At 58.8% G+C, this 57,671-nt stretch carries 54 protein-coding genes and 2 pseudogenes (2 of these 56 running past the window's edge); 31 read left to right on the forward strand and 25 right to left on the reverse strand.

Annotated elements, in window-relative coordinates; all coding sequences use genetic code 11:
- On the reverse strand, nt 1-207 hold the 5' end (the start) of the coding sequence (locus PVW51_RS16410; protein ID WP_067293079.1) for a heavy metal translocating P-type ATPase. 2,301 nt of this gene lie to the left of the window's left edge; only the first 207 of its 2,508 coding nucleotides appear in the window; its start codon is at nt 205-207; its stop codon lies off the left edge, out of view.
- 138 nt (nt 208-345) lie between these two features.
- Between PVW51_RS16410 and PVW51_RS16415 the strand changes: the two genes are divergently transcribed.
- The 10 genes from PVW51_RS16415 (at nt 346) to PVW51_RS16460 (ending at nt 8,781) form a co-directional block, all read left to right on the forward strand.
- Nucleotides 346-555, forward strand: coding sequence for a heavy-metal-associated domain-containing protein (locus PVW51_RS16415; protein WP_037929722.1), 210 nt, complete (start codon nt 346-348; stop codon nt 553-555).
- 280 nt (nt 556-835) lie between these two features.
- Nucleotides 836-1,144 (forward strand): hypothetical protein, encoded by a 309-nt coding sequence (locus PVW51_RS16420; protein ID WP_232367722.1) that lies wholly within the window; start codon nt 836-838, stop codon nt 1,142-1,144.
- A gap of 73 nt (nt 1,145-1,217) precedes the next feature.
- Complete coding sequence (locus PVW51_RS16425; RefSeq protein ID WP_223865963.1) at nt 1,218-1,439, forward strand: hypothetical protein; 222 nt, start codon at nt 1,218-1,220, stop codon at nt 1,437-1,439.
- Nucleotides 1,439-2,899, forward strand: coding sequence for a TolC family protein (locus tag PVW51_RS16430; protein WP_067293082.1), 1,461 nt, complete (start codon nt 1,439-1,441; stop codon nt 2,897-2,899). Before PVW51_RS16425 ends, PVW51_RS16430 begins: the two co-directional genes overlap by 1 nt.
- 11 nt (nt 2,900-2,910) lie before the next feature.
- Complete coding sequence (locus PVW51_RS16435; RefSeq protein ID WP_224557742.1) at nt 2,911-4,269, forward strand: multicopper oxidase family protein; 1,359 nt, start codon at nt 2,911-2,913, stop codon at nt 4,267-4,269.
- A gap of 46 nt (nt 4,270-4,315) precedes the next feature.
- Nucleotides 4,316-5,032, forward strand: coding sequence for a copper-binding protein (locus tag PVW51_RS16440; RefSeq protein ID WP_037929554.1), 717 nt, complete (start codon nt 4,316-4,318; stop codon nt 5,030-5,032).
- 109 nt (nt 5,033-5,141) lie between these two features.
- Complete coding sequence (locus PVW51_RS16445; RefSeq protein ID WP_009820144.1) at nt 5,142-5,675, forward strand: cupredoxin domain-containing protein; 534 nt, start codon at nt 5,142-5,144, stop codon at nt 5,673-5,675.
- An 8-nt stretch (nt 5,676-5,683) separates the two neighbouring features.
- A complete protein-coding gene (locus tag PVW51_RS16450) occupies nt 5,684-6,988 on the forward strand; it encodes an ABC transporter transmembrane domain-containing protein (protein WP_009820143.1) in 1,305 nt (434 codons plus the stop codon).
- Between the two features lie 14 nt (nt 6,989-7,002).
- On the forward strand, nt 7,003-7,443 hold the full coding sequence (locus tag PVW51_RS16455) for a c-type cytochrome (RefSeq protein ID WP_009820142.1): 441 nt from the start codon (nt 7,003-7,005) through the stop codon (nt 7,441-7,443).
- Nucleotides 7,444-7,539: 96 nt separating this feature from the next.
- Nucleotides 7,540-8,781 (forward strand): sialidase family protein, encoded by a 1,242-nt coding sequence (locus PVW51_RS16460; protein ID WP_037929566.1) that lies wholly within the window; start codon nt 7,540-7,542, stop codon nt 8,779-8,781.
- Nucleotides 8,782-8,824: 43 nt separating this feature from the next.
- On the opposite strand, the gene PVW51_RS16465 is transcribed toward PVW51_RS16460, so the two are convergent.
- From PVW51_RS16465 to PVW51_RS16480, 4 genes are all read right to left on the reverse strand, one after another.
- Nucleotides 8,825-11,980, reverse strand: a complete 3,156-nt coding sequence (locus PVW51_RS16465) for an efflux RND transporter permease subunit (protein ID WP_274576111.1) — start codon at nt 11,978-11,980, stop codon at nt 8,825-8,827.
- On the reverse strand, nt 11,977-13,413 hold the full coding sequence (locus PVW51_RS16470; protein ID WP_274576113.1) for an efflux RND transporter periplasmic adaptor subunit: 1,437 nt from the start codon (nt 13,411-13,413) through the stop codon (nt 11,977-11,979). The genes PVW51_RS16465 and PVW51_RS16470 overlap by 4 nt, the downstream gene beginning before the upstream one ends.
- Complete coding sequence (locus PVW51_RS16475) at nt 13,410-13,847, reverse strand: FixH family protein (protein ID WP_224557737.1); 438 nt, start codon at nt 13,845-13,847, stop codon at nt 13,410-13,412. Before PVW51_RS16475 ends, PVW51_RS16470 begins: the two co-directional genes overlap by 4 nt.
- Before the next feature lie 487 nt (nt 13,848-14,334).
- Nucleotides 14,335-16,662, reverse strand: a complete 2,328-nt coding sequence (locus PVW51_RS16480) for a heavy metal translocating P-type ATPase (protein WP_067293096.1) — start codon at nt 16,660-16,662, stop codon at nt 14,335-14,337.
- 216 nt (nt 16,663-16,878) lie between these two features.
- Between PVW51_RS16480 and PVW51_RS16485 the strand changes: the two genes are divergently transcribed.
- Together PVW51_RS16485 and PVW51_RS16490 are read left to right on the forward strand one after the other, a co-directional pair.
- Entirely contained in the window at nt 16,879-19,230 is a 2,352-nt protein-coding gene (locus tag PVW51_RS16485) for a heavy metal translocating P-type ATPase (protein ID WP_190325599.1), read from the forward strand.
- 61 nt (nt 19,231-19,291) lie between these two features.
- Nucleotides 19,292-19,792: a L,D-transpeptidase family protein gene (locus tag PVW51_RS16490; RefSeq protein ID WP_067293139.1), complete on the forward strand. Its 501-nt coding sequence runs from the start codon at nt 19,292-19,294 to the stop codon at nt 19,790-19,792.
- A gap of 25 nt (nt 19,793-19,817) precedes the next feature.
- Here PVW51_RS16490 and PVW51_RS16495 read toward each other — a convergent pair whose 3' ends face one another.
- From PVW51_RS16495 to PVW51_RS16545, 11 genes and pseudogenes are all read right to left on the reverse strand, one after another.
- Nucleotides 19,818-19,982: a hypothetical protein gene (locus tag PVW51_RS16495; RefSeq protein WP_170134538.1), complete on the reverse strand. Its 165-nt coding sequence runs from the start codon at nt 19,980-19,982 to the stop codon at nt 19,818-19,820.
- A complete protein-coding gene (gene lnt / locus PVW51_RS16500; protein WP_111550080.1) occupies nt 19,979-21,514 on the reverse strand; it encodes an apolipoprotein N-acyltransferase in 1,536 nt (511 codons plus the stop codon). The genes PVW51_RS16495 and lnt overlap by 4 nt, the downstream gene beginning before the upstream one ends.
- A gap of 6 nt (nt 21,515-21,520) precedes the next feature.
- Complete coding sequence (gene lspA, locus PVW51_RS16505; protein WP_067293102.1) at nt 21,521-21,997, reverse strand: signal peptidase II; 477 nt, start codon at nt 21,995-21,997, stop codon at nt 21,521-21,523.
- A 3-nt stretch (nt 21,998-22,000) separates the two neighbouring features.
- Entirely contained in the window at nt 22,001-22,783 is a 783-nt protein-coding gene (locus PVW51_RS16510) for a ZIP family metal transporter (RefSeq protein WP_090270173.1), read from the reverse strand.
- A 10-nt stretch (nt 22,784-22,793) separates the two neighbouring features.
- Nucleotides 22,794-23,246: a DUF411 domain-containing protein gene (locus PVW51_RS16515; RefSeq protein WP_067293107.1), complete on the reverse strand. Its 453-nt coding sequence runs from the start codon at nt 23,244-23,246 to the stop codon at nt 22,794-22,796.
- 20 nt (nt 23,247-23,266) lie between these two features.
- On the reverse strand, nt 23,267-24,583 hold the full coding sequence (locus tag PVW51_RS16520; protein ID WP_067293109.1) for a M23 family metallopeptidase: 1,317 nt from the start codon (nt 24,581-24,583) through the stop codon (nt 23,267-23,269).
- 29 nt (nt 24,584-24,612) lie between these two features.
- Nucleotides 24,613-25,236 (reverse strand): SCO family protein, encoded by a 624-nt coding sequence (locus tag PVW51_RS16525; protein WP_111550079.1) that lies wholly within the window; start codon nt 25,234-25,236, stop codon nt 24,613-24,615.
- 8 nt (nt 25,237-25,244) lie between these two features.
- Nucleotides 25,245-25,676, reverse strand: a complete 432-nt coding sequence (locus PVW51_RS16530) for a copper chaperone PCu(A)C (RefSeq protein ID WP_067293146.1) — start codon at nt 25,674-25,676, stop codon at nt 25,245-25,247.
- A 70-nt stretch (nt 25,677-25,746) separates the two neighbouring features.
- Nucleotides 25,747-26,410, reverse strand: a pseudogene (locus PVW51_RS16535) (DsbA family protein).
- Nucleotides 26,407-26,850 (reverse strand): disulfide bond formation protein B, encoded by a 444-nt coding sequence (locus PVW51_RS16540; protein ID WP_007120864.1) that lies wholly within the window; start codon nt 26,848-26,850, stop codon nt 26,407-26,409. Before PVW51_RS16540 ends, PVW51_RS16535 begins: the two are co-directional and overlap by 4 nt.
- On the reverse strand, nt 26,847-27,455 hold the full coding sequence (locus PVW51_RS16545; protein ID WP_067293115.1) for an SCO family protein: 609 nt from the start codon (nt 27,453-27,455) through the stop codon (nt 26,847-26,849). The genes PVW51_RS16540 and PVW51_RS16545 overlap by 4 nt, the downstream gene beginning before the upstream one ends.
- A 178-nt stretch (nt 27,456-27,633) precedes the next feature.
- Here PVW51_RS16545 and PVW51_RS16550 point away from each other — a divergent pair, with 178 nt between their 5' ends.
- From PVW51_RS16550 to PVW51_RS16580, 7 genes and pseudogenes are all read left to right on the forward strand, one after another.
- Nucleotides 27,634-28,062 (forward strand): MerR family transcriptional regulator, encoded by a 429-nt coding sequence (locus tag PVW51_RS16550; protein ID WP_024099356.1) that lies wholly within the window; start codon nt 27,634-27,636, stop codon nt 28,060-28,062.
- A complete protein-coding gene (locus PVW51_RS16555; protein WP_274576118.1) occupies nt 28,029-28,385 on the forward strand; it encodes a YnfA family protein in 357 nt (118 codons plus the stop codon). The genes PVW51_RS16550 and PVW51_RS16555 overlap by 34 nt, the downstream gene beginning before the upstream one ends.
- A gap of 113 nt (nt 28,386-28,498) precedes the next feature.
- Complete coding sequence (locus PVW51_RS16560; protein ID WP_024099354.1) at nt 28,499-29,116, forward strand: cation transporter; 618 nt, start codon at nt 28,499-28,501, stop codon at nt 29,114-29,116.
- 86 nt (nt 29,117-29,202) lie between these two features.
- Entirely contained in the window at nt 29,203-29,973 is a 771-nt protein-coding gene (locus tag PVW51_RS16565) for a transglutaminase-like domain-containing protein (protein ID WP_067293121.1), read from the forward strand.
- Nucleotides 29,963-30,871 (forward strand): annotated as a pseudogene (locus PVW51_RS16570) (cation diffusion facilitator family transporter). Before PVW51_RS16565 ends, PVW51_RS16570 begins: the two are co-directional and overlap by 11 nt.
- A complete protein-coding gene (locus tag PVW51_RS16575; protein WP_040652314.1) occupies nt 30,864-31,421 on the forward strand; it encodes a methyltransferase family protein in 558 nt (185 codons plus the stop codon). Before PVW51_RS16570 ends, PVW51_RS16575 begins: the two are co-directional and overlap by 8 nt.
- Before the next feature lie 108 nt (nt 31,422-31,529).
- On the forward strand, nt 31,530-32,120 hold the full coding sequence (locus PVW51_RS16580; protein ID WP_067293148.1) for a L,D-transpeptidase: 591 nt from the start codon (nt 31,530-31,532) through the stop codon (nt 32,118-32,120).
- A 370-nt stretch (nt 32,121-32,490) separates the two neighbouring features.
- Here the strand turns inward: PVW51_RS16580 and PVW51_RS16590 are convergent, their stop codons facing one another.
- The 4 genes from PVW51_RS16590 to PVW51_RS16605 form a co-directional block, all read right to left on the reverse strand.
- Nucleotides 32,491-33,156 (reverse strand): L,D-transpeptidase, encoded by a 666-nt coding sequence (locus PVW51_RS16590; RefSeq protein WP_067293124.1) that lies wholly within the window; start codon nt 33,154-33,156, stop codon nt 32,491-32,493.
- Between the two features lie 254 nt (nt 33,157-33,410).
- A complete protein-coding gene (repC, locus tag PVW51_RS16595) occupies nt 33,411-34,568 on the reverse strand; it encodes a replication initiation protein RepC (RefSeq protein WP_067296140.1) in 1,158 nt (385 codons plus the stop codon).
- A gap of 220 nt (nt 34,569-34,788) precedes the next feature.
- A complete protein-coding gene (locus PVW51_RS16600) occupies nt 34,789-35,418 on the reverse strand; it encodes a hypothetical protein (RefSeq protein ID WP_338019760.1) in 630 nt (209 codons plus the stop codon).
- 109 nt (nt 35,419-35,527) lie between these two features.
- Nucleotides 35,528-35,797: a hypothetical protein gene (locus tag PVW51_RS16605; RefSeq protein WP_067296151.1), complete on the reverse strand. Its 270-nt coding sequence runs from the start codon at nt 35,795-35,797 to the stop codon at nt 35,528-35,530.
- A 621-nt stretch (nt 35,798-36,418) separates the two neighbouring features.
- On the opposite strand from PVW51_RS16605, the gene PVW51_RS16610 reads away from it, so the two are divergent.
- The 12 genes from PVW51_RS16610 to virB11 all read left to right on the forward strand — a co-directional run bounded on the left by PVW51_RS16610 (nt 36,419) and on the right by virB11 (nt 47,295).
- Nucleotides 36,419-36,967, forward strand: coding sequence for a lytic transglycosylase domain-containing protein (locus PVW51_RS16610; RefSeq protein WP_375342699.1), 549 nt, complete (start codon nt 36,419-36,421; stop codon nt 36,965-36,967).
- Nucleotides 36,964-37,248, forward strand: a complete 285-nt coding sequence (locus tag PVW51_RS16615) for a TrbC/VirB2 family protein (protein ID WP_037239483.1) — start codon at nt 36,964-36,966, stop codon at nt 37,246-37,248. Before PVW51_RS16610 ends, PVW51_RS16615 begins: the two co-directional genes overlap by 4 nt.
- A 23-nt stretch (nt 37,249-37,271) precedes the next feature.
- Nucleotides 37,272-37,547 carry a type IV secretion system protein VirB3 gene (locus tag PVW51_RS16620; protein ID WP_114295076.1) on the forward strand — a complete coding sequence of 92 codons (276 nt, stop codon included), beginning with the start codon at nt 37,272-37,274 and terminating at the stop codon, nt 37,545-37,547.
- A gap of 55 nt (nt 37,548-37,602) precedes the next feature.
- Nucleotides 37,603-39,906 (forward strand): type IV secretion system DNA-binding domain-containing protein, encoded by a 2,304-nt coding sequence (locus PVW51_RS16625; RefSeq protein WP_163025969.1) that lies wholly within the window; start codon nt 37,603-37,605, stop codon nt 39,904-39,906.
- 165 nt (nt 39,907-40,071) lie between these two features.
- Complete coding sequence (locus PVW51_RS16630) at nt 40,072-41,160, forward strand: lytic transglycosylase domain-containing protein (protein WP_163025968.1); 1,089 nt, start codon at nt 40,072-40,074, stop codon at nt 41,158-41,160.
- Complete coding sequence (locus tag PVW51_RS16635; protein ID WP_114295073.1) at nt 41,150-41,959, forward strand: type IV secretion system protein; 810 nt, start codon at nt 41,150-41,152, stop codon at nt 41,957-41,959. The genes PVW51_RS16630 and PVW51_RS16635 overlap by 11 nt, the downstream gene beginning before the upstream one ends.
- A 3-nt stretch (nt 41,960-41,962) precedes the next feature.
- On the forward strand, nt 41,963-42,451 hold the full coding sequence (locus tag PVW51_RS16640) for a hypothetical protein (protein ID WP_089852529.1): 489 nt from the start codon (nt 41,963-41,965) through the stop codon (nt 42,449-42,451).
- 2 nt (nt 42,452-42,453) lie between these two features.
- Complete coding sequence (locus tag PVW51_RS16645; RefSeq protein WP_114295072.1) at nt 42,454-43,455, forward strand: type IV secretion system protein; 1,002 nt, start codon at nt 42,454-42,456, stop codon at nt 43,453-43,455.
- Between the two features lie 2 nt (nt 43,456-43,457).
- Nucleotides 43,458-44,102, forward strand: a complete 645-nt coding sequence (locus tag PVW51_RS16650; protein WP_114295071.1) for a virB8 family protein — start codon at nt 43,458-43,460, stop codon at nt 44,100-44,102.
- A gap of 3 nt (nt 44,103-44,105) precedes the next feature.
- Nucleotides 44,106-44,837 (forward strand): TrbG/VirB9 family P-type conjugative transfer protein, encoded by a 732-nt coding sequence (locus PVW51_RS16655; RefSeq protein WP_274576125.1) that lies wholly within the window; start codon nt 44,106-44,108, stop codon nt 44,835-44,837.
- Nucleotides 44,838-44,839: 2 nt separating this feature from the next.
- Nucleotides 44,840-46,297 carry a TrbI/VirB10 family protein gene (locus tag PVW51_RS16660; protein WP_274576127.1) on the forward strand — a complete coding sequence of 486 codons (1,458 nt, stop codon included), beginning with the start codon at nt 44,840-44,842 and terminating at the stop codon, nt 46,295-46,297.
- Entirely contained in the window at nt 46,297-47,295 is a 999-nt protein-coding gene (virB11, locus tag PVW51_RS16665; RefSeq protein ID WP_274576128.1) for a P-type DNA transfer ATPase VirB11, read from the forward strand. The genes PVW51_RS16660 and virB11 overlap by 1 nt, the downstream gene beginning before the upstream one ends.
- Before the next feature lie 128 nt (nt 47,296-47,423).
- Here the strand turns inward: virB11 and PVW51_RS16670 are convergent, their stop codons facing one another.
- The 5 genes from PVW51_RS16670 to PVW51_RS16690 all read right to left on the reverse strand — a co-directional run.
- A complete protein-coding gene (locus PVW51_RS16670) occupies nt 47,424-50,507 on the reverse strand; it encodes a type III restriction-modification system endonuclease (RefSeq protein WP_209273891.1) in 3,084 nt (1,027 codons plus the stop codon).
- Nucleotides 50,508-50,568: 61 nt separating this feature from the next.
- Nucleotides 50,569-52,224, reverse strand: a complete 1,656-nt coding sequence (locus PVW51_RS16675) for an RNA-binding domain-containing protein (RefSeq protein ID WP_274576130.1) — start codon at nt 52,222-52,224, stop codon at nt 50,569-50,571.
- Complete coding sequence (locus PVW51_RS16680) at nt 52,224-54,203, reverse strand: site-specific DNA-methyltransferase (protein WP_274576131.1); 1,980 nt, start codon at nt 54,201-54,203, stop codon at nt 52,224-52,226. The genes PVW51_RS16675 and PVW51_RS16680 overlap by 1 nt, the downstream gene beginning before the upstream one ends.
- The gene (locus PVW51_RS16685; protein WP_274576133.1) at nt 54,200-54,886 is read right to left on the reverse strand and encodes a DUF4391 domain-containing protein; all 687 of its coding nucleotides are present in this window, start codon (nt 54,884-54,886) and stop codon (nt 54,200-54,202) included. The genes PVW51_RS16680 and PVW51_RS16685 overlap by 4 nt, the downstream gene beginning before the upstream one ends.
- Nucleotides 54,883-57,671 carry the 3' portion of a helicase-related protein gene (locus PVW51_RS16690; protein WP_274576135.1) on the reverse strand. The gene runs 472 nt beyond the window's last position, so the window shows 2,789 of its 3,261 coding nt (coding positions 473-3,261); the start codon falls outside the window, past its right edge; the stop codon is at nt 54,883-54,885. The genes PVW51_RS16685 and PVW51_RS16690 overlap by 4 nt, the downstream gene beginning before the upstream one ends.

The raw sequence follows: 57,671 nt of genomic DNA on the forward strand, positions 1-57,671 counted from the left end.
GGCCGGATACCCGATCTCATCAAGGGTTGTCGCAATTTCGGCAATGCGCTCCGGTGCGTCGATCTGCGCCTGGGCGGTCTCGTTGGCGAGATTGACGCGGACATTGCTGACCCCCGGCAGAGCCGTGAGGCCACGTTCCACGCGCCCGACGCAGGAAGCGCAGGACATGTTTTGCAGCGAAAGCTGAAGGGTGCGCGGATCCGACATGAGAATCTCCTTGATCTGATCCTCCTATAGATAGGGCCTCCAGTTACAGGAAGGTCAACAGCCATGTTGAGTAAAATTCTGGCCATTGACCTTCCCATGCAGGAACGCCTTACATGCATGTCTTCAAAGGAGACTGCGATGTTCAGATTCAGCGTACCGAACATGAGTTGCGGCCATTGTACCGCTTCTATCCAAAAGGCCATCATGGCTGCCGACCCGGATGCAACGGTTTCGTGCGATCTGACTGCACGTATCGTCGACGTCAACAGCACCCTGGGTGAAACTGCATTGGCCGCAGCGATCCGCGATGCGGGCTACAGGTCTGAGAAGCTGGCAGAGGTTCAGTAGCCAAGATGCGTCAGCAACGCTCTGCTGAACGGAAATAGCGGCTCTCTCTATGTCGCTGATATGCAACATTCTCTGACAGCAGCGGCCAAAACTCGCCGGTTTCAAAAAAAGCGACGAACCTTCCTGCGCAGGACGGATTGACTGTACTGCATGGGTATCCGATGTTCGCGGCATGAGCTTTCGAGTTTTCATATCAAGCTGGTCAAGGGCGTTTACGTGCATTGCGTTTGCGCTGGCATTGGTATTGTCACCACCTTCTGCCGCTCACGCGGCGTCCGGCATGCATGACGGACATCAAGCCAAGTCTATTGTTGTCGTTGGTGCCGCCATGACTCATGACACCGGAAGCGATGCGCATCACGCGCATGAGAAGCTTAGGGTCGCAAGCGACATCGCAGCGTCCGACAAGGATGGCAAAGAGCAACAATCCCAAGAGTGTTGCAACGGTATCTGTATTTCTGTCGTCTTCCTCGAAGACACCAAGATCGAAGCAGAGCCGGTTGGTACAAGTGAATATGTCATTCTCGACGGTCAAACGTATTCGGTGGAAACAGCAGGGTTCCTGCGGCCCCCTCGATTCCTGATCTGAACCGACGCCCAAAACGGGTGTGAGCCTTGCGCAGAGTCTGCGTGAGACAACGTTCATCAATCAGGTTACGTTCATGAAAATTCATCTACTTATGGGGGCTTCGGCCCTCGGGCTTGGCGCATGCGCCTATGAGCCCACCCCGTTGCCGTCCGTCGCGACCCAACAGGCCGTCGCCAACACGGCAGTTTCATCGCTGATCAGCTATCAGGACCCCTTGGCGGGCTACACCTACCGCGGCCCCACAGGTCCCCGCGACTGGCGTTCCGTCAATCAAGAACAGACGGAGGGCAACTGATGCGGGTATCGAAGTTTCCGCTGGTTTTCGGCTTTCCGCTAATCTTGGGTGCCTGTGCTGCAGCTGTACCGGGCATCTACACGGAACCAAAAGCTGGCTTCGCCAACATTTCCAGCCAGGTCACACCAGCCATCGGCAAACGGACAGCCTTCGCCGAAACCCAGGCCGAAAACGAGGCCTTGAAGAAGCAGGTGCACGCAATGGTGCACCGCAAGACCATTTCGGCGGACACCGCCGTTCAGGTCGCGCTTCTGAACAACAAGGGATTGCAGGCGTCTTATGCAAATGTCGGCCTATCCGCCGCTGAGGCCTGGCAGCAATCGACCCCGGAAAATCCGATCGTCGCAATCGGTATACTGGGCATCGGTGCGCCCGAACTGGGTGCCTACAGGGCGATCGAAGGACTGATCCGGTCGAACGTGCTCGATGCCACCACTCGCAAGCAGCGTACGGCCATTGCAGACGCAAATTTCCGGCAGGCTCAACTGAGCGCCGTGAACGACACGCTCGCACTGGCCAATCAGACGCGGAAGGCATGGGTCGATGCCGTAGCTGCCTTCGAGGCCGTGAGCTATCTGCGCCGCGCGAAAGCGACCTCTGACGCCGGATCGGAATTGGCTATGAGGCTGGGCGAGACCGGCGCGCTGAACAAAGCCGGGCAGGCCCGTGAACAGGCCTTCAATGCCGAACTCGCCGGACAACTTGCCCAGGCACGCTTGAATGCTACCCGGTCCAAGGAGCAGCTGACCAGGCTCATGGGGCTGTGGGGCACCGAGGTCGACTATTATGTTCCCGATGCCCTTCCTGCGCTGCCGCGTTCCGTCGGCCGTGTGACTGACATCGAAGCGAAAGCATTGCGAAATCGGGTTGATCTGCGCGTTGCCAAACTTGGCCTGGAAGCACAGGCCAAAGCGTTTGGTCTGACTGATCAGACTCGCATTATCAGCGATCTCGAATTCATTGCCGGGTTCGAAGCGGAGCGGGAGGTTGAGGACGGAGAAACGGAGACCGTAACCACCCCTCAGGTGGAGGTGGAGTTCGCAATCCCGATCTACGACACCGGCAAGGCCCGGATGCGCAAGGCGGAATTGTCTTACCTGCAAGCAGCCAACGTGCTGGCAGAGAGAGCTGTCAATGTCAGGTCCGAAGCGCGTGGCGCTGAAGCCTCCTATCACGCCGCATATAAGATCGCCCGCCACTATCGCGACGTTCTTGTGCCTCTACGCACGACCGTCGAAGAAGAAGGGCTGCTGTCTTATAACGGCATGATCACCAACACTTTCGAGCTGCTGACAGATGTGCGCGAAAAACTTGGCGCATCGCTGGAAGCGGCAAACGCAAAACGCGAATTCTACATGGCACAGGCTGATCTGACCGCTGCGATCTATGGCGGTGGCGACGGCGGTGGTGCTGGTGGAGAAGGCGCGACACTTGCCGCCGGTGGCGGCGCAGGACACTGAAAGGAACTGACATGTTGAACAGACGTCAATTACTCGGAGCCGGCGCGGCAGGTGCAACGCTGGTCTCTTCGAAAGCCTGGGGTCAAACCCTGAACATGGGTTTGCCCGAAGCCGCGCAGATGGACAGTGCGGCTACGGCGATCACGGCGCGTCCCAATTCCGGGCCGGACTACACACCTGTGGTCACATTGAACGGGTGGACCCTGCCGCACCGGATGAACAACGGGGTGAAAGAATTTCACCTCGTGGCCGAACCGGTAGAACGCGAGCTTGCCGACGGCATGATCGCGCATTTGTGGGGCTACAACGGCCAATCCACCGGCCCGACAATTGAAGCTGTCGAAGGCGACCGGGTGCGCATCTACGTCACCAATAAGCTGCCGGAAGGCACAACGGTACACTGGCACGGGCTGATTCTTCCGTCGGGCATGGATGGGGTCTCCGGGTTGAGCCATCCCAGCATCCCACCAAGCAAAACCTTCGTCTATGAATTCGACTTGGTGAAGTCCGGAACGTTCATGTACCACCCCCACGGCGATGAAATGACCCAGATGGCGATGGGGATGATGGGCATGTTCGTGGTCCACCCCAAGGATCCCACATTCATGCCGGTAGATCGTGATTTCCTGATCATGCTGAACGCTTTCGACATCGATCCAGGGACCTATGTACCCCGCATCATGACGATGACGGATTTCAACCTTTGGACCTGGAACAGCCGGATCTTCCCCGACATCGATCCGCTGGTCGTGAACAAGGGCGACCGGGTGCGAGTGCGGGTTGGGAATCTTACGATGACGAACCACCCGATCCATATGCACGGCTATGACTTCAAGGTCACCTGCACGGATGGCGGCTGGGTGCCGCCTGAAGCACAGTGGCCGGAGGTGAGCATCGACATTCCCGTAGGTGCGATGCGCGCCTACGAATTCACAGCTGATCATCTGGGTGATTGGGCGATCCATTGCCACAAATCTCACCATACGATGAACGCTATGGGCCATGACGTGCCGACGTTCATCGGGGTGAACAAGAAGCCGCTGACCCAGAAGATACGTCAATTCCAGCCGGAATACATGCCGATGGGCATGTCCGGCATGGGGGACATGGCAAAAATGGAAATGCCGCTGCCTGACAATACCATCCCGATGATGACGGGTTGGGGCCCGTACGGACCCATCGAGATGGGCGGCATGTTTTCGGTCGTGAAGGTGCGAGACGGCATCGACGCGGACGATTACTCCGATCCCGGCTGGTACGAAAATCCTCCGGGCGAGATGGCCTACGAATGGACCGGCGAATTACCCGAATTTGCCTCCAACAACAGCCCCAAGACCATTCTCACACCGAAACCAACCTCGAAGGGCTGAGCGGCCCTTCGTCAACTCCAACCAAACCAACCTACAGGACAATAAAATGAGAAATCTTCTTTTGACGACAAGCTTTGCGATCGCGTTATCAGCACCGGCCTTTGCTGCAGGTACACACGACGGTGGGCATGGGGAGAACAAGCCGGCCGCAATGATGGTCGGCATGCCGGGTGACGCCGCCAAGGTGGATCGTACAATCGACGTCACTTTGCTCGAAAACGATGAGGGCCAGATGCTGATCGAGAGTGAGCCGATGGATATCAAGGAGGGCGAAACCATCCGCTTCAACATCACCAACAAGGGTGAGCTGGAGCATGAATTCGTCCTCGACACGGTAGAGCGTAATGCCGAGCACAAGATCGAAATGGCCAAGATGGACATGGAACATGACGATCCGAACCGTATCCGTCTCGATGCGGGCGCCTCGGGCGAGGTTGTCTGGACTTTCGCAAATTCTGGCACATTCGAAGCAGCGTGCCTGATCCCGGGCCACTACGAATCGGGAATGCACCGTGAGGTCGCAGTCGGTGACCAGATGGCTCAGGCTGACGTGGAATACACAAGCGGCACCATCAAGAAAATCGACGCAAAGGCCGGCAAGGTCACAATTATCCACGGCCCTCTCGTCAACCTGGATATGCCGGCAATGACCATGGTGTTCCGCGCCGACGAGGCGATGGTGGCCAAGATGGCGGAAGGTCAGGACATCGAGTTCGTTGCCGACCGGGTCAAGGGTAAACTGACCGTCACGCAGATGAAGTAACTACTAACAATGGGGCCGGGGGTAAACACTCCGGCCCCATCGCCTTGATCGCTTAGCCCAAGCAAGCAAGAAGATCCCATAAAATCAAGCGCTACGGAGGTAGCCGAGCATGAAGAATTTCCTGAGAACCTGCACCATCGCCCTTGCGCTTGTCCTTCCGGCTTTTTCAGTGGGCGCTTCCAGTGGCAAGGGCCAGCAGCCTCACGCGCGAGCCTTCGAAGTGCCTGGCCATGATCCGATCGGGAAACCCGGTGATGGCTCCTCGATCGACAGGACGATTGAAATATCCATACGGGAGACGGAAAGCGGCTACATGCTTTTCGAGCCGGACGCGATCCAGATTGAAAGCGGCTCGGTTGTCCAGTTTTCAATCAGAAATACCGGCGCATTGGATCACGAGTTCTTTCTCGGTTCCTTTGACGAGGTCGCAAAACATCAGCAATGGATGCGCGAACATCCCGATATGCAGCATGACAGCGCCAACTCGGTTTCGATCCCAAGTGGACAAAATGCCGATTTGATCTGGGAGTTCTCCGATGTGACCAACCTGGAGTTTGCATGCTTGATACCCGGCCACCGGGAGGCGGGCATGTGGGGCGTCATCATCGTCCACGATCACCTCGCGCCGAAATCCAAGGGTTAGACTTTTCCATGTCACTCTTGGAAAGGTATCACTTGTTTGTACATAACGTATCTGCCGCGTTCGGATACGACTACAACGATGCCACGCCAGACTGGGTGCATCCGTTCATTCATCTCATACTGGTCTTGGCGCCCGCTCTGCTGATTAGTGTCGGCTCATATCTTGCTATTCGCGGCGTTCTGAAGCTTTGGAGGCACCTTCGCACGCCTGCGTTCCACCAAGAGCCCATACGAGGGCTCGAAAGAAGTCTTTTCAGCACCGTCTTGCGCTATTCAAGAAGGCAGCAGGCATTGATGATCGTGGTTAGCCTCATCGCGATGCCTATTCTCTATCTAACCCTGGAACTGCCAAAACAGATCGTGAATAACGCCCTGGATTCAGACCGTTTCCCGGTTGTCGTTCTGGGACAAGACCTCGATCAGGTCGGTTTCCTCATACTTCTTTGCGGTCTCTATCTTCTGGCGATCATTCTGAATGGGTTAAACAAATATGGCCTAAACGTCTTCAAAGGGTATGTCGCGGAGCGTTTTCTGCGGCGCTTCCGCCTGCTGGTCTATCGGCAATGGCGCAGCGATCCAGACTCCCAAAACCAGAGCGAAATCGTCCCTATTCTCGCGCAGGAAGTCGAGCCCATAGGTGGCTTTGCGGCAGATGTCCTTACGCTGCCAATCCTGCAAGGCGGTACGCTTTTGACGATCCTGTTTTTCATGTTCGTTCAGGACCCTGTCTTGGGTGCCGCAGCACTGACCGTACTGCCAATTCAGCTCGTGCTGCTGCCCAAGCTGCAGCGCCGGGTCAACGCGCTTTCGCGCACCAGGATCAAGGAAGTCCGACAGCTTGGCAGGCAGCTGAGCGATCAATTGCGCGAACGTCAGGTCAATCCTGCCGGGCTGCTCCCAGCGAGTGCAAGCTTCAGAGAGCTTGAGCACGTGCGCAGGAAGATCTTCCGCCTGAAGTTCTTCATCAAGGCCCTCAACAATTTTCTGACCGCGCTGACGCCATTCCTGTTCTACTCTTTGGGTGGATATTTTGTCATCGAAGGTCGCATTACACTCGGCGCGTTGGTGGCCGTCCTGGCAGCACACAAGGACTTCTCGGCACCGCTGAAAGAGCTCTTCAGTTACTATCAGACGCTGGAAGACACGCGGATCCGGTACCAGGAAATCACGACCTTTTTCACTGGATCGATTCAGCGATCGGGGAAAGCTCAGGCAGACAACCCCAAGCTGGAAGAGGTCAGCCAATTCGAGGAAGCTACACTGAGTTACCCGGCTTTGTCTGTGAAGAGACAGGGGGCGATCGCAACATCATGAAGGAGTCTGATAGAATGAGATGTGCAGCGATATTTTTTGCTCTGGTCGCCGTTGCTGCGGCGGGATGGTATTTCAAGCAGCAGACCGACTCCCAAACGGGCACCCAAACCGGCGAAAGCATGGCGCTTCCCGCAGGCGCACTTGCAGCCGTCAATTTGCCCTCCAGTTTTACAGAGCAGGAGCAAATCGGCGCAAGCGCTTATGATGCGGTATGTGCCGCCTGCCACGGCCTGAACGGGCAAGGCCAGGATGGCATCGCTCCACCGCTTGTTCACAAAATCTATGAACCGAGCCACCACGGCGACATGGCGTTTGTCCTCGCGGCGCAAAATGGAGTTCGGGCGCATCATTGGAAATTTGGTAACATGCCAGCGGTTGAAGGCGTGACGCGATCAGATATTCTCGATATCGTGGCTTACATTCGTGTATTGCAGCGTGCCAACGGGATAAACTGAGCCGTTTCGACGGACAAAAGGGTGGGATTTGGTTCCCGATCAACTACCAATGGGTTCGCCGCAACATGGCCACGACTAGTGGGGATAATTCTCTGTATGAGTAAGTGTCTCGCTGCATCGATCCTGATCCTTGCTGCATTTTTCAGTTCTTTCCCTGCAACTCATGCCGAGGAAACCGCCCTCTTCAGATTGACCGACCGTGCAGCACCGGTCGGCATCAGTGCCCGTGAACCATCACTTGCAACCTTGCCGGATGGCCGGATCATATTGAGCTGGACAGAAGAAAACGGAGCCGAAGCGGAAGTTCGCATGGCCATACTCGATGGCAGTGAGTGGTCGGACGCTCGCACAATTCATAAATCGTCAAAGATTTACATCAACTGGGCCGATTTCCCATCGGTAGCGGTACTGGCCGATGGTGGACTGGCGGCACAATGGCTGAAACTGAATGGGGAAGGTGACTACCAGTATGACGTCAATATCGCTTTTTCCATGGATGAGGGCAGAAGCTGGACGGAACCGCTTATTCCGCACGATGACAGATCTCAACGCGAGCACGGTTTTGTTTCGTTAATTCCCGATCAGTTTGGCGGGTTGACGGCGCTGTGGCTGGATGGCCGGGAGTATGACAATCAGACAGAAGGCGAAAGCTTCGAGAATGCGATGCAGCTGCGCGCGCGACAGGTCGACTCTGACGGAGCGATGAAGCCAGAAAGCCTGTTGGACGCGCGCGCTTGTACTTGTTGTCAGACGTCCGCAGCGCGGACCGCCTCGGGCGATTTCGTGGCGGTCTATCGTGATCGAACCGCCGAGGAAATCCGCGATATTTCGATTGTCCGATCTATCGGAGGGGAATGGACGCAACCCCTCACTGTTCACAACGACGGATGGGAAATTGCCGGCTGCCCCGTAAATGGCCCAGCCATTGATGCGATCGGCGACAAGGCAACCGTCATCTGGTTTACTGCAGCATCAGACGAACCGAGGGTTCGTATTGCCTTTTCGGACGATGGAGGAATGCAGTTCGACGAACCGCTCCGCCTCGACCTCGGCGCGGCCTCGGGTCGGGTCGATGTTCTGCAAATGCTGGATGGAAGCGTTTTGGCACTCTGGATGGAATATGTGAGTGGCGGTGAGGCGATCGTTCTGTGCCATGTATCCCGTGGTACCGGATGCGCCGCGCCCCAGGCTCTCTACGTCAATCGGGGTGCTGGATCGGTCGGCTTTCCGCGAATGACACGCGGAGAAGCCGGTGCATTTGTGGCCTGGACCCAACCGACAGGAGCTTCAGACAGAAGCACCACAGTCCGCGTGGTCGAAGTTGCGCTGGCGCCATGAATTGCAGCGACCATTTGAATGTGCCCGTTCTTCCTTAATTCCGCTACACCTGCTCTGCGGCCCGGTCGAGAGGCCAATGATCCGCGGCGACAGTTTTCTTCAGGCTCCAGCCCTTGATGATACCGTAGACCGCCGGAATCACGATCAGGGTCAGTAAGGTGGACGACACCATCCCGCCGATCATCGGGACGGCGATGCGCTGCATGATTTCAGAGCCTGTGCCGTGCGCCCAAAGGATCGGCATCAGGCCCGCCATGATCGCTACAACCGTCATCATCTTGGGGCGCACTCGATCTACTGCACCCACCATGATCGCGGCGTAAAGTTCGTCGCGGGTCAGGTCCCGACCGTCCGCGCGGTCACGCGCTTCATTCAACGCCTGATCGAGATAGATCAACATGATCACCCCGGTTTCAGCCGCCACCCCGGCCAGCGCGATAAACCCGACGGCCACCGCAACTGACATATTGAAGCCCATGAACCACATGAGCCAGATGCCACCTACCAAAGCGAAGGGCAGCGACAGCATCACGATCAAGGTTTCCGTCAGGCGGCGGAAGTTTAGGTAAAGCAGCAGGAAGATCAGCGCCAGTGTCAGCGGCACAACGGTGGCCAGCCGCTGTTTCGCACGTTCAAGATATTCGAACTGGCCGCTCCAGCCCAGGGAATAGCCAGGTGGCAGGGTGACGGAGGTCGCGACTGCCGCTTGAGCTTCCGCCACGTAGCCGCCTAGATCGCGTCCGATGATATCGACGAAGATATAGACGGCAAGCTGTCCGTTTTCGGTCCGGATCGAAGTGGCGCCACGGGTGCGTTCGATGGTGGCCACATCTCCCAGCGGAATGGTGCCTCCGTCCGGCAGTGCAACCTGAACCTCACGCCCGATGGCCTCCGGATCTGACCTCAGGGTCGCCGGATAACGCACAGCGACGTCGTAGCGCTCGCGGCCCTCGACGGTCTGCGTGATCGCCTTGGCTCCCAGGGCCATGCCGATCACCTCTTGCACATCCTGCACCGACAGGCCGTAGCGGCCAAGCGCCGTACGGTCCGGGGTGATGTCGAGGTAATAGCCGCCGATCACCCGTTCGGCATAGGCGCTGGTCGTTCCGGGCACCGTGCGTACCACGGCTTCGACCTCGCGGGCGACCTTTTCCATCTCGGTCAGACTCGTGCCATAAACCTTGATGCCCACCGGCGTGCGGATACCGGTGGATAGCATGTCGATCCGGGCGCGGATCGGCATGGTCCAGGCGTTCGATACGCCGGGAAATTGCAGCGCGGCGTCCATTTCCTGCCGCAGGCTTTCGGTGGTGACACCGGGGCGCCACTCTGCCTCGGGTCGTAGCTGGATGATGGTTTCGAACATTTCAGTTGGCGCGGGGTCTGTGGCAGTCAATGCACGTCCCGCCTTGCCGAACACCGACAGCACCTCGGGGAAGGTCTTGATGATGCGGTCCTGTGTTTGCATCAACTCTGCCGCCTTCGTCACAGACAAGCCGGGCAAAGTCGTCGGCATATACATCAAGGTGCCCTCGTTCAGGACAGGCATGAACTCCGACCCCAGCTGCCGCGCGGGCCAGATCGTAACGATCAAGGCGAACAGCGCCACGATGATGGTGAGGCTTTTGGCCTTCAGCACCGCGCGGATGATCGGGCGGTAGACGGCGATCAGCGCGCGATTCACCGGATTCCTGTGTTCAGGGATGATCCGGCCGCGCACGAAGACCACCATCAGCGCAGGCACCAGCGTCACCGACAGGAAAGCAGCCGCCGTCATCGAAAATGTCTTGGTATAGGCCAGGGGGCCGAACATGCGTCCCTCCTGTCCTTCCAATGCAAAGATCGGCAGGAAAGACACGGTAATGATCAGCAGACTAAAGAACAGCGCCGGGCCGACCTCGCTTGCGGCTTCGATCAGCACCTCGATGCGGGGCTTGTCGGGGGCGGCACGTTCCAGATGCTTGTGCGCGTTCTCGATCATCACGATGGCGGCGTCGATCATCGCGCCGATGGCAATCGCAATGCCGCCAAGGCTCATGATGTTGGCACCGATCCCGAGAAATTTCATTGCGGTGAACGCCATCAGCAGACCCACCGGCAGCATGATAATAGCCACAAGGGCAGAGCGGACGTGCAGCAGAAAAATGATCGTGACTCCGGCCACGACGAGACTTTCTTCGAGAAGCGTGGTTTTCAGCGTCTTGATCGCCGACAGGATCAGGTTGGACCTGTCATAGACCGGTACGATGTCGACCCGGTCAGGCAGGCTTTGAGCCACCACGCCCAGTTCTGATTTGGCGTTTTCGATCACATCCAGTGCATTGGCACCCACCCGTTGCAGCACGATGCCACTGGCGACCTCGCCCTCACCGTTCAACTCGGCGATGCCGCGGCGTTCATTGGGGACGATTTCGACCCGCGCGACAACTTTCAGGTTGATCGGCACCCCGCCGATACTGCGCAGGGTGATGTTGCCGATATCCTCGGTTCCCGCCAGATAGCCCCGCCCGCGCACCATGAATTCAAACTCGGACAGTTCGACCGTGCGCCCGCCGGTGTCCATGTTGCTTTCAGAGATCGCCTTGCCGATATCGGACAGAGTGATCCCCTGCGCCCGCATCCGCACCGGATCCAGAGTGACCGAGTATTGCTTGACGAAGCCGCCGACGCTGGCCACTTCGGACACGCCCTCGGCGCGGCTTGCACCATATCGGACGACCCAATCCTGCAACGACCGCAATTCCGCCAGCGACAGATTTTCCCCGGTGATCGCGTATTGGTAAACCCAGCCAACCCCGGTCGCATCAGGCCCAAGCGTGGGCGTCACGCCGTCGGGCAGCCGAGCGGCGGCGGCGTTGAGGTATTCCAGAACGCGGGACCGTGCCCAATAGGGGTCCACACCGTCCTCGAAGATAATGTAGACAAAGGAAATGCCGAAGAACGAAAACCCGCGCACGACGCGGGATCGCGGCACCGTAAGCATCGCCGAAGTCAGCGGATAGGTGACCTGATCCTCGACGACCTGCGGAGCCTGGCCCGGATAATCGGTCAGCACGATCACCTGCACGTCTGACAAATCGGGAATAGCGTCGATCGGCAAGTTGCGCAGTGACCAGACCCCTGCGGCGATGATCAGGGCCGTGGCGAAGAACACGAGAACAAGGTTGCGGGCGGACCATTCAATGACACGCGAGATCATTCGCCTGCCTCCGGGGCAGTCAGCGCAGCCAGGGCTGCGTTCAGGTTGCTTTCCGCGTCGATCAAAAAGGTAGAGGTGGTGACAATGCGGTCGCCCTCCACAATGCCTTCAAGGATTTCCACCATCCCAGCTGCCTGCCGCCCCAGCACCACATCCTGCGGAGCGAATTTCCCCTCCCCCAGATCTCTGATCACCACCTGACGGTCGCCGGTGTCGATCACCGCCGTTTCCGGCACCTGCACCACGGGCGCACCGTCGCCCGTCGCCAAAGCCACATCAGCGAACATGTTGACAAGCAAGCGACCCTCAGGGTTGGACAGGTCGACGCGGACGCGTGCCGTCCGGGTCTGCATATCGACCTCAGGGTAGATCTTGTCGATAACGCCGTTGAAGGTCTCGCCCGGCAGGCCTGGAAAGGTGATCGTCGCAGCGTTTCCATCCGAAAGACCCGCGAGCGCAGATTCCGGCACGTCCGCGATGACCCAGACAACCGATGTATCGGCAATACGAAACAGCGTTTCTCCAGCCTCGGACATCATGCCTTCGACGGCCATTCGTTCCAGAACCACGCCCGACCGCGGTGCCATCAGGCTGATTTGCACCGGCGTACGCCTTTCCGCCGCGATCTTGTCGATCACTGACACGGGAACACCCAGGTTTGCCAGCCTTTGACGGCTGCCTTCCACGCGCCCTTCACCACTTCGCAGGTCCGAAACATACTGTGCGGCCGCCGAGACGATATCCGGAGAATAGAGCATCGCCAGCGGTTCGCCTGCTTCAACGATTGATCCGGTCGTTACATCCTCAACTTCTTCGATGAACGCATCCGCACGCAATGAAATGACGCTGACTCGACGGTCGTCCAGCGCGACGATCCCCGGCGCACGCACCGTTGTTGCCATGGGATCAAACACCGCAATTGACGTACGCACGCCCGTGCGTTGCAGCTTGCCGGGAGATACGGTCACTGATCCGGCATCGCTTGCCTCGTCGGCATAGACGGGCAGGTAGTCCATCCCCATGGAATCCAGCTTTGGCACCGGCGACGTATCAGGCAGGCCCATCGGGTGGCGGTAGTAGAGTAGGGTTCGTTCGACACTCTCTGCCTCTAGGGGCGTGATCGCCTCTGGATCAAACGATACGTCTTCGCTCGCCAGGACCGGTAAAAAGGACTTTCCATCGGCAGTCTCGGTCGGCGTAGCGGACCATTCGGCGAGACCGTCAGGGTGTCGGTAGTAGATGACCGGGCCTGTCGGCGTTCGGGTTGCGGCTGGCATTGCTTCAGCTTGCCGTCCCATCAGCGCGGTGAATTTCGTCTGCGCCACATTTGCCAGCATAGCAGGCGTCCAACCCTTGACGCCTGCCGCGAGGCCCGCCCATCCAGCCGCGCCGCCAACCACGCCGATAAGCACTAATTTGCCAAAGACGCTCATGGCAGCACCTCGAGCACGATTTGCGCCTGAACAGTTTCAGGTTCACCCTGCACCTTGGCCGCAACGGAAAACCGCCAGTTTCCGTCCATCGTCAGATCGGCGGAAAAACGATATAGACCCGGCTCTTTGCCAGGCAGCGCCACGACTGTCGAAGTCATCGTCTCCATGCCGTCCGGCTCCATATCCAGCCTTGTAGCAAAGATGACGGCGCCTTCGACGGGCGCATTGGTCCGGGTATCAATCAGACGAAGCTCCAGAACCGCGCCGTCTCCGAAGGGATAGGTCGTTTCGATGAGAACGAGGTTGTAATCAGATGCAGCCGCCTGTGCCATCGGCACGGAGAGCTGGGTCGCGACCACGAGGGTCGCAAGAAAGGTGGGGATATAGCGGAGCATGATACGCCTATTTTGACGGGCAACAGGAACGCCAGCCATCGTATCGACCCTGAGTCTATACGTTACATCGGCGCGTGGATTTTGGTGCGAAAGGCACCTGACCCGTCATGCCTTGGGCGGTCTTTGAAGCCCAATGTCCGCATGTTGTCGGTGGGCTGCCGCCTCGGCCCGTGAGAACTCTGCGCTTCCGGGGCCCCGCAAGCTCGCTAGAGTTGCTCGTTCCAGCCCCAGCACAATCGGGGCTACCCGACATTGCATCGTCGAAATGCAAGCAGCATCGCATTCCGGCATGTCCGGGCAGTCATCTGGACAGCAATCGCTTTGCATGACCATCGAAGACCCTGAATCCACGCTTGAAATGGACGCATGGCCGATTTGCGCCAGAACAACGCCAATCAAAAGAGTAAGCAGAAAAAGGCGCGTTTTGAGTATCATCGGTCAGCTATGTTGGATTTCTGACAGACCAGCAATACACGTTTTGCTGAAATGGATAATTGACCGACTTCACGTTCAAATCGCGGACCCGCTAAAGCTTCAATCGCCTCAGCCTGAGAGCGTTTGCGATGACCGAGACTGAAGAAAGGCTCATCGCGGCTGCGGCGATCATTGGTGACATTAATAGGCCGAAGACCGGGTAGAGGACCCCTGCCGCGATTGGAACACCGAGCGTGTTATAGGCAAACGCCCAGAACAGGTTCTGGCGAATGTTGCGGATCGTCGCCACCGCCAGTGTCCGCGCCTTGACGATGCCGTTCAGATCCCCGCGCAACAGCGTGATGCCCGCACTTTCAACCGCCACGTCCGCGCCCGTACCCATGGCAAGGCCGACGTCCGCTGCGGCCAGGGCTGGTGCGTCGTTGACACCATCACCCGCCATCGCGACCTTTCTGCCTTCGGCGTGCAGCTCGTCCACCAGCGCCTTCTTATCTTCCGGCAGAACGCCGGCCCGAACCTCGTCGATTCCAAGCCGCTGCGCCACGGCCCTGGCGGTGCGTTCGTTGTCACCTGTCGCCATGATGATCCGCAGACCTGCCTCGTGCAGCACCTTGATGGCTTCGGCAGTCGACTCCTTGATCGGGTCGGCCACTGCGACGATGCCGGACAGCTTACCTTCAATGGCTACGAACATGGCAGTCTTACCCTCGGCCCGTAGAACATCTGCCGCTTCCTCCGCCGCAGATGTGTCGAGAGACATGTCGCGCATAATTGCGGTATTTCCAAGTGCGACAGCCCGCCCCAAGACAGTTCCGCGCACGCCTTTTCCGGTCACCGCCTCGAAGTTTTCGGCATTGCCGACCTTAATACCCTTCTCCTTCGCACCCTCCACGATGGCCTCCGCCAACGGGTGCTCCGAGCCTTTTTCCAGGGCGGCAGCTAGGGTTAGAATGGTTTCCTCGCTTTCGTCGCCCAGAGCGGCCACATCGGTCAGCTTCGGCTTCCCCTCGGTCAGGGTACCCGTCTTGTCCACGATCAGCGTATCGACCTTGGCCATGCGTTCCAGAGCTTCGGCGTCCTTGATCAGCACACCCGCCTGTGCACCGCGCCCCGCGGCCGTCGTGATCGAAATCGGGGTCGCCAGACCCAGAGCACAGGGGCAGGCGATGATCAGCACCGACACCGCCGAGGCAATGGCAAAGACCAGAGCAGGTTCGGGTCCGAAGCTCAGCCACGCGACGAATGCGAGCAGCGCGATCAGGACAACGGTCGGCACGAAGTAGGATGAGACCTTGTCGGCAAGACCCTGAATCGGCGCGCGGGACCTACGCGCGTTCGAAACCATCTCGACGATCTGGCTCAGCATCGTGTCGGCACCCACGCGCGCGGCCTCGATGACAAGGGATCCGTTCTTGTTGATCGTGCCGCCGGTGACGGTATCGCCGGGACCTTTTTCGACCGGCAGGGGTTCGCCGGTGATCATGCTCTCGTCGATGGACGACGTACCGTCCATGACCGTGGCGTCGACGGGGATCGCGTCGCCTGGGCGGACCCGCAGACGATCCCCCTCAACGATGTTTTCCAGCGGCGCGTCATACTCTGTGCCGTCGGGCAGGATACGTCGCGCGGTTTTCGGGGCCAGGTCGAGTAGTGCCCGAATGGCATCGCCGGTCCGTTCCCGCGCCCTCAGCTCCAGAACCTGCCCGACAAAAATCAGGGTGATGATGACAACGGCGGCCTCAAAGTAGGTGCCGACGCCCGCGCCCATCCGGTAGACCTCCGGAAACACGCCCGGAAGGAACGTAGCCACCAGCGAATAGATGTAGGCCGCACCGACACCGATGGCGATCAGTGTCCACATGTTGGGCGAGCGGTTCATGATCGACGCCCATCCCCGCTCGAAGAAGGGTTTCGCCGCCCATAGGACGATTGGTGTCGCCAACGCGAACTCGACATAGGTCGCCAGTTGATGCCCGATCCAGTCTCGGACGGGCAGACCGACCAACTCCCCCATGGTTAGGATGACCAGGGGAACGGCCGCGGCGGCACTGATCCACATGCGGCGGGTGAAGTCGGTCAGTTCCTGACTGGGTTCATCCGACGGTAACATCGGTTCCAGCGCCATGCCACAGATCGGGCAAGATCCGGGTTCATCACGTACGATATCAGGGTGCATCGGGCATGTATACTGCGCGCCTGCTTGTGACGTCATGCGACGATCCGATGCCTTGCCAGAGGCGTAGTAAACTGGATCAGCCTTGAACTTGGTATGGCACTTGTCGGAGCAGAAATAGAAAATTTCACCGTCATAATCTGCACGGCGTGCGTCCGGAGAAATTGTGACGGACATGCCGCACACCGGATCCACGGCATGATCCGACGACCGCTCTGACGCATCCTTGCCTACTATCTGATCCATTTCCCAGCCTTTCAAAAACTACACTGGGACCGCAAATAGTGCTTCCCGTAGATGGAAGGTCAAGTCCAATCGCCTCGCTGTCGCGCCCGAACAGTTCAGAGGAGGTACAGTGCTGATTGTGATGGCCTTAATCACAGAACATCCCAAGAAACTTCTTGAACCTCTAGCAACTGAAGCTCCTATCTTTGGCTCAACGCTTATTCTCAGAGGTTTCCCATGTCCCACGACGGTCCAGACACGCATCCGCACGGTCATCAGGATGATCGCAAAGACACAAAGGCTTGCTGTGGCCAGACGGCCGAAGACACCGCGCAGGTGGCAGCACCTCCACCATCCTCCGGACGCAGTTTTCGCGTTAACGGGCTGGATTGTGCGGAAGAGGTCGCGATCCTGAACAAGGTCGTCGGGCCGGAAGTCGGCGGCAGCGAGCATCTGGCCTTCGATGTGATCAACGGGCGCATGACCATCCTCAAAAGCGCCAAACCGCTCAGCGACGATAAGATCATCAAGATCGTCGGCTCGACCGGTATGAGCGCGAAGATGTGGGATGCCGAAAGCGCCGAAGCGGATCAGGCGGCGCATTTCGCACGTCAACGCCTCTTCACCGGACTCAGCGGCGGCTTCTGGGCCGCGGGGTTCCTTTACCACATCGTCGAGACGGGGGCGGGCGGCGCGCTGCGGCTCTTCTCCGGTCATGGCGAGACGTCTATGCCTCTGGTCGAGATGGGGCTGTTCATGCTGGCGGTGGTGTTCGGAGCCTGGCTGGTCGCCCCCAAAGCATGGTCCGCCGCGCGTAGATTGTCGCCTGACATGAACCTCCTGATGATCGTTGCCGTAGCCGGTGCGATCGGGCTGGGCGAGTTTTTCGAGGCGGCGACGGTCGCATTCTTCTTTGCTCTGTCCCTCGCTCTCGAATCCTGGAGCGTGGGGCGTGCGCGCAACGCGGTCTCGGCCCTGTTGGACCTGGCACCACCCACGGCGCGCGTCATTCGCGCCGACGGATCGGAGACCGATGTTCCTGCGGCTCAGGTTGCGATCGGTGACCGCTTCGTAGTGCGCGGCGGAGACCGCATCCCGCTCGACGGAGAGGTGACCGAGGGTCGCGGCGATGTCGATCAGGCTCCGATTACAGGGGAAAGCGCACTGGTCGCCAAGGAAACTGGCGACGAAGTCTATGCAGGGACGATCAACGGTGATGGCACGCTGACGGTCAGGGCCACCAAGGCCGCAGGCGATACCGTGCTATCGAAAATCATCCGCATGGTAGGCGATGCGCATTCGCGCCGGGCCGAGGTGGAGCAATGGGTCACGAAATTCGCCCGCATCTACACGCCCATCGTGATGGCGCTGGCGATTCTAATCGCCGTCGTTCCGCCGCTGCTGTTCGCGGGGGCATGGAATTACTGGTTCTACAATGCGCTGGTTCTTCTGGTAATCGCTTGCCCCTGTGCGCTCGTGATTTCTACGCCGGTCTCCATCGTCGCTTCGCTCGCGGCCTCGGCACGCAATGGCGTGCTGATCAAGGGCGGTGCCTATGTGGAGGCTCCGTCACGCCTGACAGCTCTGGCAATGGACAAGACCGGGACGATCACCATGGGAGAACCGGAGGTCGCGGGCCTGCATCCTTTAGGCGGCACGGTCGAACGCGACCTTCTGAGCGCCGCTGTCGCGTTGGAAGCCCGCTCTTCGCATCCTCTGGCGCGGGCCATCCTGGCGCGCGGCGAACGCGACGGGTTGAAGCAGTCGGCGGCTACCGACACCAAAACGGTGCCGGGCCGCGGTGTCGAGGGAACCTGGGAGGGTCAGCCCGTCTGGCTCGGCTCGGATCGATTTGCGACCGAGAAGGGGCTTGGCGAAGCGATCCCCCGCGACCTGCTGGAACGGATCGAAGGGGCTGGCAGCACACTCGTTGCCGTAGGCTCCGCGGACCGCCTGCTGGGCCTGATCGAACTGCGCGACCGCATCCGCCCGGATGCGAAGGTGGTCGTGGCACGCCTGCATGCCCAGGGCGTAAAAAAGATCATCATGCTGACCGGCGACAATGAACGCACGGCGCGCGCCGTGGCGGCGGAAGTCGGCATTGACGAGGTGCGCGCGGAACTGCTGCCCGAAGACAAAGTGACGGCAATCGAGGAACTCGTTGCCAACTATGATGTCGTGGCAATGATTGGCGACGGTGTGAACGATGCACCTGCCATGGCGCGGGCGCATTTCGCCATCGCCATGGGTGCGGTCGGATCGGATGCCGCCATTGAGACCGCCGATATCGCGCTGATGACGGACGACATCGCCAAGGTGCCATGGCTGATCGGGCATTCGCGCCGCACCATGAACGTCATCCATCAGAACATCGCAATTGCGCTTGCGACGAAGGCGCTGTTCGTCGGGCTGACAGCGTTCGGCATGGCAACAATGTGGGGTGCCATCGCTGCGGATGTCGGCGTTTCGCTACTGGTAGTCGCCAACGCGCTCAGGCTGCTCCGGGCCAAGAAGGACCGGCCGGACGGGTCCGGGGGAGAGCAAGTGGGAGAGAAGATGGCGCAGGGAGCCCTAGCCCACGGCCATTGATTGATCAGGCATACCGATACCGATATGAGTGGACAGGTAAAAAGATCGAGCGGACGACATGATGAAAACGACACGACGAACGGCACTCTTGGGCGGACTTGCACTTGGCCTTGCAGGGTGCGCCAGCAAATTCCGAACCTACGAGGGGCCCGAGGTCACCCGGTTGCAGATGTTCAAAGGTGACCGGAACCTGTTCCTGTTCGACAATACCTCGGTCCTGAAAGCCTACAGGATAGACCTCGGTTTCGCGCCCGAGGGGCCCAAGCGGTTCGAGGGTGACGGGAAAACGCCCGAAGGGGCTTATACCGTCGACCGACGCAATCCCGACAGTCTGTTCCATCTCTCCATCGGAATCTCTTATCCGAACGAGGCCGATATCGCCTTCGCCGCTGCACAGGGACGTGAGCCAGGCGGCGACATTTTCATCCATGGCGGGCCACGACCCGGGATCGACGCGATCAAGCCAGACTGGACGGCGGGTTGCATCGCGGTGTCGGACCGCGAAATTGAGGATATCTACGCGATGGTGCGGGACGGGACGCCAATCGACATATTCGCCTAGCGCCTATCCGGCCTTGGACGGCGGTTCATAGAACCCGTGCAAGAACGATCGAGGCGAACAACGCCAGGAGTCCGAATGCGATCGCGGAACTTGCCGCGTACTGGGCGATGTCCAGCCTGTTGCCGCCACGCTTCTTGGCGAGATATCCGCCCCATGCGGCGCCGGCCAATGCTCCGAAGATCACGATCACGGTGCCTTTTCCTTTCCAATAGTCAACCCAATGGCACCCGCGATGCACGCTGCCAAAACGAGCAGGAACATCATCTGCCCGTATTTCGCGAATGACGTGGCCGGGAGCGCAGCTGGCAAGCGGGCGTCCAAGAAGCCGGTCTCATCCAGCCCAAGGCGGGCGACGATGCGGCCGTACCCATCGATAACTGCTGAAATGCCCGTGTTGGCCGCGCGAACCATCGGCAGCCCCTCTTCGACCGCGCGCATCCTGGCAGAGGCCAGATGTTGCCGGGGACCGAGAGACGCACCGAACCAAGCGTCATTGGTGGCGTTGAATATCCAGTCCGGACGCGAAGCGGCGTCTACGACACGTCCCGGAAAAATCGCCTCGTAGCAGATCGAAAGGCCGACCGGAGATAAACCGGGTAGCTCAACGGTCTGAGGGCCGGGACCGGGAGTGAAGTCCCCAAGCCCAATTGTCAGTCGCTGGAGCGGAAGAAAACCCCGCAGGGGAACGTATTCCCCGAACGGCACGAGATGATGCTTGGCGTATCTCGTGACGATCCGTCCGGTCTGATCGACCGCGAGGATCGAATTTCTATAGCGTGTGCCAGTGCCGGCCGACTCGCGCGTCTGCGCACCGGTCAGAAGAACACGGCCCTCAGGCAGACGTTCGGCAATTTGATCCAACATTTCAGGATTCTCATCAAGATAACCGGGAAATGCACTTTCAGGCCAGAGAAGGACATCGAAGCTGCCAGACTGCGCGGACAGGTCCAGATAGCGGGATATGTTCCGGTCGCGGAACGCGGGGTCCCATTTCTCCGTCTGAAGAATGTTTCCCTGAACGGTCCTGACGGTTGTGTCTGTTGGCGGTGTGGTGGCCATAAGGCGAACCGTACCGAGGGTTCCGGCACCCCCCACCACCGACATGAAAACAAATGCGGCGAACGCATTTTGCCGACGATTCCGCATGAGGAGCGTTACGGGCAGGACCGACAGCAGAACTGTGAGGAGGCCAAGTCCGTAGCTGCCAACCCATGCGGCCATTTGGCGTGGAATATCGTAGTCGGCCCACGTGTAGGCAATAAGGTTCCAGGGGAAGCCTGTCAGCATGGTGCCGCGCAGCCATTCCGAAACCGACCAGCAGACCGCGAAGATCAATGCGCCGGAGACACCTTTCGTCCTGCTCCATGCGAACGCTGCCATTGCCGCCGCTGGGAACAGCGCAAGGCCGGCGGCCAGTCCAGCCACCGCAGGAACGGCCATCCAGGCGAGCCGCTCCGGGTCGACGAAAAAGCTCTCCGCGATCCAGGACAATCCGAACAGGAAGTAGCCAACGCCGAACGCCCATCCGGCAAGTCCGGCCCGCATGCGGCTCTCTCCGACCGTGAGGAGATACAGCGCGCCAAACGCGACGGGCAAAAGCACCGGCATCGAGAATGGTGGCAGAGCGAGAACCGCCAAAGCGCCGAGGCCGAATGCACAGAATGTGAGGATGATACCTGACATTCCGGAAATGCGGAGAACAGTGATGCCGATTGAAATCACCGAGATCTATCTTGAGGTTTCGGACGCAGCGACCTTTTCGCGCCCCGAGAAGATCAGCAAAATCCCGACGCCGCAGACCACGAAGACATCCGCAAGGTTGAACGCTGGCCAATGCGCCGTTCCGAGATAGAAATCCAGAAAATCGGTCACCCCTCCAAAGCGAAGACGGTCCACGATATTCCCAAGAGCGCCGCCGATCACCATGCCGTAGGCAACCGCCTCGGCTGCCTGCGTTGCCCGGATCAGTGAAACGACGAGGAACAGAACGACGGCGGTGGCGACCAATGCAAGGACCCACCACGGCACATTTTGAAAGAACCCAAAGGTCACGCCGTAGTTGCGGTGGAAGATCAGGTTAAAGCCGGGGAATACAGCGACGCCGGTGGCGAGCGCTTCTGCGTTCGCAAGCACGAACGCCTTCGATGCCTGATCGGCGGCGAGCGCCGCGACAGCTGTACAAATGCCGATGGAACGAGTTGCCATGGATCACCCCAACCAGACATCGAGGAACAGCATGACGACGAGCCCGATCGCGAGCCCGGTCGTCGCCTGCTTCTGGTGGCCGCTGCGATGGGTTTCCGGGATGATCTCGTGACTGATGACGTAAAGCATCGCACCCGCCGCAAAAGCCAGACCCCAGGGCAGGAGAGGCTGCGCCACGACGATCACCGCGGCACCGAGAAAACCTGTGACGGGTTCGACCAGACCGGTCAGTGCCGCAATGCCAAAGGCGCGGCCCGCCGAGTATCGCTCGCCCAGTAGGGCGACTGCAACAGCCAGCCCTTCAGGCGCATTCTGCAATCCGATCCCGAGAGCGACGGGAAATCCGCCTGTAAAACCATCAGCTCCGAACGCAACGCCGACGGCCAAACCCTCCGGCGCATTGTGGATCGTGATGGCGATGATGAAGAGCCAGACACGGCGCAGCGAGACCGCCTCCGGGCCTTCGCGCCCGCTGCTGAAATGCTCATGCGGGATCATTTCGTTCATCATGGCGACCGCGCCCATGCCCATCAGGATCGCAGCACAGACGATCAGCGCCGGTATCGCGCCATCCCCGTATCGGCCCTCCGCTGCGTCGAGTGCCGGTATAATGAGAGAAAAGAAAGACGCGGCAAGCATGACCCCGGCGGCAAAGCCGAGCGAAATATCGCGCCATTTGCGTGAAGGGGTCTTGCCGAGAAGCACGGGCGTCGCCCCGACGGCGGTCATGAGACCGGCGGCCAGGCTGCCTAGAAAGCCCAGTGCGACTGGTGAGAGTGTTGTGATTTGCTCCACTTTAACTCGCCGGATAGGACGAAAAGATCTCAGTGGAGCCGTCGGATTTCACCAGAAAGACATCGTAGGCTTCGGCAGCGTCGCCGAAATCCATGCCGGGCGAGCCGATGGGCATGCCGGGCACGGCCAGGCCTATGGCATCGGGACGTTCTTCAAGCAGTCGAGTAATATCGGCTGGCGGAACGTGACCCTCGATGGTGTAGCCTTCGACGGTCGCCGTGTGACAGGAGAACATATCGACGGGAATACCGCGATCCATCTTCAGACGGATCAACGCCCCGCCCATATTCTCACCTTCAGGGGCAAAATCGGCCTCGGACAGCTTTTCCATCCAGGCAAGGCAACAACCGCAGCCGCGCGTCTTTCCGACGTGGATAGCGGTCTGGGCGGTCACGGCCGTCGCGGCAACAATCATGAGGGTCGCAGCCGCCAAGGTTTGAAACCTGTTTTTCATCGTAATTCCTGTCAAATTAGTCATGTGTCTTCGCGAAGAACGGTCACGAACCGTGTGCGCGTCGCTTCAAGGATTTCAGTGGCGTCCGCAGTGTCGAAATTTTCCACAGAGGCGAGCAATTCCTCCCCGAGCGGATCGATAGGTCGGCCGTCCACGCGCACTTCGTAGTGAAGGTTCGGAGCTGTCGCCGTGCCTGTCTCACCGACCTGGCCAATCGTTTCGCCCGCGACCACGCGGTTTCCGACGGCCAGACCCTCCGGCACAGCGCTGAGGTGCGCATAGCGGGTCATTGTGTCTGACCCGTGCGCGATCTCGACCACCCGGCCATACCCGCTCCGCCATCCGATGAAGGAGACCCGTCCGGGTGCGGTCGCTGCAATCGGTGTCCCCGCAGCGGCGGCATAATCGACACCTGTGTGCATCCGCAGATTGCCGTAGATCGGATGCTTGCGCTGCCCGAAGACCGACGACAGTCGTGCGCCTTCCACCGGCGGCGCGACCGTCCGCAGGATTTCATCATTCAAATAGACCGTTGCCCGCCCGCTGTCTTCGGCTGACCAGAGGATTTCGAAGCGGTCGTCGGCCAGATCGAGGGCCGCATAGGAGATTGACGGTTGACCGACCTCTGAACCATCGCGAAGGACGGTCTGACCCCAAAGAATATTCAGGGTCTCTCCGCCTTGAAGATCCCTGCGAAAGTCGACCGTTTCCCCGAGGATTTGTGCGAGATCGACGGCAAAACGGGCCGGGACGCCTGCTCGATCCAGCGAAGCGTAGATCGACCCGTTTACCAGCAGCTGGCTCGCACGCTCGACTGTCAACGCGCTCGGCGTTACCGTCCGACTCGCAATGGTGTCGTCCAGGGTGACTTCGATCCGCACACCGTCAACGACAGCCAACGTCACAACGGATGGCGTGCCGTCCGGGCGAAAGTCGACGCTCGGACGATGGCCCGGTCGAAGGCGGCGCAGGTCGTATTCAACCGTCAGTGCCAGTGCGACTTCGGTCCGTGTTTGCGCATCCATGTCCGCGAGAGAGAGAAGCACGTCCAATGTGTCACCCGCCTCGACCGTCGCCTCCCAAGGCGGCGTGGCGAGGGCCTGAACAAGCGCCATCAGATTATCTGGCTCGGCCCGTTCCAGTGCGGGAAACTCAGGCGGCTGAAAAGCGGCCGGAAGCATATTCGGCATCGTCTCGCCAGATGCGTTGACGCCTGGTCCATCGAGAGGTTCGGGTGGACTGTCCAAGGCTTCCGGAGCCTCGGAAAAGATGTACTCGGGCGGCGCCTCCAGGATCAAAGCCCGGCTCGCTATCGTGCTGACCGCTGCCGCGGCCATTGTCGTTCCCAGAACGATATGTCTCAGTTTCAAGATTCTGCCCTCTCGGTTCTGTTCTGCATCGCGCGCCTTATCTTCGGCACGGCGAATTCGCGTGGTTCGTGATAGTCGATGGTGGTGACGAAGCGACCTGTTGCATCGAACAAGAAAACACCCGCCGTGTGGTTCATCGTATATTCGCCGTTTTCCCCCTCAACCTTCTCATAGGTGACACGGAAACAGTCGGCGATGGCGGCGATCTGGTTGGGCGGGCCCGTCCATCCCTGAATCTGCGGATGGAAATACGAGACATACTCGGCCATGGTCTCGACCGTGTCGCGGTCCGGATCTACGGTGATGAAAACGGTATTCAGGTCTTCGGCGTCCGGCCCAATCTCGTCGAGCCATCCGGAAATGTCCGAGAGGGTCGTCGGGCAAACGTCGGGGCAATAGGTGAATCCGAAGAAGACCAGACTCGGCTCGCCGATGAGGGTTTCCGGGCCGACATCCCGACCATCCTGATCCGTCAGGCTGAATTCCATAGCAGTCAGCGGTAGAGACCGCTTGCCCGGCGCGGCGTCAGCGCCAGGCCCATCCACCTGCCACCAGCCGACAAACAGGGCGGCAAAGACCGCCGCCGCCCCGATCGCTGCGATTTTGGCCACCCTCATCATCAGCCGGATCAGCCTTCGGGGCCGCGTGCGCCGATGCCAAGGACCGGGACGGTGATTTCAAGCTCTGTTCCATCGGAAAAGAGCAGGGTCAGCGGAAAGGTCTCCCCCTCGACGAGCGGAGATTGCAGTTGCATGAGCATGGCGTGATATCCGCCGGGTTCAAGGGCGAACATACCCCCGGGCGGGATCACGATATCGTCCGCCGGAGCCATGCTGCTGACGCCGTCAGAATTGGTTCTGGTTTCGTGGATCGAAGCCATGCCGGAGATCTCCGCGCGAAGACCGATAAGGGAGATCGGATCGCTGCCCTCGTTCCGAACGGTCAGATAGGCCCCGCCGGGCCGCGACATTCCAAGGCTCGCGCGCGCCCAGGGGCTCTCGACCACAATCGATGCGTTCTCTGACAACTGCTGCGCTGAGGATGCCATTGGCAAGCCCATCAGAAGGGCGACAGACAGGCTCTGGATTGCCTTTGCGAAGGTTTTGAACACGTTGGGTCTCCTGTTCGTTCTAGTTTGTTGCCGCAGCCTCGACTTCGGCTTGGACGAGCGACAAGAGCTGCTCCGCACTGAACTCTGGCAAAGGCTTACCGTTGACGAAGAACGTCGGTGTGCCCTGAATTCCGACAGCTTCGACGTCGGCCCGGTCCTGATTGAGGACGCCGACGATGCTGGGTGACATGATCTGATTTGCGGCGGCTTCTGTGTCCAAGCCCGCCGCTCCGGCGATCTCCATGATGCGCTCCGCTGCCGGAGCGCCGTGAGAGGCCCAGGCGGGCTGATTTTCAAGCAGCGCTTCCAGCACGGGAACAAAAAACGTCCTGCAACCGGGCCGCTTCCAGCACCTTGATTGCCAGCTCGGACCCCTCGCCGTGGAACGGAGTGTAGCGCATGACGACGCGCACATCGTCGGGGTATTGCGTCAGTATCTGCTTCACGATGGGATGGAAGGCGCGGCAGGCCTCGCAGGCCGGGTCGAAGAACTCCACGATGGTCACTGGCGCATCCTCACGCCCGAGTATGGGAGAATAGGACCGAACAAGACGATCCTGTTGTTCCAGCGGAGCGGCTGTCGCCACCGGGGTCGGATCGGGGCGCGATACGAACCAGACACCAGCCACGAAAACGGCCAGTACCAGAGTGAGTGTCGCGAGCAGAAGTGTCTTTCGGTTCATATTGATATCCGTCGAAGTTGAATGAGAAGGACAAGGATTGCCCCGAACGTCAGCAGGGAGAGCAGAGGGATTGGCAGGCCAAGGATCAGCATCGCGTCATCGGTGCAGGATGGCCCGGACGCCGTGCAGGGGACGATCGGCGCCGGCACGATCCCTGCGTAAAGCAGGGAATGGTAAAGGGCGACGGCACCACCCAGAACCGCGAGCGGCGCGGCATAGCGCCAGATCGAGAGGTCGGCGCGCCACGCCGCCACCCCGAGGATGATCGCGAGCGGAAACATGAAGGCACGCTGGAACCAGCACAGATTGCAGGGGGTCTGCCCCAGAACCTCTCCGATGAAGAGCACGGCAAGCGACGCGGACAAGGCGACGAACCATGCCGCGAAGAGGAAAGCCACCGGGCTCGCGGCGCTTGGCGTTGCGTCTGGGCTAGCTGTCACGCGCCGATCCTTTCGCGAAGATCAGTAACGATCAGTCCGGGTTCCTCGTCGTATTCGTAGATGCGGACAAATTCGCTTTCCGGATCGAAGAGAAGGAAGGACGACGTATGCCCCATCGTATAGCCGTCGGGCGCCGAGGCTTCCTCGATCTTCTGGTAGTAGATCTTGAAGGTCTCGGCAGTGCGTTCGATTTGGTCCGGCGGTCCGCTCAACCCAAGGATCCCCTGACCAAACTGGGGAACGTAGTTGGCCAGAGCACTTGGCGTATCCCTTTCCGGGTCAACCGTGATGAACAGGGGCTGGACGGCGGAATTTTGGGTGCCGAGCTCGTCCATGACCTGCGCGATGGTTGCGAGCCCCATGGGACACACGTCGGGGCAGTTCGCAAATCCGAAAAAGACGAGCATCCAGCGCCCTCGGAAATCCTCGTCGGTCTGCACCATACCGGTATGGTCCGTCAGCTCAAAATCCGCAGTGAAACTCTCGGCCTCAGGATCAACACGCGCGGCGACCGGTCCCTGATTGCGTTCAGTCATCCAAAGCGTGGCTGACACCGCCGCAGCGACAACCACTGCCGACCAGAGAACTATCCGGACCTTCTTCATTGCTTGCGCTACCCACCTGTTCAGTTTGTCTGTGCGCGGGATACAAGCTACAGCAGATAGAGGTTCAAGCGAAAAGTTACTTTTTGTTGTCCGAAGTCACGCCAAAGTGAAACCTTTGTCTTTTCAATGGAGTTGTCTCTTCAGTAAGCTACAGTCTTTGTAGATTGAAGGATCGCACATGCTGGCAATTGGAACACTCTCGCGGAGAACCGGAACCAAGGTTCAGACGATCCGCTACTACGAAGAAATCGGTTTGATGAACGAGGCCGGAAGGACCGCAGGCGGCCAGCGCCGTTACTTTGAAAAGGACCTCGACCGGCTGGCTTTCATCCGGCACTCACGCCAGCTCGGATTTTCGCTCGACTCCATCCGGGAGCTGCTGGACCTCTCGGACAACCCGTCCCAATCCTGCGCGGAGGCGGATTCGATCGCGCGTCGGCAACTCCACCAAGTCGAACAGCGGATCAAGCGTCTGCAAGCGCTTAAGAAGGAATTGAAACGCATGGTCGCCGAATGCGACGGTGACAGCGTTGCGGAGTGCAAGGTTCTGGAGGTCCTTCGAGACCATGCGGAATGTCTGACCGAGCACGACGAGATTGGGGCTTGAACGTCGCAATTGCCTATCCGCTAGCTGCTGTCGCAGAGATCAGCGGGTGTTTCGCTATCTGGGCGTGGTGGCGTCTTGGGGCATCACCGCTCTGGCTCGCACCCGGCATATTCGCGCTCGCGCTTTTCGGCTGGTTGCTGGCGGAGGTCGAAACCAGCGCAGCGGGCTGCGCTTTCGCAGCCTACGGCGGCATCTACATCGGGGCCTCTATGCTCTGGATGTGGTTCGTCGAGGGCCAGCGACCTGACAGATGGGACTTCATAGGGACGTCTATCTGTTTGATCGGTGCCGCGATTATTCTTTCGGTGCCGAGAGAGACGTAGATAAATTCTCTTGGATCTACAGTCGCTAGAGGTTCTATATATCTTTTTGATAGCGGCATCCGAAGAGGGCGTTTCTGCCCCCTTTCTTAGAAATCGGAAGGTTTGCCAGTTCGATGGTCGAAAGCGAATTCAGCGGGAAGAATGAAAAAGAGCGCCAGACGCTCTGGATTGTTCTCGGTCTCAATCTCGCAATCGCTGCGGGGTTCTTCGCCACGGGAGCTATCGGCGATTCCAGCGCCCTGATCGCCAATGGTCTCGACAACACATCCGACAGCCTCGTCTATGGCATCAGCCTACTGGCCTTGTCCCGGTCGTCGAAGTGGAAGCGGGGTGCCGCGAACGTATCCGGCGGATTGCTTCTGATCTTTGCGGTTGGCATTCTGATTGACGCTTGGCGGCGCTATGTCGGCGGTTCCGAACCGCTCGGAACTCTGATGATCGCAATGTCGCTGATCGCTGCGGTCGTCAACCTCGCCTGCATCTGGCTGCTCGGGCGACTGAAGGAACCGGACGTGAACATCCGGGCCGCCAACACCTTCAGCCTCAACGATTTCGCATCGAACGGCGGCATCCTGATCGCGGGCGGTCTCGTTTGGTGGTTGGGCAGCAACTGGCCCGACCTCGTTGTCGGGGTCGCGGTGGCTGGCATCGCGGCGTGGGGCGGCATAGGCATCCTGCGGGACGCGCATGACGAGCATCACAAGGCAGTTCACAATCACCAACCAGAATAGTCTCTCGCGTCGCGACAAGATAAAGGTTGAAGCTACAGTGACTGTAGAAACTATCATCTCTGTATAGTTGATTCTAGGAAACGCTCATGACCCCTGTTGACCCGCTGCTTTCGTCGACGCCACTCTTGGATTTCAGGCATCCTTCACTTGCCGCTCTGATCGCCGACCGGGGGTGGGGAACCTTGCCGTTGCATGATCGAATTGGTGCAATCTACGACTTCGTGCGAAACGAGATCGACTTTGGCTATAACCGCGCCGACGACATTCCTGCCTCTGAAGTACTCGACGACAGGTATGGACAATGCAACACGAAGGGAACGCTGCTGATGGCGCTTCTACGCGCTGTCGGCGTAAGATGCCGCTTGCACGGCTTCACAATCCACAAAGCGTTGCAACGGGGCGTCGTGCCTGAACTGATCTATCCGATCGCACCCGCAGAAATCCTCCACTCATGGATCGAGGTCGAGACCGAGGCAGGATGGGTCGATCTTGAGGGCTTCATCCTCGACACACCCTTCCTGTTGGCCCTGCAGCGGTCGTTTCCCGAGACACGGTCCCTATGCGGCTACGGTGCCGGGACCGACTGCTTGAGCGCACCGCCAGTCGGATGGACGGGGGAGAGTACATATATCCAGAAGACCGGCATCGCCCGCGATTTTGGAACATTCGATAATCCTGACATGTTTTATGAGCACCATCGTCAGGCGTTTGGCCCCCTGCGCGACTGGATCTATCGGCACCTCATTCGCCATTGGATGAATGCCCGCGTCAGGGCGATCCGCGCTGGTCGTTTGCCAAGCGTTCCAGGGCTCAGCCGGCCAAACCACGGCCATGAGGAGGCTTCTCGTGCCGCATGATCATGCCCATATGGAGCCTAAAGAAGGCGACCGGCGGGTTGCCATTGCCATCTGGGCAAACGGCCTCCTGACGGTCGCGCAGATTGTCGGCGGGATACTATTCGGCAGCCTCGCGCTGATCGCGGATGCCATCCACAACTTCTCCGACATGGCGTCGCTCGTCATCGCATTCGGCGCGCGCAAGATCGCGCGCCGCCCGGCCGATGCGAAAATGACCTTCGGATATGGCAGGGTCGAGATCGTCGCCGCGCTTATCAATTATACCTCGCTGATCATCATCGGCCTTTATCTGGTCTATGAGGGCGCGATGCGGTTTGTTGATCCGCCCGAAGTCGCGGGTTGGACCGTGGTCATCCTGGGCAGTGTGGCGCTGTTCATCGATACCCTCACCGCGTGGCTGACCTATTCGATGCAGAAAGGCAGCGTGAACATCCGGGCGCTGTTCCTCCACAACCTCAGCGATGCGCTGGCGTCTGTGGCCGTGATCGTCGGTGGCGTTCTCATCCTTCTCTACGATGTCCGCTGAGTTGATCCGGCGATCACCATCGGGATTGCCGCCTATATCCTCTGGCTCGCCTTCAGCGAGATCGGTGGCCCGATCCGCACCCTGATGTTGGGAAGCCCGCCCGATATCGACACGGACAAGGTTATCGCGGCCGTGGAGGACGTGGACGGAGTCGAGGAAGTTCATCACGCACATTTCTGGCAGATGCAGGAGCATCGTGCGGCGCTCGATACCCACGTCGTAATCGCCGAGGACCGCTGGGATGACCTCGAAAACATCAAGACGGCAATCAAGACCCGCCTCGACGAGGAATTCGGGATCGACCACTCAACGCTGGAGTTTGAACGCTCAGCGACCAAACATCGGGACGCACACAGGTATGGTCATGGGTGACCTCAAAACCGTGGTTCTCGTGCTGGGTTGTGCGGCCAATCTGTTGCTGGTCGCGGGTATACTCTGGTCCATGTTCCAACCGGAGCGACGAGTCTGGCCGCCGATTCACTCTACAGGAGCCCACAAGATTGTCGTCTGGGGACTTACGTGCGTCGGCTTCGGATCTGCCATCGTTTTGGCCCTGCTAGAATGGGGTGAGCTCGACTTCCCATGGATCATACGTTGGGGTCTAGGGCTTTGTCTGATCGTTCTGGGCAATGCCGTTGTCTGGTCCGGTGTGATGCAACTTGGGATGGCGGCGACGAGTGGTGATGAAGGCGTTCTGCGGACCCGTGGCCTTTACCGGTTCTCCCGCAATCCTCAGTATGTGGCTGACATGGCGATCCTCATCGGGATCGGACTGCTCTCCGCCTCGATCCTCGCGTGGCCAGTGATTATCACCGGCGTTACTGCATTGGCACTCGCGCCCTTCGCTGAAGAGCGCTGGTTGATTGATCGCTACGGGGAAGCTTACCGAGGCTACCTCCGCACAACCCGCAGGTTTCTCTGACAGCATAAGGACAGCTGATCTCACGGCTTTGTGAGTGGCAGCCTGTTGAAGCTCTAGTGGGTGGAGGTCCGAGAATAGTCCAAACAGATAAAATTTGAGGTTTTCATGATGAAACGAGCGAACGACATGTCAGTCACGCGCAGGGCTGCGCTCCTGGGGGCCGCCGCAAGCGGCTTGGTTCTCGGAACCGGCAGGGGAGTGGCACAGACAAACGAGGGTCTGGCGACACCGGCGGTGCGAAGCAATATTTCCGGGTTTAGGGTTGCGTCCTGGCAAGATCATTTTGACAACCTGCGGAATGGCGCGATTCTCTGCGACATTGACTCCCGCGCGGTGCAGTTCTGGTCGGAAGACGAAAACGTCTACAAGCTTTACCCCTCCAGCGTCCCTCTTACGGAGGAGTTGACGCGGCGCGGTTACACCGAAATCGTTCGCAAGGTGGATGGCCCGAGCTGGCGACCTACGCCGTCGATGAAGGAGCGCAATCCCGAATGGCCGGATTTCGTTGGCCCTGGCCCCGACAATCCCCTTGGAACACACGCCCTTTATCTGTCATGGCAGTACTACCGCGTTCACGGCACAGGTGACACGCGCAAGATCGGTCGACAATCGTCGAACGGCTGCATCGGCCTCTACAACGAACATATCGAAGAGTTGTTTGGATTAGCCGAGGTTGGTACTCAGGTTAAGTTGTTCTAAGGGCGGAAATTTTAAATATGCGAATTCATCTTGGCTTACTTCTCCCAGCAGCGTTTTTGTTGGGAGCGTGTTCCGCTTCTATTCCTGGCGGGCCCGACACTGCACAAAACAGACCACTGCCGGATGCAGTCGTCGCTATGGCCGCAACGGGTCAGGATCTTCAGTCCGCGCGCCTTTTGCCGGAAGACGGCTGCTACTGGTATCTGCACAACGGTCCCGTGGAAGTTACCCTGGTGCCGCTCCGAACCCCTCGCGGAAATCCGATTTGTACCGCGCCGGCGGCCTAGCGGGGTTCAGTAATCCGAAGTGCTCCCCGGCTAGGATAAACTCCCGTCACTTTCCCTGACCGATGGTGCTTTGGTACACGGCCTCAGCTTCCCGCAGTGACACTGTCCTCGGCCGAGTAGAGGAAAGCCGTCGAACCAATATCGACGTTGGGATAAAGCTCGTTTATGTGCGCCATGACCATTCTGACGCAGCCGGAACTTGCACGACCGCCAATGCTTCTCGGCTGTGGCGTACCGTGAATGCGGAGATAAGTGTCCCGGTCGCCGAGAAAGAGATAGAGAGCTCGCGACCCAAGCGCATTCTTAGGTCCGGGCTCCATACCGTCGGCGATATCAGCGTAGAGTTCTGGGTCGCGGTCGATCATGTTCTGCGTCGGCTGCCAATGCGGCCATCTGACTTTACGCTTGATCGTGTATGTACCTGGTTCGTACAGATCACCACGAGCAATGGCGACGCCATAGCGCATGGCAGTCCCGCCCTCCTCGATCTGATAAAGGTAGCGCGCAACCGCATCGACATGAATGTCGCCCGGTGTCAGCCGGTCTTTCGCGGCCACCCGGGTCGGGAGAAACCGCGGATGTAAGCCCCAGGGGTTCGAGGTTGCCGGGTCAAAGCCGGGCGGCGTCACCTGTGCGTCCCAGGCAACCTTCTGCGATTCGGTCGGCCAGGTATTTGCCAGCACCGGGCTGGCAACCGGAGCAGAAAAGAGGGCGGCGGTGGTCATCACGAAATGTCGTCTAGTCAGCATACTATACTCTTCCAGCTTTGTCTGGCGAATGCCGTGACACGAGAAACGGCGTTTGATGTACCATAGAACCTCTACCAACTAGAGCTTCAAGGAGTTTCTTCTGACACAGATTGATTGCTCGGCTTCTACATCTTGTCGCGTGGTCGATGGCGATTATTCGAGCACTTAATATAAATTACAGTCGTATTTTACATAAACTTCATTACCAGATTTTCAGCGCGTTTTTGGGCAATTTCAGTTGCGGGTTGGAAACTCTACCTCACCCCATTGCGCCGTTTTTGCAGAGCCGCAACGCTTGCATCGAAGTCCAGCCTTCCTGCCTTGGCTCGACGGATCAGTTCGCGCATCAAACCGCCAGGATTGCGAACAGGGTAGCTCGGGTGATCTCGCTGCGCATCAACCAATAGTAGGCAGAAAGCCAACCCGTGGTCGCCCAAGGTGCTCTGGCCCTCGTGCCAAACTGAAGCATGGATATCGAGCATCGGCAGCAACGCCCAGGCAGCCTCGATGATGTCGCGCTCTTTGAGAGGTCGGTTCTGATCTCGGCTCGCGTCAAGCATCATGCGTAAGCCATCGCCGGCAATGCGATATAGATTCTCTGGCGTCAGAGCGGGTGGCGCGGGGCAGGGAATTGATGATGGCGGTTCACTCTGTGCGATTTCCGCGTGTCTTTCAGAGTTATCCACAGCGGGCGGCGTCTCTACAGTTTGAGTTTCTTCTCTGGTGTTTTGTGTAAAGGGCCGGAAGTTTTCCACTGGCTGGTCGGAAGAAAGCCCATGGTTTTCAAGCCAATCTTCAAGGCTGTTGCACAGATCGGAACTGGCCTTCAAATGGGCGGTAAGCCGCTCCAGACCAAGACGGCCTAACGCATCGCTGCGTGGCCATTCCGCAAAACTGGCCAGAATCCTGGCGATCTCAGGATCTTTGATAGCCAAGGAGGGCAGGGCGGCGATGCACCGCCTCATGTGACGCAAACGAAGGGACCGAAGATCCTTCAAAGCGCGCAAATGCCTCCGTTCCGCACGGAGCCGATCGCGAAGGGCTATGAATTCTTCCAGTCGCGCGATCAGCGGAGTCAGTATCAAGCCTAAGCCAGCACGCCCATAGCGGGCACCATTCGCCGCGACACGTTTCACGATCAGCCCAAGCTTGCACAGCGCGGCCTCATCCGTTCGCAACTGGCGCGACGTCTTGCCAAGTTCGACCGCTGCGAGATCCTGCGCGCCAAAAAACACCGGTTCACGATGGGGAGAGGTCCAGTCGGATGCGCGGGTGCGCCCGATGATGTAGTTCAGAACTGCGAGGCGCGCCGGGCGCAGGCCTATATGCGGGGCAACCTCTGAGATTAGCGCCATGACAGCCCCTTTGGTCCAGCCTTCCGGCAGGGTGGGATGGGTTTGGATCACGTTCATTGTCTTGTCCTTGTGAATTGGGACAAGGCTGCAACAGGGCATCCGTGTCCCAGCGAGAGACACGTTTTTTCGTTGCCTTGACTGTCGGGACTGCTAGAACGAGATCACAGTTTGATTTGACCTGTCGGAACGCCAATTCCGATGTTCTTTGAGCCCCTCGCTTGGTTGCCGCCTTGCGGGGGTTTCTTCTTTTCTATCGTTACCCTGTGATTGTTTGAGATCAGTAGTTGACCTGTTCGAAGCCATAGGTGCCCTCGAAATCCTCCCAATCGACGAACACAGCACGGACCCAGATATCGGGGCAGTTCTGACCGTATCGCTCGGCTCCTCGGAATGCCGGAGGAAGCGCGCTTACCGAGCTGTTTTGCCACCGAAATTGGCCGCCTTGATCGTACGTGCCACGCCGCACAGAAGCATGTCTGTTGCAATTCTCACGGCCCTCGTCCTGACGTGCCGTAACCTGGAAGACATCTATGGAGCGGATGAAATCAAAAGCGGGGTTCGTCACATCGATATCGGCGGCACGCCCGACAGCTTGGGCGAGCCGGAGCGTTTCTCGCTCTCGGGGCAGGGAGACTGCTGGACCCGGATTGAACCCCGCCAACCTGTAGAGGCGCTCAACCGGGTTCGGCGCTTCGAACTCAGCACGCATTGGACAACGCCAAATCTGCAGCGGTGGTTCGACCGGCCAGGGCGTGATCCGGCGGATAAACTCCGCGCGCGCGCGGGCACATGGGACCGAAGGAGGCCAACCGCCTGCGAGGCACAGGAGGATCGCACAATCGATCTGGTAGCCCTGTGCGGCGGCAGGTTTGGCAGCAAGCGGTGTAAGCCCGATCGCGATGATCACGGCAGTTGACACAAGCCGCCTCATGACAGAGCGCCACCGCTAACCCGTTGGCGTATAATAAGACTTATGTTAATTGTGTCATAATTGCTGACATATTTTGCGCGTCGTTTCATTGGAACATCTCCTGGTAAGCGTCAAGCACAAGACGGACTTCGGCCTGCGCGGAAGCTGATGCTGCGGCGAGGCAATTCAGATAGGTTTGTGCCTCATCGAAGTAGGTGTTGAACTCGGCTCTGATGTCGTCGCCGTACTCGTTCAGGAGCGCAGGCGAGGCCGCCAGCTCCGGCCGCAACGGCAACACGCAGTCCATCGCCAGCGCCTCGGCATTTGCTGGGATCGCTAGGGCGATGAATGTGCTACATGCCAGCAACCGCGACATCTGGTGGTCTCCCGACAATCTGGGGGCGAATCGTGTGTCGGACCTATCACCGAAAAAATATCGTAATCAATCAAAAGATATCTATTGACCTTCTAACGGGTTTTCCGCTACGTCGCCGCATATCTTGTGACATGCACTGTTTGAAGCGGTGCAAAAGCAGGTTACTTCCGTAGGAACTTCTTTCCTTCGGAGGCAAAATGGCAGGAACAAAATACCCCGTGATCCTAACATCGCACATGCAAGAGGCGATCGAGGGTGGGGCATGGATCGAGGTGGAATGCGTTGAAGCCCCGGAAAAGGGCGGCAACACGCATAGGGGTGGCTGGACGGTTTTCGTCTGCTCCAATGACGGTCAAGGCGGTGTGCACCGGTCGGTCTATGTGACCAACCGGGATCTTAAACCACGCGTCTTCAAGACCGCAGCAGGGCTCATGAGCTTCTGCCTGGAGCTCGACGCAAAGGTATTCAGCTGCCCTCTCCGAGAAGGTGAGAGAGGCACGTGGGAGTTTGAGACGACAAGGTATCCTACCAGCGGCTAGCCTCGTTCTCTGGGGGCTTTCAGGCCCTTCCACTTATGCACAATCCGTTATCGATCTCGATGCTCCAGACCGTGTTGGTCGACTGACCAGTAGCGTTCTCGACTTTGCAAGACCCCAACCCGAGCAAAGCGACGGTGTCGCACGCTCTGAGGTCGTCCCTCTTGATTCACCACGCCTGTCTCCGCCTCGGGTCCCATCGGGCCGCCCTGCGATCGAGACTATGATCCTGGATGTGGGGTCGGTTTACGTGGACCACCCGGCCCTGCGCAGGGCCGGGATGTCCTCTCGCGATTGGCTCGCATTCTTTCGCGCCAACATCGCTATTGAAAGCGCATTTGATCCAGGCGCGCGGTCGCATGTCGGCGCAATCGGGCTTGGGCAGTTGATGCCGGACACTGCGCGCGTGCTTGGCGTCGATCCGCATGATCCTGAGCAAAACCTGCATGGATCCGCCCGCTACTTGCTGACACAACTTGATCGTTTCGGCACGCCGCAGCTTGCGCTTGCAGCCTATAATGCCGGCCCCGAAGCCGTGGCGCGCCATGGCGGGATTCCCCCCTACCGCGAAACCCAAGGCCATGTCCGCAAGGTCATGGCCGTCTATGCCCAATCCATCGGAGACCAGATATGAAACGCATCGACTATACCCGGGCGGCATTGGCCGCGTTGCTGATAGTGGCCGCAGCCCCGGCGCTTGCACAGGACCTCAGCCCGGTCTCTGACATGATCGACAACATCATCGACGCGGTGACGGGTCCGATCGGTCGTGGCCTCGGCGTGCTCGCTCTCGTGGGATCGGGTGTCATGATGTTTTTCGGGCGTCTCAACTGGCCGATCTTCGTCGCCGTGTTTGTCGGCGTGGTGCTGATCTTTTCGGCCGAGACCATCATCGATGGCTTTGCGGCTCCTTGATCTGACAGGCCGCAGAGACCTCCATGCGCGACACACCACTCTTTCTGGGGATGACCAAGCCGCCACGGATATTCGGTCTCCCGATCGGATATTTTGTGGCGCTGGTCTTCGCATCCGTGATCCCTTTCATTCTGGTTGACGACATGCGGTTCCTGCTGGTGTTCCTCGCGGGCTACCCACCGCTTTGGGTGGTCGCAGACCGCAATCCACATCTGTTCCAGATTTTGAACGTGGTGATGTCGCGCACACCGCGAACGAGTGTGCGATCCCGCGATGGGGGCGATTTCTATGTCGCGTGAGTTTCGGGGGTTGATTGCAAGCAACGCTGTTCGGGATGCACTTGGGGACAAGGTCTTGAAAGCCGAGCGTCTTGGGCGGCACCTACCTTACATTGCTGCGGTGCGAGACAATGTCATCCTGACGCGGCAGGGTGATCTGATGGCGTCGGTCACGCTTGGCGGGATCGACAGCTTCACCAGCGATGACACCCGGATCGATGAGATCAGTGAAGGCTTTGCCCGGATCGTCAGTCAGTTGGGCGAGCGTTTCGGTTTCCACATCAACAAGGTATCACGCCCGGATGTCGCGGACCTTGCTGCGCCTGACGGTATGCCTTTTGCAAATGCGGTAGACGCGGCGTGGCAGAGAAGCCTGCGCGCACGTGACCTGAAAGCCCGCACCTTGATGCTGACAGTATTGATGCGTCCGTCGATGCCGCAGGCATTCTCGAAGGTTCTGGGTGCCCTAGGCGGGGGCCGCGATTTCCAGAAAGACATCGATACGCGAATTGTTGCCCTGGAAGAGGCCATGACGCTGCTCATGGCGATGTATTCCGACGCAGGCGCAGCGCGCCTGACAGTCTCGAGCGGGGACTGGCTTGCAGTGTTGGCCGCGGTACACGGACAGAGCTACGGCAAGATCATCGCGGCCCCCGGGCAACTGTTGGCTGACACGATGAGCAATTTCGACGTCAGCTTTCAAGGCAAAACCATGCGGCTGGAAAGCGGCGACAGCGCACGATACGGCGCGATTTTCGGGATAAAATCCTATCCCAGTCGCACCTGGCCAACCATGCTTGACGCGTTGGAACTGCCCTATGACATCACGATCACCAACTCTTTCACGCCGCGGCGCGCCAATGAGATGGTTGAGCGCATTCAACGCACCTTTCGCCAGCGGGGTGCCTCCGAGGATGCTGGTGTCAGCCTGACAGAGCAATTGATCGAAGCCGCCGACGCCGTGGCATCCGGCCGGTCGACCTTTGGGACACACCATGCATCCGTGCAGGTCTTCTGTGACAGCGCCGAGGAACTGGAACAGGCAGCTTCCGAGATCTGGCGGGCGGGGCAAGAGACCGGTGCCGTTCTGGTAAGGGAATCCTGGGCCGCAAAGGCGCTCTATTTCGCACAAGCGCCCGGAAACTGGGCCTACCGGATCCGTGACGGGATCGTTTCGTCGCACAATTTCGCGGAACTGGCCGCGTTTCACAAGACAAGGCCGGGACGCGGACCCGAGGCCAGCCCATGGGGCAAGACGATCACGGCCTTCCCGACCGTGACCTCCAGCCTCTACCGGTTCAACTTTCACGAAGCGGGGCGCCGGACCGATGAGCCAAGCGTCGGGCACACGCTTGTTCTGGGCCGCACCGGGTCCGGCAAGACACTGGGCACGGCTTTTCTCATGGCGCAGGCCCGCAGAGTGGGTGCGCGGGTCATCGTTTTCGACAAGGATCAGGGGTTGGAGATGGCGATCCGCGCTTTGGGTGGCAGCTACAGCGAAATCAAGGTGGGCCAGCCCACCGGCTTTAACCCAATGACCACGGAGACCGATGCGCGGGGGGCCGCCTGGCTGACAGATTGGCTCGGCGACATTCTGGCCCGCCACCGTCCATTTGAGACGGTCCAGACCGCAGCACTGAACGAGGCGGTTCGTCAGATCGCCGCTGCGGAGCCGGGCCTTAGAACCTTTGACGGTTTGGCAAGCCTCGTGGCTTCTACCGATGATGACGGCGACCTGGTGTCCCGCGTGCGGGAATGGACAGAAGCCGGCCGGTACGGTTGGCTTTTCTCAAGGCCCAGTGCCCAGTCGATTGCCATTGGCGAGGATGTCCTTGGTCTCGACATGACCGAACTTCTGGACCAGGACGCAGAACGCTCCGCCCTCCTCGCCTATCTCTTCCGCCGTATCGAGCGCGTGATCGAGGATCGCAGACCAACGATTATTGTGATCGACGAGGCGTGGAAGATGTTGGCTGACGATATCTTCGTCAAGCGCCTCCATGACTGGCTGGTTACCATGCGCAAGCGCAACTGCGTGGTGATGATGTTGACCCAGACACCGGGTCATCTGGACCAAAGTTCGGTCGGCCAGATCATCGCGGAAAGTGTGGCAACCCAGATCCTGTTTCCCAATCCACGGGCAAATCCGGAGGATTATAGCATCCTGCGCCTGAATGCGCGCGAGGCGGATTTTCTTTCCAGCCCGACAGCCGGATTGCGGCTGGCATTGATCCGTTCCGGCACCGACAGCGTGTTCGTCAATACCGATCTCGCAGGCTTGGGCGGTCTGGTTACTGTTCTTGGTGGCGGCAAGACCGGCGAGGAAAAAGCGCCTGCCAATTGGCGCAAGAAAGAAGAATTCTGGAAGGACATGATGTGAAAGCACGATTTTTTCTGTTGGTCGCCATGACGGTCCTGAGCGCTTGCGAAGGTGCATCAACAGGCGTGCGATCGCCCTGTTTTGAGCGGCCCGCTATGGCGTTCTCGGCCCCTGCCCCCGGCCTTGTTTCACGGAATGCGCATTGTGATTTCCAGAGCTTCTAGAATGGCGATTCCGTTGGCTCTGGGTCTTGGCTCGCTTGCCTCTGCGCAGGGCGTACCAGTGATCGATGGCTCCAACCTTGCCCGCGCTGTGTCTCGCGTGGAAGAGCTCGCACGCGACGCCTTGCGGCAGGGCCAGAAGCGCGACGCCCGCCAGGAACAAGCGGATATCTATCAAGAGCAGCTTGAAGCCTATGAGCGTTTCCTTGCGGAGACCACCGGTGTCACCGACCTGAGTGGGTTCGAGGCTGGTGGGCCCGGCTGGGCGAGCGCTGCAGAGACTTACCCAGCCCAGGAAGATCATCCTGATGCCGATCGCCTCTTCGGTGAGCCAAGCGACGTGGAGCGCATGATCATCACGGTGGCGCGGCGCTATGAGGGTCATCCCGGTGTTGCGGCCGCCGGTCTGACGCCACTGACGTGGCGTATCCTGTTTCAGTCACTGATCAAGCAGGAAAGTCGTTTCAACAATGCAGCCGTCTCCCACGTGGGGGCGCGCGGTTTTTGCCAGCTGATGCCGGGCACAGCATCGGATCTCGGTGTGAACCCGTATGATCCTTGGGAAAACTTGGACGGTGGCGCACGCTACATTCTCACGCAACTGAACCGCTTCGGTCGGATTGACCACGCTCTGGCGGCCTATAATGCAGGCCCCGGCCGTGTTCTCGAATATGGTGGTGTGCCTCCTTTCGAGGAAACCCAGACCTACGTCCGGCGCATCAACGGCTATTACAACGACTATCTTGGCACCATCACCGGCGTCGAAATGACGGGGTCACTGGCGGGCTTCGATGGCGCCTCGGCCGCCTGGGGCAACTGGGCGGATGCCTCGGTCGGCTATGGCGCCTACATGGGCACACAGATCGATCAGGCCATGACGAGGATCGCGGCGCTTTTGCGTGAAGATCCGCCCCGTAACGCAAAAGAGGCGCTGGACCGCTCCACCTATATGCTTGCTGAACGGGCGCGGCTCATGGCGCTGACACTGCGTCTGCGCGCGGCCCACGTGAAAGTCGAAGCGGCACAAGGTTTGACCGAGGCCGCCGATCACCTGGAGCAATCCACTTTCTGGAGGTATTCCGATGAAGGCTGAGACCCGCCTTGCCGCTATCCTTGTCGCGGGCACGCTCATGGCGGCTCACCTGCCCCCTGCTTTCGCTCAGGGCGTGCCAGTGATCGATGGATCGAACCTCGCGCAGAATATCGAGCAGCTGCAGGCCGCGCTGCGCGATGCGGAAAACCAGCTTCAGCAAATCGAGGAATTGCGCACCCAGATCGAGCGCCTCACTGTTATTCAGGGCCTTCTTGATGACGTCCTGGGTTCAATTACCGGCCTGAATGAAATCGCAGCCCTTTACAACGATGTGGAGGACCTGCGTGCCCGCGCCCAGAAGATCACCGATCTATCGGGTTTCATGGACAGTCTGTCGCTCGGGGATTTTGACAGCCTGCTGGACGATCTGCTCGATGGCGACGTCACCATGGGAGAGCGCCGGGCCGCCGATGCCATGCGCGAGACGATGGCCAGTGCGGGGTTCACCTCGGAAAAACTCACCGAGCTGAACGACGCCGGGAACCCGCAAGGCGCTGCCATAGCCGATCTGGCGGCTGCCAATGCCATGATTATCGGGCAAGCCCAAATTTCCTACGAGGAAGCCGCCCAGAGCATCGAGCGTATCGATGGGCTGGTGGAAGCGATTGGCGATCAGGAAACGCTCAAGGAATCGATCGATCTCAACACGCGTATGGCCGCGGAGACGAATTACATGCTGGGCCAGATGTGGCGCCTGAATGCCGCCCAAGGCTTGGCGCAAGGTCAAAACGGCATTGATTTCGCGGCCGAGCAGGCGCGCACACGCTCCTTCTTTGATTTTTCCGGCGCCGAGGACTGACCCTTGAATACATCACTCAAAGCACTTGCAGTTTTCATCGCCCTGGCAGGCAGTGCCTGGGCGGAAGACTTGCAAGACCTGCCCGACGATACGTTGCTCGGGGAGGTCGTCACTGCCACCGAAAATGGGGAGGAAGAACGCCTCCTCGATCTCATGCGCGAGGTACAGGCAAGAGGGCTCTTGATGTTCCCGAAGCCGCAAACCTGCACCTTCAGCTATCCGGACACTGAGTTTTTCGGCAACGAGATTTTCCGTGGAGCGGTTCGATGGGGCTTCGGCACCGACCTGAGAGAGCTTGCAATGTCGCAGGGCTTCTGCGGCTGCATCTATGATCTCGGGTCGCTCGATGCGTTTACGCAGGAACGAATTGGCAAACCGGCGCAGGATGCAACTACCAGCGATTTCAGCGTCTTTCGCAAATACCGTCGCAGCGATTGGTCAGATGTAAACGAGCGCTATCAGAACTTCCAATTGGAGCGGTGTGGTAGTTAAGGATGGCCATAATCGCTGAGGTTCTGGCATTGGTAGATGCCACTGTCGCGGGCGTGGCAGCTGACACGTATGCTGATACGGTTGCCGCAGTACGCCCGGTTGTACAGACCGCATCTGTGTTGGTGGTCGTTCTTGTAGGCGCAAATGTGGGTCTGCAAGCCGTGCCGCTCTCGGTTTCCACAATCGTGTCGGTAGGGCTGCGCATTGTGCTGGTGAATGTGTTCCTGACCTTCGCGAACCTCTCTGTCCCCTATGACGCTTTGACAAACGCCCCGGCGGAGCTCGGCGCGGGGATACTGAACTCACTGTCAGGCGGCACAGTTGGGAACCTTTATGATGGAATCGACGATCTCTACTCCCAAGCCCTGAATGTCGGACAGGCGATCAGCCAGAATGGAGGCTGGCTGGCCGGTGCCATGACCAGCGTGGTCATGTTTCTTGTGGCCGCCGCCATGGCGACGATCACCATCATCGTTCTGTCGGCCGCCAAGATCATGTTGGCGGTATTGATCGCCATCGCACCTGTGGTCGTGGCTTGCACATTATTCAAACAATCGGCGCCACTGTTCGAGGCATGGGTCAAACTCGCCATCGGTTTTTCCTTTGTGCCGCTGTTCGTGGCTGCCATGGCTGGCTTCACCATAGCGACGGGTGAAGCTGTCGCGCCTGATAGCCTCGACAGCGTCGAAACACTCGGGGACGCGATTTCGTTCGTCGTGGTGATGATGATCGGCGCTGGCCTGATGTTGCTCGTGCCAACTTTCGCGCAAGGGCTTGCCGCCACGAACATCGGCCTCGCCTCGATCGGTGCAAATGCCGCGCGGATGCCCGGGAACGCGTGGCGCAATACCGGTGCCGCGATCCGGGGCGGAGATGACATGCGACGGGGCTTCAATGCAGGACTTCAGGGACAAGGCGTCTCCGACCGATCGTCCAGCGCGGCCCGTGCCGGGAGCTATGCGGGCGGTGCGGTCAAGCTCGCCGGAAAGATGAAGAAGGGATAGTCATGAGTGGTTTCGATATCGATTTGGTGATGGGTCCGCGCCGGGCAGCGCGCGCCGCATGGATCGTTGCGGGCTGTTCCTGCGCCGTATCCGTGCTGTTGGCCCTGACCATTACGGTTATGTTGCCCCTGCGCGAAACCGAAGTGTTTACCGTCCTCGTCGACAGCACGTCGGGTGCAGCAGAACGCATCTATCAGGTTCAGCCGACTGGTATCACCGATGAGGAAGCGATCAAGGAATCCCTGCTTGTCAGCTATATCAGCGACCGCGAAAGCTATTTCAGGAACGGCATTCAAGAACGGCTCGAAAGTGTCCAGCGGCGCTCCAGCGGGCCCGCCCGCGCCTCGCTGATAGAACTCTGGACCGCCGGGGCCGAGAATTATCCACCGCGCAGCTACGGCGCGAATGCGCAGGTCGATGTCCGCGTGCGGGCGATCACCTTCCTGCAGGACGAAGTGGCTCAGATCCGGTTCGACAAACGCCTCACCCGACCCAACCAGACCCCCGTCACGCAAACATTCATCGCCACCGTAGGGTTTGAATTTGCCCCCCGCCGCGAACGCTCCCTGACACGCGTTTGGGAAAATCCCCTTGGCTTCTCGGTGACCGCTTACCGGGTCGATGCCGAAACACTGACACGAGAATAGTTCATGAAAACCTTGATAATTGCCATCGCAACGGTCGGCGGGTTGCTCGGAACGCCCGCCTTGGCCGAGCGCGCACCGGTCACCATGGGTCAGGACGCCCGCGTTCGCCACGTGACCTTCAATCCTACGGATGTGATCCGGATCGACACCCACCTTCGGGTAAACACGTCAATCGAACTCGGTCCCGGCGAACGGATCAATCAAGTCCTGATCGGTGACTCCGCGTCCTATGAAGTGGAGGTTCTGTCAAACCGCAATACGATCTCGATCAAGCCTGTCGAGGCACGGGCCGCGACAAACCTGACGATCTTTACCAACCGCCGCGCTGTCGCCTTCTATCTGACAGAGGGACGCTCGCGGACACAGTCTTTCCGGGTCGTCGTAAACTTTCCCGACGAGCGCCCCGCCGGGCGCCAGCTTGCGGCTGGAGGCCGAGATACCGGCTATCAGTTCGCGGGCAGCGGTGCGATCCGCCCGGTGCGGGTCTGGAATGATGGGCGCTCGACCTTCTTTGAATTCCGGCCCGGCGTGCGGCCCTCGATCTTCGGCTTGAACGCCCAAGGCTATGAGATCACCCAGAACAGCCAGACGCAAGGTGCGGTCGTGCGGGTCACCGGCGTGCGGGACGCCTACACGATCCGCATGGGCGACGATCATATCTGCATTACACGTGAAACTGGTGGGTTCACGACCGAGGCTGCTGCCGTGGCCGCCCTGCGTGGACGGGAGTTCTGATCATGAGCAACGAGAAAACCGGGGAAAAGGAATACAGCTTCGCACCCAAGCGGCGCGCATCTCTCGGGCTCAGGCTTGGTTTGGGTGCGTTGCTTCTGGCAGGGACCGCCATCATTGCCTACCCGCTTGTGCAAGGCAGCGGCATCACTTCTGCCGTTGAAACATCGAAAGCCGACGACTTTCAGGATCAGGTCGACGGTGACGGGTTCGGCCGCATGACAACCGACGCGGAACCGACCGAACAAAGATCAGAGCCTAGGTTCGATCCCGGACCAATCGAGGATGAACTCGCGGCGCAGCGCCAAGCCCTCGAGGAACAGAACGCCAAGCTTGCGAGCGACGTGGTCGCCCTACAAGCCCAGTTGGCAAGACTGGCCGAGGCCCCTGCCCCCGACAATTCCGCCGAGCTGGCCGAAGCGTTGCGCTCGGTCCAGGAGCAGAACACGGCGCTCATCGCCCAGATGCAAAGCGAGATGGACACCCGATTGGCAGAAGCCGATCTTGAAGCGCAAAAGCGTATCGCCGATGAGGTTGCCGCACGCGCGCGTGTTGCCGATGGCCGGATGGAGCAGTTGATGGAGCAAATGCTCGGACTGCAGCGCCAGAACGACGCCCTGCAACATCAGATTGATGACGGTATGAATGATGCTCTACGCGCGCAAACCGAGCGGGATCAACTCGCCGCGGAGGAAGCCGCGCGACGGGCTGAACTGGACCGTCGGCGTGCCGAGGCGGCGGCGCTGCGCAACACACAAATCCGGTCCGAAGGGGTGATCTTTGATGCGGGCGGCCAGACGAGCAGTCCGGCATCCGACCCCGAGAGGGGGCCTGAGGTCGGAGATGCAGCGGCGCGCGCCTTCGTGTTGGAAGGTGCCCAGCCCGTTCAAGTCGCGACAGCGGAGGTAATCGCCAATCCTTCCAATACGGTTCTGCAGGGCACGCTCATTCAAGCGTCACTGGAAACCGCCATCGAATCCACATTGCCCGGACAGATTACCGCCATCGTGAACTACCCGGTCTGGAGTTTCGATCAGTCCCGCGTTCTCATTCCCGAAGGCTCCCGCCTCTTCGGGACCTACAATTCGAATGTCTCTTTGGGCCAGGCCCGCATTCTGGTTGGCTGGTCACGCATCGTCACACCCGAGGGGCAATCGGTTCAGCTCGCCGCATTTGGCGCGGACGATCAGGGCCGCTCGGGCGTGACGGGCTCCGTGAACTCCCGCTTTGGGCTGCGCTTTGGCACAGCCGCATTGCTCTCGATCATCGGCGCAGGACCGGCAATCGCCACATCCGAGGCCAGCTCCGAGACCGGATCAGAAATTGCCGAGGATGTCGCGGGCAGTTTTTCGCAGGCCACCAATGCGGTGATCGGCGAATTTGCCACCCTGCCTCCGGTTATCTCGGTCCAGCCAGGTGCTGCGATCAGTGTGATCGTCGACCGTGATCTCGAGTTCTATTGATGAACCCGGCGGCAGAAAAAGCCAGTTTTCTTTCGACCTATCTAAAACCTCTGGCTGCACCGCTCGCCGATCCCTGCGTGGTCGAAATAGCAATTAATCCCGACGGAAAGGTCTGGGTGGAAACCCGGGGGGCTGAGCATATGGTCGGCCTTGAAGGTGTGTTTTACTCCCCTTCCCAAGCTCGGGACCTTGCAACATCCATTGCCAGCGCCACCCACGGACAGATCAGCGAGAAAAAGCCGCTCGTCTCCGGCAAAATCGAGATGAACGGCAAGCCGATCCGGGCACAGGTCGTCTATCCACCGGTCGTGGATGGCGGGCCGTCGATCACCTTGCGCCGCTACAGTGAAGACCAACTCACCATGGGCGACATCGGTCTGTTGCACGGTGGACTGGTGGATTTGGATGCCGAACGACAGGCAAAAGCCGAACGGGTGATCGCACTGACCGAGGCGGGGGATATTCGAACCGCCATGAAACTCTGCATCGAAGAGCGGTTGAACATCATGATCAGCGGCGGGACGTCCACGGGCAAAACGACTTTTGCCCGGGCGCTTCTCGCGCTGGTGACCAAGACGGAGCGTATCGTGACCATCGAGGACGCATTCGAGCTCTTTCCTCCGCAGCCCAATCGCGCGATGCTCAAGGCTGACCGTGTCCCCTCAAGTGAGCGCACCGCGGCCAAATTGCTGGAGACCTCTTTGCGCATGCGTCCTGACCGGATCATTCTTGGCGAGTTGCGCGGCGATGAGTGCAAGACCTTCCTCGACGCGATCAACACCGGCCATTCAGGCTCTTTCACCACAATTCACGCCGATACCGCGCAGAAGGCGCTCGACCGCCTTGCCCTCATGGTCATGTCGGTGGGCATCAATATGAGTTTTGAGGAGGTAAGGCACTATGCCGCGTCCAGCATCGATGTCGTGGTGCAGCTTGGTCGGAAAGACGGAAGACGTGGGGTCGAACAGGTGTGGGTGCCTGGCAGCTCAAATCCTTGAGGGGATCTGCTAGTCCGCCACAGAGGGCCTGCACACAGCGATGATGCTTAACGGGGCACCCTGATCTGCAAGCGGAAAATGGTCTGTTTGGCGTCAACAGGAAACTCGAGGGAGATACCGCGGTTTCTTCACCCCACATCTTTCACCAGCGTCATAAGTTCAGAATAGCTGGTGACCACATCATATTTGACGCTGTTGTCATTGATCCGTCGACCGATTTCGTCAAAGAACTTTCGGGCACATTTGATCTTGGTCTGTTCCAGTTCACGCATCTTCATCGAGGGGAGGTCAGACTTGGTCTCTGCGACAAAGTAGAGATGCTTGATACCGCCTTCTTTGAACGCGATCGCCCAATCCGGGTTGTAGTCACCAACGGGTGTCGGGATCAGGAAGCCGCGTGGTAGTTTGGAGTAAACGACAACCTCTGCGCTTGTATCGAGATCCCTGACAAAGTCGCGCTCTACCTTTGAATCCACGATCGCATAATCATAGACGTGGTTCTTCAGCTTCTCAGTCGCCTTCTTGAAGTCGTTGCCCGTTTCGCCCGCCGTGAACAGCTCGGAATCATAGCGCTCTTCGACCGCATCGTAGGTCAGCTTTTCGATGATCGCGGTTGCTTTTTGCTCTTGGATCAAGTGCGAGGCATCAGCGATGAATTGTTCAGGGTTCTTGGCAAACTCACCAAATTTTGCCGGTTGGATCCCGGCCAGGATTTCGCCCACGGTCTTGCGTGTCAAATCAGTATTCTGAGCAATTGATCCGATGACATCGTATGACACGCGTGAATGTGCACTCTTGCCGCTCTCAGACCGAATTTTCCCCTGCACGAAGGCACTGCCATCCCGAAGGTTTTCATCGGTCACGTCATCGGACAAGGCACCCTCCGTCACCAGATATTGCAGCGGCGCAACCTGCAGTTCGCTTTCCAACCGGTTAATACAGCTTTGGACCAGTGCGACGCTGTCGAACTCGACCTGATAGACGGCCTTTCGGTTTATCCGGCGCCAAAGCTCCTGAAACTCCTTGCGCTGGAAATTTTCATTCAGCCGGTTTCTCTTTGGGGTGCGCCCGTCGCTGAACATGTCGTCGATGGCCCTGCCATTGAAAACGGTGTCAATCAGCGCGAAGACGGCATCGCGATGGGCTTCCAGCTCCTCGGGAAGCTCTGCCAGTTCCTCCGACCTACGGGCCTCGTGATAGGCGGCGGTGATGTGGCCATCTTCATCGACATAGTCGCTCTTGATCAGGAAGCGCTCCAACTTTTTGGCAAGCGATTTGTCCAAGACCAACTCCAGATCGCCGGTTTTCAACGTCTTGCCATCAAAATACTCGGCATCCGCCTGCTTGGGCCGAGCCGACAGGTTCTCGACGATCTCTTTCTGCAGGGCTGTCACAAACCCCTTGTAGCTCTCCGATGCGACTACGGTCAGCACGTTGATGTCATGCACGGTCACCGGATGATCCATCCTCTCGCCATTGCGATTGACCGCGATCCGCAGACCGCGCCCGACTTCCTGACGCCGTGAGATGGTGTTCTGGCTTTCATTGTGCTTGAGCATGCACATCACGAAGACATTGGGGTTGTCCCAACCTTCTCGCAGGGCTGAGTGGGAAAAGATGAAACGCGTGGGTTCCTCAAAGGACAACAGCCGCTCCTTGTCCTTCAGGATCAGATCGTAATCACTGGGTTCTGTCGATTGGCCCGCCAACTCGCCACGGGCGGCAGCCTTGGGGTCTGTCATCCGCCCCTTCTTGTCGATCGAGAAATAACCGCGATGGGTCTTGCCCACCTCGATCCCGGTCAGATAGTCGCGATACTCCACATTCTCCAGCGGCAACTCAGCAAGTAGCTCGTCAACCGCCTGCGCGTATTCTTCCTCGAACACCCTGGCATATTCGCCCTGCTCGTCAGCCTGGTCGTAGTCACGATACTTCACCACCTCGTCGATGAAAAACAGCGACAGCACCTTGATCCCACGCGCGAACAGCGCCTGTTCGCGTTCCAGATGGGCCGAGATCGTTTCGCGGATCTGAATGCGCCGGATGTCGCGTTCCGTCACATCGCCCGACGCCTCACCCGCGTGCAGTTCATCACCATTGGTGAAATGCACCGTGTCATCGCGGGCGTCGATATTGCTGACAACGAAATCCTTGTAGACCTCCAGCCCCTTGGACAGATCGAACAGGTTGCGCCCCTGTTCCAGTTTGCGGGCGACACGTTTGATCCCGCTCTGCATCTTGACCTCGATATCCACCCAGGCGACCGGCGCGGCGCTTGAGGTCTCGATCCGGTGCAGGAACAGATAGGGGTTCGTCCCGCTCAGGCCTTTGGTTTCCACACCGCGCACCTTGATTTTCTTGACCAGCTTCCTGTTGAAGGCATCCACCGCATCCAGACGATGCACCTTGTTGTGGACGGTTCTGTGCGTCGCCGAATAGCGCAGGATGAACAGCGGGTTGAACAGCGGTAAGCTTTTTTGCGTCGCCGGCCCTTCCATTTTCTGCGGCTCGTCCAGGATCAGGATGGGGCGGTTCTTGGCGATCACGTCGATGGGCTTGCGCGACTGGAAATCGTCCAGCTCGTCATAGATCCGCCGGTTATCCGCCCCTGACGCGTTAAAGGCCTGAACGTTGATCACCATCACGTTGATGCCCGCGTCCGACGAAAAGCTCTCCAGCTCGTGCAGCCGCTTTGAATTATAGACGAACGCCCGGACCTTCTTGCCGTATTCTTGCTGGAAATGCTCAGCCGTCATCTGGATCGACTTGGCCACCCCTTCGCGGATCGCCACGCTGGGCACCATGATGATGAACTTGGACCAGCCATAGCGTTTGTGCATCTCAAACATGGTCTTGATGTAGACATAGGTCTTGCCCGTGCCTGTCTCCATCTCGACGTCGAGGTTGATCTGCGCGCCGGGCTTGTAGCTGGCGGGCTTGGTCTTGCCCTTGTCATCGGTGTGATGCGTCAGGCTGTCCGACGGGGGCAGCATCGCGCCGCGCTGCACCTTGCGGATGTTCTCCAACAAGACGTCCTCGGGCAGCTTGACAGGGGCGTTGCCAAAACCCTCCACCTCCATCTTGGCCTGCCGGTCTGCGCCGGGGTCGATGGTGTATTTCAGAACATCCTGCCGGGGCTGGCCCTCAAAGCAATCGACCACCGCATCGACGGCATCGGTCTGATAGGGTTGCGACTTGAACTTGATTTTCATGACTGTCGCTTTCTTAAATCCAGCGCTTCTTTCGTAATTTCTTTCGTAGGATGTTCTTGTTTCATTCGCACAGCTTCCATTGTGGGGCAGGTTTGGAGCCAGCGTTAAAAATCACGTCTTTGCGCCGTAAGCCGCTGAGAAGGTTTCCGATTTTGTTTCTCTTCTGCGTGTCATCCAAGGCGTCGCTTAACTTGTCCCAGAGCAGGTCATCAACGTCCTTTCGTGAAGCGCTGCCGAACTTTCGTAAAAACTCAACCACCATGTCCGCGTAATGCTGATCGTCAAACGCACGGGTCTTGATGTATTCGGCCTTCTTGGACGATGCAGCCGCGACAGCAGCCGAGACGCGGAACCGAGGTTTACGCCCCTCAACCAGCCCCTTGCGCTTCAGAGCCTGGATCGCCGCATCCGGCACCTCCAACCTTTTCTGCACCCGGTCCAGCGCCAGCACGTCGGTCAGCTTCAAGCCGCCGTTTTCCATCAGAACGCGTGTATAGGCCGGATCGACCACCCCACCATAGACCGTCATCACCACTGCATCGCCCGACACCTCGTAATCCGGCATCGGAAGGTAGCGCCGACGCTGCGTTTCATACATCCGCTGAATGCCATAGCCCATCTGGTCGATCATGTTCAGCTCGACCATGGCCTGCACCAGATAGGGGTTGCGATAGCCCCTCGGCGTCTTGTCGCCGCGCACATAATCCTCGGGTGCGCCCTCAAAGAACCGCCCTGCGTTTTCCAACACCAAGCGATCCGGCCGCTCGGTCACGATGATCCGCTGGTTCTGGCGGTAATCCTGATGGGCGATGCAGTTGTGCAGCGCCTCCAGCACCACCTTCTGGTCGTATTTCGACACCTCATGCGGCAGTAGCTCGTCATCGGGGAGCAGGCGCAGCTGAATGTTGCGGATGCGTTGATAGAGCTGCGAGGTCGCCAGCAGGAATGGCGGGCCGAAGTGTTCATAGGCCGTTTCCGGTCCGACCAGCTTCCATGTCATCTGTGCGGGATGGGGGGATATCAGGTAGGCGCTTTCCGCGCGCCCCAAGAGCAACAGCGCCGTGCGGGTCACCTGTCCGCGTTGGGTCACCTTCGCGCGGTCCAGCAGGGTCGCCACCGGCCAGCCGCGCACCTCATCCGCATTGATCCGGTTTTGATGCTTCAGGGCAAAGTCACTGCGTGCGCGCTCCACTGCCACGGGGTCCAGATCATCCAGCGTGGCGCCGTCCACCAACTGCGCGCTCCAATCGTCGTGCAGGGTCTGGTTGCGGATCTCATCTTGCTTCGCAAAGCCAAGCGCGCTCAGGCTTTCCCCTGCCCGCGCATAGGTCTGCCCCTGCCACGCAATGGGAATACCCCTTGGCGCGGGCGGAATCTCCAGCATGACAACCCGCTTGCCGTCCACATCCACCTCATGGATTTGCCGGAATGTGGTTGTCGGGTCTGCACCTTCGGCAATTTGTTGTTTCAGGCTTTGCAGATGCGCGGGGGCGGGCCGGTAATCCGTCCCCACGACAGTCCTGCTTTTGTTGTTCACCCCGAACACAAGCCAGCCCGCATCCACGTCCTTCAGGTTTGCCTCATTCGACAGGGCCGAAAAGTATTTCCCGATATCCCCTGTGGAATAGGAATTGGACGCCTCCTTGAACTCGACCACCTCGTTTTCCCAGGTGGCGATCAGGTCGGTCAGTTTTTGGCGCAGTGCGGCGGGGGTCATCAGATGGCTTTGACGTCTGTGTCGGGCGACAGGGATTTAAAGATCTGTTTGACGTTGATCTTTGTCGCGTCGTCCTTGAAGCCTGTGTCCTTGAACACCACGCGCAGGGGATGGCGGGTGGCGAGGGTTTTGACGAGGGTTTCATCCACACCGTTGTCGAAGCAGGCGATCAGGGCGGTGCCGGCGACGGTGAAGACGGTCTTGCCGTCAATGCTCTCGCGGGTGATGGGCAGGGTCAGGTCAACGCCCCAGTCCAGCAGCACCTGAAACAGCAGGTCTTCGGGGCTGCGGTCGGGTTTGATTTTGTCCACGCGGGCCAGCAGGTCGGCCTGTGTGGTGGCGTCGGGGGTGTAATAGACATCGGCCATGTTCGAGCTGTCGATTTTCAGCACGCGAAAGCCCACATCGCGGTTCCAGTCGGGGTGACACTCCCCTTCGAGAATCTTCGCCCCTGCACGGCGGATGCGTTCTTTGGTGATTTCCGCAATATTCTCAAATCCAGCACGCCCGGCATCAGAACCTGGATCTATTTTTTCAGGTAACTGCACCAGTATTGATCGTAAGTTCAAACCCGTTCGAGCAGAAATTTGCCTTACCGCATGACCAGCGGTTCCCGAGCCAGCGAAAAAGTCCAAAACTACATCATCGTTTTTCAGGCTGACTATCGACGCCAGATCATTAATCAGCTTCACGGGCTTCTTGCCACTCCGAAAGTCCACACCGCCTTCATGGCGACAGTTCCCAAAATCTCCGGCCAAATCGAGGAACGTAATTATAGGCTTAGTTTTAACAGATGCTTCCTCTACTTTTCCGGATGGCACGCCCTGGAAATACTTTCCTTTCGTTGCCCCTTCGCGCTTAGGTCCAGTGAAGTATCTATATGGTAGTTGATCGTCTCCGATACCCCAGACTTTATATAAGACGCCCAAACCATCGTCCGCCACGCGGCCGCCTAAGTGGTCTCTGAAGAAACGTCCAGAAGAATTTCCATCTAGAATTGAGCCGGTAGCCCAAATCTCCTTCAAGCCGTCAACAGAGGGCTCAACTTTTTTGAAGGAGTAGCCGTCAGGCTCAAATATATCTACTCGCTTTCCACCCATTTCAACGGTTCTTGGAGTGCTAGCTTCCACTACCTGCCAGCAAAATTTGTCATAACTATAGTCTTCTAAAGGTTGGACGAGCTGCACATCACTGCGAGATTTCGCATAGACCAATACGTTCTCGACAACCTTCTGAAAAAGCATGTCTTCAACGAGTGTTTTTCCTTCATATCTGACTTTTATTGTATACGTGCAAAGTAGATTTTCAGGACCAAAGATTTCATCACAAGCCTTGGATAAGTTCACTAACTCATTGTCATCTATGCTTACGAAGAACAATCCATCTTGAGTAAGCATATTTCTCGCAAGGCGGATCCTTGAATAAATCATGGACAGCCAGTCAGAATGAAATCTACCGTTCGCCTCTGTATTTGAAATAAGTCTGTTGCCGTCTTCATCAACCTGAAGAGACTTTTCAAAAAAAGCGCCTGAGGTTTCTGAAAAATCGTCCTCGTAAATGAAATCCTTCCCCGTATTATAGGGCGGGTCGATATAGATCATCTTGACCTTACCCAGATACGTCTCTTGCAGCAGTTTCAGCGCCTCAAGGTTGTCGCCCTCGATGAACAGGTTGCGGGTGGTGTCAAACTCCACCGACTCCGCCCGCACGGGCCGCAGGGTTTTCGCAATCGGCGCATTGGCCGTGATCAGCGCCTGCCGCTTGCCCGGCCAATCCAGATGATACCGCTCTTGCGGGCCGTCCACGATGCTGTCGCTGAGTTCCTGCCGCAGCAGGTCAAAATCCACCGCGCGGCGCAGCGTGCCGTCCGGCCCCCTGCTTTCCGTCACGCAGCCCGGAAACAGCGCCGCGATCCGCTCCACATTCTGCGCGGTCAGGTCGGGACTGTGCATCTTCAGCTTTTCAATCTCGTCACTCATGGTTTTCCCCCGCCCGCTTTATTCGGGTCTTTCATATGGTCAAAGGCCGCCTGTGCCTCGGCCAGTTGACCGTGCAGAGTCACCTTGATGTTGAACTGGCTTTCGCGCCTCAATCTCGATTGAAGCTGCGCAATCTCACGTTCTTTTGCCCTGATTGCTGCCAGTCGCGCAAGGCGGGTCTCCACATCCTCGCCCGGCACCGGCGCAACCGGCATCAGCGCGGACAGCATCCTGTCATAGAGCACACCCATGTTGACCGCCACCGGCAAGGGCGCGCGGGGGGCGTCACGCGCGGTCCACTCCCCCCGCAAGAGATCGGACAGCACCCATTTGCCGCGCTCCGCCTCGGACGGGCGTTTGTAGGCGGCGGCGGGTTGGATACGGTCACCCGCCACCAGCTCGAACAGCAGCGGGAAGGGAATGGCGCGATCCATGGCGCGCAGGATGTCGTCATGCAGCGCGTCGCCCTTGAGCGTGACGCGGAACACCTGAATTTCCGGCACGGCGGCTGTCGCAGGCAGGTTCAGCGTTTCGGGGGCGAGCTTGTGCGCCCATGTGATCTGATCCACCTCACGCACGAAACGCTCGCGCAGCGCCGTGCTGGCGGCGGCCCCGTCATAGATGCGGGTCTTGGGGATCACGCGTTTGAGGGCGGTCTGGGGTGGGTATTGATACAGCGTCATGGGTCGCGCACCACGATGAAGGCGATGAGCTCGAAATCCTCCAGCCCCGCGATGGTCTGGGTCAGCGCCGTGGTATGCCCGCCCGAGAACAGGCTGTCGATATCACGCTCCTCCTTGACCTCGATCATCGAGCGGATGGCGTCGTTGAGCAGGTTTGAGTAGGTGCCCATCTTGCGCCCGTCCTGCGTTTCCGCGTTGAAGGCTGTGCACAAGTCGCGAATGGGCTGTGTGACGCCCTTGCAGCCCGACCGGATCAGATCGAGCAGGCGTTTGACCTGTGTCTGGTCCGCGATGATCTGGCCGTCCTGACCGATATAGATCAGGTAATAGGGGTGCAGGCGGTTCTGCTGGCCCACGTTCACGCTGTCATGGATGTTGCGCAGCGTGAAGATCACGCCGGGATGCAGGCCGCGCTTGGGGTCCGACGGGATGACCGTGTGCAGCCCATGCGGCATGCGCGGCAGGTCATCATGGGTCTTGAGGTAGTTGAGCAGGTCCATCCGGAAGTCGTTCAGGCCCAGGTCGGTGATGGAAATGCCGGTCTTCACGTCCTCAAGCTCGATCACCTCGTTCTGAAGGCGCTGAAGTTGGTCCTTGCGGTAGGCGACGTCCGAGCTTTTGGAGGTGAGCACGTTATCCTCGCCGGTGCCCGCCATGTCGACGATATGCATCCGGTTCTCGACGCGTTCCTTAAGGTTGATGTATTCGTCCAGGCTGATGTCGGGCCAGTAGTTGGACAGCTGGATCTGGGTGTTGGGCGAGCCGATGCGGTCGATCCGGCCGAACCGCTGGACGATGCGCACAGGGTTCCAGTGGATGTCATAATTGATCAGGTAGTCGCAATCCTGAAGGTTCTGCCCCTCGGATATGCAGTCGGTGCCGATCAGGATGTCCAGCTCAGCCGGATCATCGGGCACGATCTTGTCCTTCTCTTTGGCGCGGGGGGCAAAGAGCGTCAGGACGGATTGGAAGTCATAGTATTTCTTGAGCGTGGTTCGCGGATTGCCCGATCCGGTGACAATGCCGCTTTGAATGTTCTGTGCATCGGCGAAATGTGGCGCGAGCTGGTCAAACAGGTAGTTCGCGGTATCGGCATAGGCGGTGAAAACGACCACCTTGCGGTTGCCGGGGTTCAGAGGGTTGGCCATCTTTCCGGCGATCTCGGCAATTAGATGCTGAAGCTTCGCGTCGTCTTCGGGCGTGACCTTCTCCATCTCGGCAATCAGGCCATCGATGATGATCTTGTCGACCGACAACTCCTGCTTCCAGGCCGTGACGTCCATATCTGCCAGATCAATCTTGATCTTCTTACCTACAGAGAAATCGGCGAAGTCGTCATCCTCGTCCGCAACAGCTTCCAGGTCGATGTCCAAATCCTCGACCGTCGCTGCACCGCCGGAAGCCTCGAACTGGGCAATGGCATCCAGCGTCCGGCCGATATTGCCGGACAGCGCGCCAAGGGTCTTACGGAATGCATGGACAGAGCTTTCCAACCGCTTGAGCAGGTTGGTCGTCATCAAGGCTTGCAGGCTCTTCTCGCGGTCAGCCTGTTTCAGCGTGCCTTTGCCGCCCTCCGTCTTGGTGTCATAGAGGTCTTCGTATTTTTTCAAACGACTGGGCTGGATATAGTTGACCGGTGCATAGACGGCCATTTTCAGGTCGCTCAGCTGGGCGAATATCTCATTGAAGCCGATGACGTCGTCACGGTGCGTGATCGGCAGATGATGTGACAACGGCTTCAGTCGCGTTGGAAACTTGCCGATGTCCGCCGTGTCGTAGAAGGTTTCGATATGCTTGCGGGATCGCGCGATCGTCACCGCATCGAGCAGCTCAAAGAAATCGAAATCCAGTGCCCTTAGGATGGAGGCTGGCGTCCTTTGATCCGGGGGTAAGTTGGACCAGACGTTAAACGCAGTCTGCGCGCGACGAAATATCTCTTCCACGCTGGTCTTGGTTTTCAGGTTCTTGCTCAGGGCATCTGAATGCCCTTCATAGGCAAGCGCCAGTTGGTTTCTCAGATCTGTGAAACGATTGTTAACCGGCGTCGCCGACAACATCAGGACCTTGGTCTTGACCCCGGCCTTGATCACCTGGTTCATCAGACGTTGGTAACGGGTTTCGCGATCCTTGTAGACATCGTTGTTCCGGAAGTTGTGGGATTCATCGATGACGACCAGATCGTAATTGCCCCAGTTCACACGATCGAGCCGCATCCCGAATGACTCGCCAGACGTTCGTGAAAGGTCCGTATGGCACAACACGTCGTATCGAAACCGGTCCTTGGCGAAAATGTTGGTGGTCAGGTTTGCATTATAGTTGCGCCAGTTGTCTGCTAGCTTTTTCGGGCACAGGACCAGAACGTCCTTGTTGCGCAGTTCGTAATACTTCACCACCGCCAGAGCCGTGAAGGTTTTGCCCAGCCCCACACTGTCGGCCAGAATGCACCCGTTATAAGTTTCCAGCTTGTTGATAACGCCGACGGCGGCATCTCGCTGGAAATTGAAGAGCTTCTGCCAAACAAGACTTTCAAGATAACCGGTTCGATCCTTAGGCAGAACGTCCTCATCGATCTCGCTCAGGAAGTCGCTGAACAGGTTGAACAGAATCATGAAGTAGACCCGTTCGGCAGGATTCTCCTGGTACACGGACTCGATGTGCTCAAGGACTTCGGCCGTGACATCTCGCAGCTTTTCCTCATCATTCCAGATCTGGTCAAAGAGGTTCAGGTAGGTCTGCGCAAACTGGGGCTCATCCATGACCTGTGTGTAGCTTGAGACCGCATCCC

This window comes from Sulfitobacter sp. PR48 (assembly GCF_028807335.1).
In the GTDB taxonomy this organism is placed as follows: domain Bacteria; phylum Pseudomonadota; class Alphaproteobacteria; order Rhodobacterales; family Rhodobacteraceae; genus Sulfitobacter.

What these genes read in the sequence shown, in the direction of transcription:
- PVW51_RS16555 (WP_274576118.1), top strand. Translation starts at nt 28,029, where the DNA reads ATGTCTGACCGAGCACGACGAGATTGGGGCTTGAACGTCGCAATTGCC.
- PVW51_RS16515 (WP_067293107.1), bottom strand. Translation starts at nt 23,246, where the DNA reads ATGAAAAACAGGTTTCAAACCTTGGCGGCTGCGACCCTCATGATTGTT.
- PVW51_RS16650 (WP_114295071.1), top strand. Translation starts at nt 43,458, where the DNA reads ATGAGTGGTTTCGATATCGATTTGGTGATGGGTCCGCGCCGGGCAGCG.
- PVW51_RS16575 (WP_040652314.1), top strand. Translation starts at nt 30,864, where the DNA reads ATGGGTGACCTCAAAACCGTGGTTCTCGTGCTGGGTTGTGCGGCCAAT.
- PVW51_RS16525 (WP_111550079.1), bottom strand. Translation starts at nt 25,236, where the DNA reads ATGATGAGGGTGGCCAAAATCGCAGCGATCGGGGCGGCGGCGGTCTTT.
- PVW51_RS16550 (WP_024099356.1), top strand. Translation starts at nt 27,634, where the DNA reads ATGCTGGCAATTGGAACACTCTCGCGGAGAACCGGAACCAAGGTTCAG.
- PVW51_RS16620 (WP_114295076.1), top strand. Translation starts at nt 37,272, where the DNA reads ATGCGCGACACACCACTCTTTCTGGGGATGACCAAGCCGCCACGGATA.
- PVW51_RS16450 (WP_009820143.1), top strand. Translation starts at nt 5,684, where the DNA reads ATGTCACTCTTGGAAAGGTATCACTTGTTTGTACATAACGTATCTGCC.
- PVW51_RS16545 (WP_067293115.1), bottom strand. Translation starts at nt 27,455, where the DNA reads ATGAAGAAGGTCCGGATAGTTCTCTGGTCGGCAGTGGTTGTCGCTGCG.
- virB11 (WP_274576128.1), top strand. Translation starts at nt 46,297, where the DNA reads ATGAACCCGGCGGCAGAAAAAGCCAGTTTTCTTTCGACCTATCTAAAA.
- PVW51_RS16565 (WP_067293121.1), top strand. Translation starts at nt 29,203, where the DNA reads ATGACCCCTGTTGACCCGCTGCTTTCGTCGACGCCACTCTTGGATTTC.
- PVW51_RS16685 (WP_274576133.1), bottom strand. Translation starts at nt 54,886, where the DNA reads ATGACGCTGTATCAATACCCACCCCAGACCGCCCTCAAACGCGTGATC.
- PVW51_RS16465 (WP_274576111.1), bottom strand. Translation starts at nt 11,980, where the DNA reads ATGATCTCGCGTGTCATTGAATGGTCCGCCCGCAACCTTGTTCTCGTG.
- PVW51_RS16445 (WP_009820144.1), top strand. Translation starts at nt 5,142, where the DNA reads ATGAAGAATTTCCTGAGAACCTGCACCATCGCCCTTGCGCTTGTCCTT.
- PVW51_RS16615 (WP_037239483.1), top strand. Translation starts at nt 36,964, where the DNA reads ATGAAACGCATCGACTATACCCGGGCGGCATTGGCCGCGTTGCTGATA.
- PVW51_RS16560 (WP_024099354.1), top strand. Translation starts at nt 28,499, where the DNA reads ATGGTCGAAAGCGAATTCAGCGGGAAGAATGAAAAAGAGCGCCAGACG.
- PVW51_RS16635 (WP_114295073.1), top strand. Translation starts at nt 41,150, where the DNA reads ATGAAGGCTGAGACCCGCCTTGCCGCTATCCTTGTCGCGGGCACGCTC.
- lspA (WP_067293102.1), bottom strand. Translation starts at nt 21,997, where the DNA reads ATGGCAACTCGTTCCATCGGCATTTGTACAGCTGTCGCGGCGCTCGCC.
- PVW51_RS16470 (WP_274576113.1), bottom strand. Translation starts at nt 13,413, where the DNA reads ATGAGCGTCTTTGGCAAATTAGTGCTTATCGGCGTGGTTGGCGGCGCG.
- PVW51_RS16475 (WP_224557737.1), bottom strand. Translation starts at nt 13,847, where the DNA reads ATGGCTGGCGTTCCTGTTGCCCGTCAAAATAGGCGTATCATGCTCCGC.
- PVW51_RS16670 (WP_209273891.1), bottom strand. Translation starts at nt 50,507, where the DNA reads ATGAAAATCAAGTTCAAGTCGCAACCCTATCAGACCGATGCCGTCGAT.
- repC (WP_067296140.1), bottom strand. Translation starts at nt 34,568, where the DNA reads ATGAACGTGATCCAAACCCATCCCACCCTGCCGGAAGGCTGGACCAAA.
- PVW51_RS16605 (WP_067296151.1), bottom strand. Translation starts at nt 35,797, where the DNA reads ATGTCGCGGTTGCTGGCATGTAGCACATTCATCGCCCTAGCGATCCCA.
- PVW51_RS16480 (WP_067293096.1), bottom strand. Translation starts at nt 16,662, where the DNA reads ATGGATCAGATAGTAGGCAAGGATGCGTCAGAGCGGTCGTCGGATCAT.
- PVW51_RS16580 (WP_067293148.1), top strand. Translation starts at nt 31,530, where the DNA reads ATGAAACGAGCGAACGACATGTCAGTCACGCGCAGGGCTGCGCTCCTG.
- PVW51_RS16645 (WP_114295072.1), top strand. Translation starts at nt 42,454, where the DNA reads ATGGCCATAATCGCTGAGGTTCTGGCATTGGTAGATGCCACTGTCGCG.
- PVW51_RS16430 (WP_067293082.1), top strand. Translation starts at nt 1,439, where the DNA reads ATGCGGGTATCGAAGTTTCCGCTGGTTTTCGGCTTTCCGCTAATCTTG.
- PVW51_RS16460 (WP_037929566.1), top strand. Translation starts at nt 7,540, where the DNA reads ATGAGTAAGTGTCTCGCTGCATCGATCCTGATCCTTGCTGCATTTTTC.
- PVW51_RS16680 (WP_274576131.1), bottom strand. Translation starts at nt 54,203, where the DNA reads ATGAGTGACGAGATTGAAAAGCTGAAGATGCACAGTCCCGACCTGACC.
- PVW51_RS16530 (WP_067293146.1), bottom strand. Translation starts at nt 25,676, where the DNA reads ATGGGCTTGCCAATGGCATCCTCAGCGCAGCAGTTGTCAGAGAACGCA.
- PVW51_RS16660 (WP_274576127.1), top strand. Translation starts at nt 44,840, where the DNA reads ATGAGCAACGAGAAAACCGGGGAAAAGGAATACAGCTTCGCACCCAAG.
- PVW51_RS16425 (WP_223865963.1), top strand. Translation starts at nt 1,218, where the DNA reads ATGAAAATTCATCTACTTATGGGGGCTTCGGCCCTCGGGCTTGGCGCA.
- PVW51_RS16490 (WP_067293139.1), top strand. Translation starts at nt 19,292, where the DNA reads ATGAAAACGACACGACGAACGGCACTCTTGGGCGGACTTGCACTTGGC.
- PVW51_RS16420 (WP_232367722.1), top strand. Translation starts at nt 836, where the DNA reads ATGCATGACGGACATCAAGCCAAGTCTATTGTTGTCGTTGGTGCCGCC.
- PVW51_RS16455 (WP_009820142.1), top strand. Translation starts at nt 7,003, where the DNA reads ATGAGATGTGCAGCGATATTTTTTGCTCTGGTCGCCGTTGCTGCGGCG.
- PVW51_RS16590 (WP_067293124.1), bottom strand. Translation starts at nt 33,156, where the DNA reads ATGCTGACTAGACGACATTTCGTGATGACCACCGCCGCCCTCTTTTCT.
- PVW51_RS16415 (WP_037929722.1), top strand. Translation starts at nt 346, where the DNA reads ATGTTCAGATTCAGCGTACCGAACATGAGTTGCGGCCATTGTACCGCT.
- PVW51_RS16655 (WP_274576125.1), top strand. Translation starts at nt 44,106, where the DNA reads ATGAAAACCTTGATAATTGCCATCGCAACGGTCGGCGGGTTGCTCGGA.
- PVW51_RS16675 (WP_274576130.1), bottom strand. Translation starts at nt 52,224, where the DNA reads ATGACCCCCGCCGCACTGCGCCAAAAACTGACCGACCTGATCGCCACC.
- PVW51_RS16440 (WP_037929554.1), top strand. Translation starts at nt 4,316, where the DNA reads ATGAGAAATCTTCTTTTGACGACAAGCTTTGCGATCGCGTTATCAGCA.
- PVW51_RS16435 (WP_224557742.1), top strand. Translation starts at nt 2,911, where the DNA reads ATGTTGAACAGACGTCAATTACTCGGAGCCGGCGCGGCAGGTGCAACG.
- PVW51_RS16520 (WP_067293109.1), bottom strand. Translation starts at nt 24,583, where the DNA reads ATGGCCGCGGCAGCGGTCAGCACGATAGCGAGCCGGGCTTTGATCCTG.
- PVW51_RS16630 (WP_163025968.1), top strand. Translation starts at nt 40,072, where the DNA reads ATGGCGATTCCGTTGGCTCTGGGTCTTGGCTCGCTTGCCTCTGCGCAG.
- PVW51_RS16485 (WP_190325599.1), top strand. Translation starts at nt 16,879, where the DNA reads ATGTCCCACGACGGTCCAGACACGCATCCGCACGGTCATCAGGATGAT.